At 72.0% G+C, this 53,783-nt stretch carries 55 protein-coding genes; 25 read left to right on the top strand and 30 right to left on the bottom strand.

Going from position 1 to position 53,783, the window contains the following annotated elements; translation table 11 throughout:
- Window positions 1-17: 17 nt before the first annotated feature.
- From ACIQ8J_RS13250 to ACIQ8J_RS13240, 3 genes are all read left to right on the top strand, one after another.
- A complete protein-coding gene (locus ACIQ8J_RS13250; RefSeq protein WP_403269798.1) occupies window positions 18-602 on the top strand; it encodes a TetR/AcrR family transcriptional regulator in 585 nt (194 codons plus the stop codon).
- 84 nt (window positions 603-686) lie between these two features.
- Window positions 687-1,253 carry a DUF4865 family protein gene (locus ACIQ8J_RS13245; RefSeq protein WP_403269800.1) on the top strand — a complete coding sequence of 189 codons (567 nt, stop codon included), beginning with the start codon at window positions 687-689 and terminating at the stop codon, window positions 1,251-1,253.
- Window positions 1,247-2,131 (top strand): phosphotriesterase, encoded by an 885-nt coding sequence (locus ACIQ8J_RS13240; RefSeq protein ID WP_403269803.1) that lies wholly within the window; start codon window positions 1,247-1,249, stop codon window positions 2,129-2,131. The genes ACIQ8J_RS13245 and ACIQ8J_RS13240 overlap by 7 nt, the downstream gene beginning before the upstream one ends.
- On the opposite strand, the gene ACIQ8J_RS13235 is transcribed toward ACIQ8J_RS13240, so the two are convergent.
- The gene (locus tag ACIQ8J_RS13235) at window positions 2,119-3,339 is read right to left on the bottom strand and encodes an ROK family protein (RefSeq protein WP_403269806.1); all 1,221 of its coding nucleotides are present in this window, start codon (window positions 3,337-3,339) and stop codon (window positions 2,119-2,121) included. The two genes, ACIQ8J_RS13240 and ACIQ8J_RS13235, sit on opposite strands and share 13 nt — an antisense overlap.
- Before the next feature lie 214 nt (window positions 3,340-3,553).
- Here ACIQ8J_RS13235 and ACIQ8J_RS13230 point away from each other — a divergent pair, with 214 nt between their 5' ends.
- Entirely contained in the window at window positions 3,554-4,768 is a 1,215-nt protein-coding gene (locus ACIQ8J_RS13230) for an MFS transporter (protein ID WP_403269808.1), read from the top strand.
- 10 nt (window positions 4,769-4,778) lie between these two features.
- On the opposite strand, the gene ACIQ8J_RS13225 is transcribed toward ACIQ8J_RS13230, so the two are convergent.
- Complete coding sequence (locus tag ACIQ8J_RS13225) at window positions 4,779-5,183, bottom strand: MarR family winged helix-turn-helix transcriptional regulator (protein ID WP_403269811.1); 405 nt, start codon at window positions 5,181-5,183, stop codon at window positions 4,779-4,781.
- Window positions 5,184-5,537: 354 nt separating this feature from the next.
- On the opposite strand from ACIQ8J_RS13225, the gene ACIQ8J_RS13220 reads away from it, so the two are divergent.
- Window positions 5,538-5,825, top strand: coding sequence for a DUF6332 family protein (locus ACIQ8J_RS13220; protein ID WP_403269814.1), 288 nt, complete (start codon window positions 5,538-5,540; stop codon window positions 5,823-5,825).
- Here ACIQ8J_RS13220 and ACIQ8J_RS13215 read toward each other — a convergent pair.
- The 3 genes from ACIQ8J_RS13215 to ACIQ8J_RS13205 all read right to left on the bottom strand — a co-directional run bounded on the left by ACIQ8J_RS13215 (window position 5,786) and on the right by ACIQ8J_RS13205 (window position 8,468).
- Complete coding sequence (locus ACIQ8J_RS13215) at window positions 5,786-6,451, bottom strand: response regulator (protein ID WP_403269816.1); 666 nt, start codon at window positions 6,449-6,451, stop codon at window positions 5,786-5,788. The genes ACIQ8J_RS13220 and ACIQ8J_RS13215 overlap by 40 nt on opposite strands.
- Window positions 6,448-7,707, bottom strand: coding sequence for a sensor histidine kinase (locus tag ACIQ8J_RS13210; protein ID WP_403269819.1), 1,260 nt, complete (start codon window positions 7,705-7,707; stop codon window positions 6,448-6,450). Before ACIQ8J_RS13210 ends, ACIQ8J_RS13215 begins: the two co-directional genes overlap by 4 nt.
- A 62-nt stretch (window positions 7,708-7,769) precedes the next feature.
- On the bottom strand, window positions 7,770-8,468 hold the full coding sequence (locus tag ACIQ8J_RS13205) for a TetR/AcrR family transcriptional regulator (RefSeq protein WP_403269822.1): 699 nt from the start codon (window positions 8,466-8,468) through the stop codon (window positions 7,770-7,772).
- 169 nt (window positions 8,469-8,637) lie between these two features.
- Here ACIQ8J_RS13205 and ACIQ8J_RS13200 point away from each other — a divergent pair, with 169 nt between their 5' ends.
- Window positions 8,638-9,093: a nitroreductase family deazaflavin-dependent oxidoreductase gene (locus tag ACIQ8J_RS13200; protein WP_403269824.1), complete on the top strand. Its 456-nt coding sequence runs from the start codon at window positions 8,638-8,640 to the stop codon at window positions 9,091-9,093.
- Window positions 9,094-9,104: 11 nt separating this feature from the next.
- Here the strand turns inward: ACIQ8J_RS13200 and ACIQ8J_RS13195 are convergent, their stop codons facing one another.
- The 4 genes from ACIQ8J_RS13195 to ACIQ8J_RS13180 all read right to left on the bottom strand — a co-directional run bounded on the left by ACIQ8J_RS13195 (window position 9,105) and on the right by ACIQ8J_RS13180 (window position 13,789).
- On the bottom strand, window positions 9,105-10,415 hold the full coding sequence (locus tag ACIQ8J_RS13195; RefSeq protein ID WP_403269827.1) for an alpha-glucosidase/alpha-galactosidase: 1,311 nt from the start codon (window positions 10,413-10,415) through the stop codon (window positions 9,105-9,107).
- A 98-nt stretch (window positions 10,416-10,513) separates the two neighbouring features.
- Window positions 10,514-11,401 carry a carbohydrate ABC transporter permease gene (locus tag ACIQ8J_RS13190; protein WP_403269830.1) on the bottom strand — a complete coding sequence of 296 codons (888 nt, stop codon included), beginning with the start codon at window positions 11,399-11,401 and terminating at the stop codon, window positions 10,514-10,516.
- Window positions 11,398-12,396, bottom strand: a complete 999-nt coding sequence (locus ACIQ8J_RS13185) for a carbohydrate ABC transporter permease (protein WP_403269833.1) — start codon at window positions 12,394-12,396, stop codon at window positions 11,398-11,400. The genes ACIQ8J_RS13190 and ACIQ8J_RS13185 overlap by 4 nt, the downstream gene beginning before the upstream one ends.
- Before the next feature lie 31 nt (window positions 12,397-12,427).
- Window positions 12,428-13,789 (bottom strand): ABC transporter substrate-binding protein, encoded by a 1,362-nt coding sequence (locus tag ACIQ8J_RS13180; RefSeq protein ID WP_403269835.1) that lies wholly within the window; start codon window positions 13,787-13,789, stop codon window positions 12,428-12,430.
- Window positions 13,790-14,144: 355 nt separating this feature from the next.
- On the opposite strand from ACIQ8J_RS13180, the gene ACIQ8J_RS13175 reads away from it, so the two are divergent.
- Complete coding sequence (locus ACIQ8J_RS13175) at window positions 14,145-14,870, top strand: TNT domain-containing protein (RefSeq protein WP_403270484.1); 726 nt, start codon at window positions 14,145-14,147, stop codon at window positions 14,868-14,870.
- A gap of 46 nt (window positions 14,871-14,916) precedes the next feature.
- On the opposite strand, the gene ACIQ8J_RS13170 is transcribed toward ACIQ8J_RS13175, so the two are convergent.
- Complete coding sequence (locus tag ACIQ8J_RS13170; RefSeq protein ID WP_403269837.1) at window positions 14,917-16,182, bottom strand: geranylgeranyl reductase family protein; 1,266 nt, start codon at window positions 16,180-16,182, stop codon at window positions 14,917-14,919.
- Window positions 16,183-16,360: 178 nt separating this feature from the next.
- On the opposite strand from ACIQ8J_RS13170, the gene ACIQ8J_RS13165 reads away from it, so the two are divergent.
- On the top strand, window positions 16,361-17,725 hold the full coding sequence (locus ACIQ8J_RS13165) for a dipeptidase (RefSeq protein ID WP_403269840.1): 1,365 nt from the start codon (window positions 16,361-16,363) through the stop codon (window positions 17,723-17,725).
- A 69-nt stretch (window positions 17,726-17,794) separates the two neighbouring features.
- Entirely contained in the window at window positions 17,795-18,505 is a 711-nt protein-coding gene (locus tag ACIQ8J_RS13160) for an MBL fold metallo-hydrolase (RefSeq protein ID WP_403269843.1), read from the top strand.
- On the opposite strand, the gene ACIQ8J_RS13155 is transcribed toward ACIQ8J_RS13160, so the two are convergent.
- The gene (locus ACIQ8J_RS13155) at window positions 18,464-19,504 is read right to left on the bottom strand and encodes an NUDIX domain-containing protein (protein ID WP_403269846.1); all 1,041 of its coding nucleotides are present in this window, start codon (window positions 19,502-19,504) and stop codon (window positions 18,464-18,466) included. The genes ACIQ8J_RS13160 and ACIQ8J_RS13155 overlap by 42 nt on opposite strands.
- 244 nt (window positions 19,505-19,748) lie before the next feature.
- On the opposite strand from ACIQ8J_RS13155, the gene ACIQ8J_RS13150 reads away from it, so the two are divergent.
- Window positions 19,749-19,925: a hypothetical protein gene (locus ACIQ8J_RS13150; RefSeq protein ID WP_403269849.1), complete on the top strand. Its 177-nt coding sequence runs from the start codon at window positions 19,749-19,751 to the stop codon at window positions 19,923-19,925.
- A gap of 141 nt (window positions 19,926-20,066) precedes the next feature.
- The gene (locus tag ACIQ8J_RS13145; RefSeq protein WP_403269851.1) at window positions 20,067-20,783 is read left to right on the top strand and encodes a 2OG-Fe(II) oxygenase; all 717 of its coding nucleotides are present in this window, start codon (window positions 20,067-20,069) and stop codon (window positions 20,781-20,783) included.
- 16 nt (window positions 20,784-20,799) lie between these two features.
- Here the strand turns inward: ACIQ8J_RS13145 and ACIQ8J_RS13140 are convergent, their stop codons facing one another.
- The 5 genes from ACIQ8J_RS13140 to ACIQ8J_RS13120 all read right to left on the bottom strand — a co-directional run bounded on the left by ACIQ8J_RS13140 (window position 20,800) and on the right by ACIQ8J_RS13120 (window position 26,242).
- Complete coding sequence (locus ACIQ8J_RS13140; RefSeq protein WP_403269854.1) at window positions 20,800-21,705, bottom strand: AAA family ATPase; 906 nt, start codon at window positions 21,703-21,705, stop codon at window positions 20,800-20,802.
- Window positions 21,706-21,731: 26 nt separating this feature from the next.
- The gene (locus ACIQ8J_RS13135) at window positions 21,732-22,937 is read right to left on the bottom strand and encodes a T4 RnlA family RNA ligase (protein ID WP_403269856.1); all 1,206 of its coding nucleotides are present in this window, start codon (window positions 22,935-22,937) and stop codon (window positions 21,732-21,734) included.
- A 121-nt stretch (window positions 22,938-23,058) separates the two neighbouring features.
- Window positions 23,059-23,982: a carbohydrate ABC transporter permease gene (locus ACIQ8J_RS13130; RefSeq protein WP_403269858.1), complete on the bottom strand. Its 924-nt coding sequence runs from the start codon at window positions 23,980-23,982 to the stop codon at window positions 23,059-23,061.
- Window positions 23,979-24,893 (bottom strand): carbohydrate ABC transporter permease, encoded by a 915-nt coding sequence (locus tag ACIQ8J_RS13125; protein WP_403269860.1) that lies wholly within the window; start codon window positions 24,891-24,893, stop codon window positions 23,979-23,981. Before ACIQ8J_RS13125 ends, ACIQ8J_RS13130 begins: the two co-directional genes overlap by 4 nt.
- Before the next feature lie 53 nt (window positions 24,894-24,946).
- Window positions 24,947-26,242 carry an ABC transporter substrate-binding protein gene (locus ACIQ8J_RS13120; RefSeq protein WP_403269863.1) on the bottom strand — a complete coding sequence of 432 codons (1,296 nt, stop codon included), beginning with the start codon at window positions 26,240-26,242 and terminating at the stop codon, window positions 24,947-24,949.
- 279 nt (window positions 26,243-26,521) lie between these two features.
- Here ACIQ8J_RS13120 and ACIQ8J_RS13115 point away from each other — a divergent pair, with 279 nt between their 5' ends.
- Window positions 26,522-28,552, top strand: coding sequence for an NPCBM/NEW2 domain-containing protein (locus tag ACIQ8J_RS13115; RefSeq protein ID WP_403269866.1), 2,031 nt, complete (start codon window positions 26,522-26,524; stop codon window positions 28,550-28,552).
- A 27-nt stretch (window positions 28,553-28,579) separates the two neighbouring features.
- Here ACIQ8J_RS13115 and ACIQ8J_RS13110 read toward each other — a convergent pair whose 3' ends face one another.
- Window positions 28,580-29,533, bottom strand: coding sequence for an ROK family protein (locus tag ACIQ8J_RS13110; RefSeq protein WP_403269868.1), 954 nt, complete (start codon window positions 29,531-29,533; stop codon window positions 28,580-28,582).
- A 158-nt stretch (window positions 29,534-29,691) separates the two neighbouring features.
- Here ACIQ8J_RS13110 and ACIQ8J_RS13105 point away from each other — a divergent pair, with 158 nt between their 5' ends.
- Window positions 29,692-30,729, top strand: a complete 1,038-nt coding sequence (locus tag ACIQ8J_RS13105; RefSeq protein WP_403270487.1) for a LacI family DNA-binding transcriptional regulator — start codon at window positions 29,692-29,694, stop codon at window positions 30,727-30,729.
- A 7-nt stretch (window positions 30,730-30,736) separates the two neighbouring features.
- On the opposite strand, the gene ACIQ8J_RS13100 is transcribed toward ACIQ8J_RS13105, so the two are convergent.
- The 6 genes from ACIQ8J_RS13100 to ACIQ8J_RS13075 form a co-directional block, all read right to left on the bottom strand.
- Entirely contained in the window at window positions 30,737-32,377 is a 1,641-nt protein-coding gene (locus tag ACIQ8J_RS13100; protein WP_403269871.1) for a serine/threonine-protein kinase, read from the bottom strand.
- 89 nt (window positions 32,378-32,466) lie between these two features.
- Complete coding sequence (locus ACIQ8J_RS13095) at window positions 32,467-33,765, bottom strand: DUF6986 family protein (RefSeq protein ID WP_403269873.1); 1,299 nt, start codon at window positions 33,763-33,765, stop codon at window positions 32,467-32,469.
- Window positions 33,766-33,937: 172 nt separating this feature from the next.
- Window positions 33,938-34,900 carry an electron transfer flavoprotein subunit alpha/FixB family protein gene (locus ACIQ8J_RS13090; RefSeq protein WP_403269876.1) on the bottom strand — a complete coding sequence of 321 codons (963 nt, stop codon included), beginning with the start codon at window positions 34,898-34,900 and terminating at the stop codon, window positions 33,938-33,940.
- 105 nt (window positions 34,901-35,005) lie between these two features.
- Window positions 35,006-35,800: an electron transfer flavoprotein subunit beta/FixA family protein gene (locus tag ACIQ8J_RS13085; protein WP_403269878.1), complete on the bottom strand. Its 795-nt coding sequence runs from the start codon at window positions 35,798-35,800 to the stop codon at window positions 35,006-35,008.
- Between the two features lie 200 nt (window positions 35,801-36,000).
- The gene (locus ACIQ8J_RS13080) at window positions 36,001-36,510 is read right to left on the bottom strand and encodes a flavin reductase family protein (RefSeq protein WP_403269881.1); all 510 of its coding nucleotides are present in this window, start codon (window positions 36,508-36,510) and stop codon (window positions 36,001-36,003) included.
- Between the two features lie 210 nt (window positions 36,511-36,720).
- Window positions 36,721-37,044 (bottom strand): TlpA family protein disulfide reductase, encoded by a 324-nt coding sequence (locus ACIQ8J_RS13075; RefSeq protein WP_403269883.1) that lies wholly within the window; start codon window positions 37,042-37,044, stop codon window positions 36,721-36,723.
- A 264-nt stretch (window positions 37,045-37,308) separates the two neighbouring features.
- Here ACIQ8J_RS13075 and ACIQ8J_RS13070 point away from each other — a divergent pair, with 264 nt between their 5' ends.
- A complete protein-coding gene (locus tag ACIQ8J_RS13070) occupies window positions 37,309-38,040 on the top strand; it encodes a lysophospholipid acyltransferase family protein (RefSeq protein ID WP_403269885.1) in 732 nt (243 codons plus the stop codon).
- Window positions 38,041-38,044: 4 nt separating this feature from the next.
- Here ACIQ8J_RS13070 and ACIQ8J_RS13065 read toward each other — a convergent pair whose 3' ends face one another.
- The 5 genes from ACIQ8J_RS13065 to ACIQ8J_RS13045 form a co-directional block, all read right to left on the bottom strand.
- On the bottom strand, window positions 38,045-38,749 hold the full coding sequence (locus tag ACIQ8J_RS13065; protein ID WP_403269887.1) for a B3/4 domain-containing protein: 705 nt from the start codon (window positions 38,747-38,749) through the stop codon (window positions 38,045-38,047).
- Between the two features lie 13 nt (window positions 38,750-38,762).
- Window positions 38,763-39,362, bottom strand: a complete 600-nt coding sequence (locus tag ACIQ8J_RS13060; RefSeq protein WP_403269890.1) for a transglutaminase domain-containing protein — start codon at window positions 39,360-39,362, stop codon at window positions 38,763-38,765.
- Window positions 39,363-39,442: 80 nt separating this feature from the next.
- Window positions 39,443-40,504: a threonine aldolase family protein gene (locus tag ACIQ8J_RS13055; protein ID WP_403269893.1), complete on the bottom strand. Its 1,062-nt coding sequence runs from the start codon at window positions 40,502-40,504 to the stop codon at window positions 39,443-39,445.
- On the bottom strand, window positions 40,501-41,247 hold the full coding sequence (locus tag ACIQ8J_RS13050) for an SDR family NAD(P)-dependent oxidoreductase (RefSeq protein WP_403269896.1): 747 nt from the start codon (window positions 41,245-41,247) through the stop codon (window positions 40,501-40,503). Before ACIQ8J_RS13050 ends, ACIQ8J_RS13055 begins: the two co-directional genes overlap by 4 nt.
- Window positions 41,248-41,273: 26 nt before the next feature.
- Window positions 41,274-42,674, bottom strand: a complete 1,401-nt coding sequence (locus ACIQ8J_RS13045) for a DUF6421 family protein (protein WP_403269899.1) — start codon at window positions 42,672-42,674, stop codon at window positions 41,274-41,276.
- A 252-nt stretch (window positions 42,675-42,926) separates the two neighbouring features.
- Between ACIQ8J_RS13045 and ACIQ8J_RS13040 the strand changes: the two genes are divergently transcribed.
- The 3 genes from ACIQ8J_RS13040 (at window position 42,927) to ACIQ8J_RS13030 (ending at window position 45,341) form a co-directional block, all read left to right on the top strand.
- Window positions 42,927-43,568 carry an HAD family hydrolase gene (locus tag ACIQ8J_RS13040; RefSeq protein ID WP_403269901.1) on the top strand — a complete coding sequence of 214 codons (642 nt, stop codon included), beginning with the start codon at window positions 42,927-42,929 and terminating at the stop codon, window positions 43,566-43,568.
- A gap of 122 nt (window positions 43,569-43,690) precedes the next feature.
- Window positions 43,691-44,326 (top strand): PadR family transcriptional regulator, encoded by a 636-nt coding sequence (locus ACIQ8J_RS13035; protein WP_403269904.1) that lies wholly within the window; start codon window positions 43,691-43,693, stop codon window positions 44,324-44,326.
- Window positions 44,327-44,657: 331 nt separating this feature from the next.
- The gene (locus tag ACIQ8J_RS13030) at window positions 44,658-45,341 is read left to right on the top strand and encodes a glycerophosphodiester phosphodiesterase (RefSeq protein ID WP_403269907.1); all 684 of its coding nucleotides are present in this window, start codon (window positions 44,658-44,660) and stop codon (window positions 45,339-45,341) included.
- A 34-nt stretch (window positions 45,342-45,375) separates the two neighbouring features.
- Here the strand turns inward: ACIQ8J_RS13030 and ACIQ8J_RS13025 are convergent, their stop codons facing one another.
- The gene (locus ACIQ8J_RS13025; RefSeq protein ID WP_403269910.1) at window positions 45,376-45,924 is read right to left on the bottom strand and encodes a GNAT family N-acetyltransferase; all 549 of its coding nucleotides are present in this window, start codon (window positions 45,922-45,924) and stop codon (window positions 45,376-45,378) included.
- Window positions 45,925-46,192: 268 nt separating this feature from the next.
- Between ACIQ8J_RS13025 and ACIQ8J_RS13020 the strand changes: the two genes are divergently transcribed.
- The 7 genes from ACIQ8J_RS13020 to ACIQ8J_RS12990 all read left to right on the top strand — a co-directional run bounded on the left by ACIQ8J_RS13020 (window position 46,193) and on the right by ACIQ8J_RS12990 (window position 51,943).
- The gene (locus ACIQ8J_RS13020; protein WP_403269913.1) at window positions 46,193-46,579 is read left to right on the top strand and encodes a VOC family protein; all 387 of its coding nucleotides are present in this window, start codon (window positions 46,193-46,195) and stop codon (window positions 46,577-46,579) included.
- Window positions 46,580-46,729: 150 nt separating this feature from the next.
- On the top strand, window positions 46,730-47,284 hold the full coding sequence (locus tag ACIQ8J_RS13015; protein ID WP_403269915.1) for a DUF5134 domain-containing protein: 555 nt from the start codon (window positions 46,730-46,732) through the stop codon (window positions 47,282-47,284).
- Window positions 47,285-47,382: 98 nt separating this feature from the next.
- A complete protein-coding gene (locus tag ACIQ8J_RS13010) occupies window positions 47,383-48,318 on the top strand; it encodes a M56 family metallopeptidase (protein WP_403269918.1) in 936 nt (311 codons plus the stop codon).
- Between the two features lie 34 nt (window positions 48,319-48,352).
- Window positions 48,353-49,024 carry a phosphatase PAP2 family protein gene (locus ACIQ8J_RS13005; protein WP_403269921.1) on the top strand — a complete coding sequence of 224 codons (672 nt, stop codon included), beginning with the start codon at window positions 48,353-48,355 and terminating at the stop codon, window positions 49,022-49,024.
- Window positions 49,025-49,043: 19 nt separating this feature from the next.
- Window positions 49,044-49,748 carry an HAD family hydrolase gene (locus ACIQ8J_RS13000; protein ID WP_403269924.1) on the top strand — a complete coding sequence of 235 codons (705 nt, stop codon included), beginning with the start codon at window positions 49,044-49,046 and terminating at the stop codon, window positions 49,746-49,748.
- A 151-nt stretch (window positions 49,749-49,899) separates the two neighbouring features.
- On the top strand, window positions 49,900-50,502 hold the full coding sequence (locus tag ACIQ8J_RS12995) for a TetR/AcrR family transcriptional regulator (protein ID WP_403269926.1): 603 nt from the start codon (window positions 49,900-49,902) through the stop codon (window positions 50,500-50,502).
- A gap of 94 nt (window positions 50,503-50,596) precedes the next feature.
- On the top strand, window positions 50,597-51,943 hold the full coding sequence (locus ACIQ8J_RS12990; protein WP_403269929.1) for an FAD-dependent oxidoreductase: 1,347 nt from the start codon (window positions 50,597-50,599) through the stop codon (window positions 51,941-51,943).
- A gap of 52 nt (window positions 51,944-51,995) precedes the next feature.
- Here the strand turns inward: ACIQ8J_RS12990 and ACIQ8J_RS12985 are convergent, their stop codons facing one another.
- Entirely contained in the window at window positions 51,996-52,358 is a 363-nt protein-coding gene (locus ACIQ8J_RS12985; RefSeq protein WP_403269932.1) for an ArsR/SmtB family transcription factor, read from the bottom strand.
- A 174-nt stretch (window positions 52,359-52,532) separates the two neighbouring features.
- On the opposite strand from ACIQ8J_RS12985, the gene ACIQ8J_RS12980 reads away from it, so the two are divergent.
- On the top strand, window positions 52,533-53,555 hold the full coding sequence (locus ACIQ8J_RS12980; RefSeq protein WP_403270491.1) for an NADH:flavin oxidoreductase/NADH oxidase: 1,023 nt from the start codon (window positions 52,533-52,535) through the stop codon (window positions 53,553-53,555).
- The last annotated feature ends 228 nt before the right edge of the window (window positions 53,556-53,783 follow it).

The following is a 53,783-nucleotide window of genomic DNA, read 5'->3' as shown; positions in this document are numbered from 1 at the left end:
TTACTGTACCTACTGGTATGTACAGTAGGGGCATGAGCACTCCGGAGCGTCTGATCGAAGCCACCCGCGACCTTTTGTGGGAGCGGGGCTATGGAGGGACCAGCCCCAAGGCGATCCAGCAGCAGGCGGGGGCCGGCCAGGGCAGCATGTACCACCACTTCACGGGCAAGCCCGATCTGGCGCTTGCCGCGATCCGCCGCACCGCCGAGGAGCTGCGGGCCGCGGCCGAGGCCGCGTTCGGGGGCGAGGGCACGGCGTACGAACGCATCGCGGCGTATCTGCTGCGCGAGCGCGATGTGCTGCGCGGCTGCCCGGTCGGCCGGCTCACGATGGACCCCGAGATCATCGCCAGCGCCGAGCTGCGCGCGCCGGTGGACGAGACCATCGACTGGCTGCGGTCCCGGCTCGCGGGGATCGTCCAAGAGGGCCTGGACCAGGGCGAGTTCCCCGCGTCCGTGGTGCCGGAGGAGATCGCCGCCGCCGTGGTGGCGACCGTACAGGGCGGCTATGTGCTGGCCCGCGCCTCCGGTTCGCCCGCCGCCTTCGACGCGGGCGTCCGGGGACTGCTCTCGCTGCTCGCCCCGCCCGCCGGCTCCCGGTGAAGGAACCGCACTACGTGCACATCACCCGCCAACACCCCGACACCTGCCCGGCTGCGGCCGGTCCCGCCGCCTGAGGAGTACGCCATGCACGCGATGCAGTACGAGACGGTCCTCCCCGCCGACTACGACATGGAGATCATCCGCAAGCGGGTGGCGACCAAGGGGCCTCTCCTCGACGACTTCCCGGGGCTCGGACTCAAGGCCTATCTGATACGGGAGCGGGACGCCGGCAGCCCGGTCAACTCCTATGCCCCGTTCTATCTGTGGGCCACGCCCGAAGGCATGAACTCCTTCCTCTGGGGCCCCGGGTTCCAGGGGGTCGTCAACGACTTCGGGCGTCCCCGGGTGCGGCACTGGATGGGTCTGTCGTACGCCGAAGGCCCCGCTTCCGGGGCCGCTCCGGCCGCCGCGACCCTCCTGCGCGTGCCCGTCCCCGAGGGGGTCGAACCGGCCCGGTTCGTGGCGGCGGAGGTGGCGAAGGAGGTGGAGCCCGGAGTGGTCGCGAGCGCCGTGGCCATCGACCCCAGCCGCTGGGAGCTGGTGCGGTTCACGCTCTGGGAGCAGGAGCCGCAGGCCGATGGCGACCGGTACCAGGTGCTGCACCTGTCGCAGCCCGGACGCGCCGGGCTCCGGTCGGGGAGGCAGTGGTGAGCGCGGTACGCACGGTGCTCGGCGAGGTGCCGGCCGACCGGCTCGGCATCGTCGACGCACACGACCATCTCTTCATCCGCAGCCCGCAGTTGCCGGGCAAGGAGCTGGACGACGCCGAACAGGCCGCGGCCAGGCTGGCCGGGTTCGCCGCGCTCGGCGGCGGCACGGTGGTCCAGTGGACCCCGTACGGCATGGGGCGGCGGACCGCCGAGCTGCCCGCACTGTCGCGCGCCTGCGGGGTGCACATCATCGCCGCCACCGGACTGCACCAAGCCGCCCACTATTCGGGCGAGTTGCTCGATTCGGTACGCGAGCGGCTCGCCGAGCTCTTCGTCGGCGAGCTGACCGAGGGCATCGGCGGCACGGGGGTCCGGGCGGGTCTGATCAAGGTCGCGGGCGGCTTCCACGGGCTCGATGAGCACGCCTTGCTCACGATGCGGGCCGCCGCCGAGGCGCACCGTCGCACGCTCGCGCCGATCGCCGTCCATCTGGAGCTGGGCACCGGGGCGCTCGATGTACTCGACCTGCTCTGCGGGGAGTTGGGGGTGCGGCCCGCGAGCGTGATCCTGGGACACCTCAACCGCTCCCCCGACTTCACCGTGCACCGCCTGGCCGCCGAGGCGGGCGCGTTCCTCGCCTTCGACGGCCCGTCCCGCACCAACCACGCCACGGACTGGCGGATGCCGGACGCGCTGCGGGCGCTGGCGGACGCGGGGTTCGGGGACCGGCTGCTGCTCGGCGGGGACACCATGACGCCGGACACCCCGGGCATGCCGTATCTGCTGCGTCGGGTGCGGCCGAGGCTCGAACTCGCCCTGGGCGAAGGGTTGGTGGAGCAGATCCTGGTCGCCAACCCGGCGCGGGTCTACGCCTGGTGAGCGAGCGCGCCAAGGGGGTCGTCGAGCACGGGCTGCCACGCCAACTCGGCCGCGCCGACGAGGCTGTTGTGGTCGAGGGAGCACGGCAGGATCGGCACGACCCCGCTGCGGCCCCACAGGCTGCGGTCGGCGACGACGGCCCGCAGCCGGTCGGGGTCCGCCTCCAGGAGGGCCTTGTGCAGACCGCCGAGGATGATCCGGTCGGGGTTGAGGATGTTGACGAGGCCGGCGAGGCCCAGGCCGAGCCGGTCGATGAGTTCCTCGGCGGCGCGCCGTACCGAGAGGTCCGCGTACTCGTGGCGCAGCAGCGCCCGTGACTGTTCGAGGAGCGACACCTCGGGGCCGGGGTCGCGCCCGGCCGCCGTGAGGAAGGCCAGCGGGTCGGCCTCGACGTCGAGGCAGCCGCGGCTTCCGCAGTAGCAGGGACGGCCCTCGGGGTTCACCGTGAGGTGGCCGACCTCCAGGGCCAGGCCCGAACTCCCGGTGTGCAGGCGGCCGTCGAGGACGAGCGCGCCGCCCACGCCGCGGTGGCCGGTGGCGACGCAGAGCAGGTGCTCGGCGCCGCGGCCCGCGCCGTGCCGGTGCTCGGCGAGCGCCGCGAGGTTGACGTCGTTGCCGGTGAGGGCGGGCCCGGTGATGCCGGCGGCGCTGACCCGTTCGGCGAAGATCTCGCGCACCGGGGACCCGGCCGGCCAGGCCAGGTGCAGCGGGTTGAGCGCGGTCCCCTCGGGTTCCGCGACGGCGGAGGGCACGGCGAGCCCCGCGCCCACGCAGCGGCGTCCGCTGCCCTTGAGGAGCGCGGCGCCCGCTTCGACGACCTCGCCGAGGACTTGGGCCGGGTCGGCCGAGACGGTCACACAGCCGGGGGCGGTGGCGACGATCTCGCCGCCGAGGCCGACCAGCGCGGCCCGGAACCCGTCGGCGTGCACCTGTGCGGCGAGCGCCACCGGCCCGGCGTCATTGACGGCGAGCCGGTGCGAGGGGCGGCCCTGGGATCCGGCCGCGGCGGGCCGGGAGTCGACCTGGATCAGGCCGAGCGCTTCGAGTTCGGCGGCGACCGCGCCGGCCGTGGCGCGGGTGACGCCCAGTTCGGCGGTGAGCACGGCGCGGGTCGGCGCGCGGCCGGTGTGTACCAGTTCGAGGGCGGGTCCGAGCGCGCTGCGGCCCCTCTCCAGCCTGGTCCGGGTGGTCGTCGCCTTGCCGTTCATGGGGGCGAGTCTCCCATGATCCCGGACGGAAGCCGCCCTACCGGCAGTTGCCCGCGCCACACGACGGACACGGGGCCGCCTTTCCGGCGCCGCCCTGGCGGGTGGCGACACCTCGCGCCAGGCCTGGACGGCACCCGCTCGTCGCCCCGCCTCCGGCCCGGCCGTCCGCCCCGAGCGGTTGATGGAGTCCCCGTGCTGCCCCTATCCTGACTTTGTGCCGCTACTAAACAAAGTACGGACGGCCGTTCCGGGGGGCCCTGGCGGAGACAGCGCCGCACCCTCCCTGCTCCGCCTCCGCTCCGCCCTGACCGTGTTCTTCGCACTCGACGGCTTCCTCTTCGCCGGCTGGGTGGTCCGCATCCCGGCGATCAAGCAGCAGACCGGGGCCTCAGCGGGCGACCTGGGCCTGGCTCTGCTCGGCGTCTCGGCCGGCGCGGTGGCCACGATGGTGCTCACCGGGCGGCTCTGCCGCCGCTTCGGCAGTCATCCGGTGACCGTGGTCTGCGGCGCCCTGATGGCGCTGGCCATCGCGCTGCCGCCGCAGACCCACTCGGCGCTCGCGCTCGGCCTGGTGCTGCTGGTGTTCGGCGCCGCGTACGGCGGCATCAACGTGGCGATGAACAGCGCCGCCGTCGACCTGGTCGCGGCGCTGCGCCGCCCGGTGATGCCGAGTTTCCACGCGGCGTTCAGCCTCGGCGGGATGCTCGGCGCGGGCGCCGGGGCACTGATCGCCGGGAGCCTCTCCCCCACCGCGCACCTGCTGGCCCTGACCGGGGTCGGGCTCGCGGTGACCGCGCTGGCCGGGCCGGTACTGCTGCGGCATCCGGCGCCGGTGCACGCGGACACGCCCCGCGCCGGAGGGCGGCGGCTCGACGGGCGGGCCCGGCGCCTCGTGCTGCTCTTCGGCGTGATCGCGCTCTGCACGGCGTACGGCGAAGGCGCGATGGCGGACTGGGGCGCGCTGCACCTGGAGCAGGACCTGGCCGCGGCGCCGGGTGTCGCGGCCGTCGGCTATTCGCTGTTCGCACTGGCCATGACGGCCGGGCGGCTCTCGGGCACCGCGCTGCTCGAACGGCTGGGCCAGACCCGGACGTTGGTGGCGGGCGGCGGCACGGCGTGCGCCGGGATGCTGCTCGGCGCGCTGGCGCCGTCGGTCTGGGTCGCGCTGGCCGGATTCGCGGTGATGGGCCTCGGCCTCGCCAACATCTTCCCGGTCGCCGTCGCGCGGGCGGGTGCGCTGGCCGGGCCCGGCGGAGTGGCCGCGGCCTCCACGCTGGGGTACGGCGGCATGCTGCTCGGCCCGCCCGCGATCGGGTTCCTCGCCGAGTGGTCGTCGCTGCCGGTCGCCCTGACCACGGTCGCCGTGCTGGCCGCGTGCGCCGCACTGATCGGGTACGCCGCCCGGAACGCGACGGTGCCGCAGGGCTGAGCGCGGCCGCCTACGGTGCGGGGCGGTCCGCGAGGGTGCGGGCCAGCACCGCCCGCTGGAGCGGCAGCACCTCGGCGTGCCGGGACCGGCCCAACTCCGTGATCGACACGCTCACACCGCGGCGGTCCTCGCTGCACATCCCGCGCGTCACCAGGCCGTCCTTCTCCAGGCGCCCGACGAGGCGGGACAGCGCGCTCTGGCTGAGGTGGACCCGCGAGGCCAGCTCCTGCACCCGGAAGGCACAGCCGCGGTCGTCCGCGCGCCCCTCGGCCAGTACGTCGAGGACCTCGAAGTCGCTCGCGCCCAGGCCGTACGCATGGAGCTCGCGGTCGAGCTCACAGGTCGTACGCGCGTGAACGGCGAGGAGCTCCCGCCACTCCTGCACGAGCAGGCGCTCGGTCTTCTCAGCTGCCATGTCCGCACGGTAGCAGAAATGAGCGGTTTTGTTGCATGGGAATTAAATGCTTCCACATCAAATGCATGCGCATGTAGTCTGCGTGGCGAGCAGCGGGGGAGGGGCGGGGGGGGGGGGGGGGGGGGGGGGGGGGCGCCCCGGCCGGGGGGGGGGGGGCCGGCCCCCGCCCCCCCCCCCCCCCCCCCCCGCCCCGCGGGGGGGGGGGGGCGGGGGGGGGGGGGGGGGGGGGGGGGGGGGGGGGGGGGGGGGGGGGGGGGGGGGGTGGGGGGGGGGGGGGGGTGGGGGGGGGGGGGGGGGGGGGGGGGGGGGGGGGGGTGCCCCCCCCCCCCCCGCCCCTGCTGTGAGACTTCCCGCATGGGGACACGGAGCCGGGCCGAGCGGGACGCCATCATGATCGAGATCGGATACGCGCTGGCCAGCGCCCTGCTCGCGGCCGCTGTGGTGTTCGGCGCGATCGGCGGCTCCGGCTACGCCCTCGAACTCCCCCATCCCCTGCGGCGGGTGCTGCTGCTCATCGGCGGCGGCTGCTCGCTCATCGTCTTCGTCTGGCGGACCGTGCACGTGCTGTGGCGCTTTCCGTACGGGGCGGACCGCGGACCGCGTCAGCCCAGCCAGCCGGGGCGCACCAGGCCCGACTCGTAGGCCAGGACCACCAGTTGGGCCCGGTCCCGGGCACCGAGCTTCACCATCGTGCGGCTGACGTGGGTCTTCGCGGTCAGCGGGCTGACGACGAGCCGGCGGGCGATCTCCTCGTTGGAGAGCCCGATGCCGACCAGGGCCATCACCTCCCGTTCCCGCTCGGTGAGTTCGGCCAGACTGCCGGCGGCGGCCGGCTCCTTCGAGCGGGCGGCGAACTCGGCGATCAGCCGCCGCGTCACGCCCGGTGACAGCAGGGCGTCACCGTCGACCACCGCGCGGACCGCGCGCAGCAGTTCGTCCGGTTCGGTGTCCTTGACGAGGAAGCCGGAGGCTCCGGCGCGGATCGCCTCGAAGACGTACTCGTCCAGTTCGAAGGTGGTGAGCATGACCACCTTCACCGCGGCCAGGTCCGGGTCCGAGGTGATCTGGCGGGTGGCGGCGAGACCGTCGAGCCGAGGCATCCGGATGTCCATCAGGACGATGTCCGGCCGCAGTTCGCGCACCAGGCGCACCGCCTCCTCACCGTCGGCGGCCTCCCCCGCCACCTCGATGTCGCCCTGGGCGCCGAGCAGCGCCCCGAACCCGGCCCGTACGAGGAGCTGGTCGTCGGCGAGCAGTACGCGGATCAAGACGTCTCCTTCGAGTCGGCGGCCAGCGGAAGCCGGGCGGTCACACGGAAGCCGCCGGCCGGGAGCGGCCCGGCCTCGATGGTGCCACCGAGCGCCGCGGCCCGCTCCCGCATGCCGATCAGTCCGTTGCCGCTGCCGCCCGCGTCACCGCCGGCCGCCGGCCCCTCGTCCTCGATCCGCAGCACGAGCGCGTCCGGCCGGTAGCCGACCGCGACCCGGGCGGTGCGGGCGGCGGAGTGGCGTACGACGTTGGTGAGGGCCTCCTGCACGATCCGGAAGGCGGCCAGGTCCAGGCCGGGCGGCAGGGCCGTCCGCTCGCCGGTCGTCGTGGTCTCGACGGTGAGACCGGTGGTCGCGGCCTGCTCGGCCAGTTCGGGGAGCCGGTCGAGGCCGGGGGCCGGGGAGCGCGGGGCGTCGCCCGGTGTGCGCAGGGTCTCCAGGACCTGGCGGACCTCGCCGAGCGCCTCCTTGCTCGCGGACTTGATGGTGGTCAGCGCGGTGCGGGCCTGTTCGGGGTCGGAGTCGAGGAGGGCGAGGCCGACCCCCGCCTGGACGTTGATGACCGAGATGCTGTGGGCGAGCACGTCGTGCAGTTCGCGGGCGATCCGCAGCCGCTCCTCGTCCGCCCGCCGCTTCCGGGCGGCGGCCCGCCCGGCCCGTTCCCTGGCCCACTGCTCCCTGCGTACCCGCACCACCTCGGCGACCGCGACGATGGCCACCGCCCAGGCGGCGACGCCCAGTTCCTGACTCCAGGGTGCCGCGGAGTCGCCCTCCGGGGGCAGCCAGCGGTAGAGCCAGTGCGCTACGAGGAGATGCCCCAGCCAGAGCATGCCGAGCGCGCCCCAGGCCTGTCGGCGGTGTCCGGCGATGACCGCGGCGAAGCAGCCGACCGCGACGGAGAGGAAGACCGGGCCGTACGGATATCCGGCGCCGAGGTAGACCAGGGCGGCCGCCGAGCTGCCGAAGACCGCGACGACGGGGTGGCGGTGGCGGACCAGCAGCACCGCACAGCCGATGAGCAGGAGCACCCGGGCGAAGACGTCGAGCGGGGCCCGGCCGGTCTGCGAGTGTGCCGCGACGGTGGACCCCACCAGGACGAACACGGTGAGGGCGATCGTCGACCGCCACGGCAGCCCGCCCCGGCCCTCCTTGCCGTCGCGCCCCCGCACCCAGCGCCCCAGCAGGTGCGGCGGCCCGACCCGCTCCCAGGGCGGACCGCCTCGGCGGGCGGCGGGCGGTGGCTGCTGCTCTTCCATACCGGCCACGCTAGACCGGGGCCGGCGCCCGCGGCGTCAGCCGGGCGAGGTGATCACGCGTACTACGCGGGGAGTACCAGGCCCACCGAACGGGCCAGCTGCTCGGCGGCGTGCGCGAAGAACGGCTCGCGCTCCTCCACGACCCGGTGGAACTGGCCGAACACCTCGAAGGAGATCAGTCCGAACAGCTGCGACCAGGCGGCGACGAGTGCGACGGCCACCGGCGGCGGCAGGTCGGGGGCGAAGTCGGCGGCCATCCGCTCGGCCTCGGCGCGCAGCGGCGCGGCGAGCGGCGGCGGCGCGATGCCCTTGCCCCGGTGCGCGTCCCGGGCGATCGAGATGAAGACGAGCCCCACCCTCGCGGCGGGGCCGACGGTCGTCTGGGGGGCGGTGTAGCCGGGCACGGGCGAACCGTAGATGAGGGCGTACTCGTGGGGGTGGGCGAGCGCCCAGGCGCGTACGGCACGGCAGACGGCGGTCCACCGGGCGGCGGGCGGTGCGGCCGCCTTCTGCCGGGCGAGGGCGCGCTCGGCGGCTTCCCCCACCGCGTCGTAGGCGTCCACGATGAGGGCGGTCAGCAGATCGTCCCGGCTCGGGAAGTACCGGTAGAGCGCGGAGGACGCCATGCCCAGCTCGCGGGCGACGGCACGGAGCGAGAGCTTCGTCGCGCCGTCCGCCGCCAGTTGCTTCCTGGCCTCGTCCTTGATGGCCGCGGTGACTTCGATACGTGCCCGTGCGCGGGCTCCCTGGACGGTGCTCATGGCTCCAGTCTGCCAGTTCGGAGAGCAGTGGCCAAGAACGCGACTGGCGCACACAAACCGGAGCGGCGAGCACTTTCGAGAGCACTGCTCTTGCTTTGCATCACCCTTTCGGTGCACACTGCTCACGAACGAGAGCACCGCTCTCTCTCACCTTCAGGGGAGACACACCATGTCCACATCCGCACACGTCCAGAAGCCCGGCTGGTTCACGGTCAACGTCTTCAACCGGGCCGTCGCCTGGATGACCCGCCGCGGACTGAGCATCTGGGGTTCCCGCATCCTCGCGGTCCGTGGCCGCAAGAGCGGCGAGTGGCGCCGCACGCCGGTCAACCTGATGACCGTCGACGGCGAGCAGTACCTGGTGGCGCCGCGCGGGCACGTCCAGTGGACGCACAACATGCGGGCGGCCGGCGGCGGCGAACTGCACCTCGGCAAGAAGGTCGAGGCGTTCACCGCGGTCGAGGTCGCCGACGACGACAAGCCCGCCCTGCTGCGCGCCTACCTCAAGCGCTGGAAGGCCGAGGTCGGCGTCTTCTTCAACGGCGTCGGCCCCGACTCCAGCGACGAGGAGCTGCGCCGGATCGCCCCGGACCACCCCGTCTTCCACATCACGCCCGCCCCGTGACCCTGCCGGGCTCAGTGCCCGAGCACCGCGCGCAACTCCGGCTGGAGCAGAGGCGCGTGAGCCTGTACGAGATCGTCGCACAGGTCCCAGATCCGCTCGACGGGCAGCGCCGCCGCGGTCGCCGGGTCGGTCATGGCGGCATGCCTGATGTGGCGCGGCTCGCCGAGCACGGCGGCCCGCACCACGAGATCGGTGACCGAGACATAGCTGCGGTTGAGCGCCGCGCACTGCGGCGGCAGGGCGCCGACCCTGGTGGGCCGCACCCCCAACGCGTCCACCAGGCAAGGGACTTCGACCACCGAGTCGGCGGGCAGGTTGTCGATCAGGCCGTGGTTGGGGACGTTGCCGTAGACCGTGCGCGAGGTGCCCGTGACGATGCTGTGGATGATCTGCGGGGCGTACTCCATGGTCCCCTCCACGGGCAGCGGCCGCCCCGAGGCGAGGGCCTCGCGGGTGCGCGCGTAGGTGACCAGGTTGTCCTCGCTGATGTCGAGGTAGGCGCCGATGGGCAGGCGCAGCCGGTCGATCTCTTCGGCGTGGTGCAGATACCAGGGCACGTACTCGCAGGAGTGCTCACTGGTCTCCGTCGGGTAGTGGCCGAGTCTGCGGTACATGTCGACGCGTACCCGGCGCAGCAGTTCGGGGTCCTTGGCGATGGTCTCGTCCAGGAGCGGGTACAGGTCCTGGCCCGCGCGTTCGAAACGCAGCACCCAGGACTGGTGGTTGACGCCGGCCGCGAGGTAGGAGACCTCGGCGAAGGGCACGCCGATCAGTTGGGACAGGTCGTGCATCGTCCAGTACACGGAGTGGCACAGGCCCACGGCCCGCAGCGCGGGGGCCACCCGGTGCAGATAGAGCAGGTTCATCGCCATCGGGTTGGTGTAGTTCAACAGCCAGGCGTCCGGGCAGAGTTGGGCGATGTCGGCGGCGAGTGAGCGCAGCAGGGGGAAGGTGCGCAGGGCGCGGAAGATGCCGCCGATGCCGAGGGTGTCGCCGATGGTCTGGCGCAGCCCGTAGCGGGCGGGGACCGCGAAATCGGTGCGGGTGGCCTCGGTCATGCCGACCTGGACGGTGTTGATCACGAAGTCGGCGCCGTCGAGCGCCGCGCGGCGCTCCAGGTGTGCGCTGACCAGCGGCGCCGCGTCCAGCTCGGCCGCGATGTGGTGGGCCGCGGCCTCGCTGGTGGCGAGCCGCTCGGGGTCGATGTCGTGCAGCGCGATGCGGGCGCGGGCGAACTCGGGGAAGGCGAACAGGTCGGCGAGCAGCCCCTGGGTGAACTCCACGCTGCCGGCGCCGATGAAGGCGATCTTGGTTTCGGTCATGCCGTGCTCCCTTGTGTCGGGGCGCGGGCGGCGGCTCCGTCCCGGGTGGGCCGGCTGGCGGTGCCGACGCGGCCCCGGGTGGACGGTGCCGCCGCGGGTCAGCCCTTCAGGCCGCTCGATGTGAGCGACTGGATGAAGGTCTTCTGGGCGAAGAGGAACGCGAGGAGGACCGGCAGCACGGTGATGACGTTGCCGGCCATGACCGCGGACCACTTGGTGTGGTGCTGGCCCTGGAAGGTGGTCAGGCCCAGTTGCAGGGTGTACCGCGCGTCGTGGTTGATGGCGATGAGCGGCCAGGAGAGGTCGTTCCAGGTGGCGAGGAAGGTGAGGACCGCGACCGTGGCGAGGGCCGGGCGGGCCAGCGGCGCCACGATCGAGACGAGCACCCGCAGCCGTGAGCAGCCGTCGATCCAGGCGGCCTCCTCCAGTTCCCTGGGCAGGGAGAGGAAGAACTGCCGGAAGAGGAACACGGCGAACGGGGTGACCAGGGACGGCACGATCAGCGCGCCGAGGGTGTCGATGAGCCCGAGCCACTTCATCACCAGGAAGGTGGGGATCATGGTGAGCTGGAACGGCACCGCCATGGTCGCGAGCATCAGCCCGAGCAGCGGTCGCGACCCGGCGAACCGCATCCGCGCGAAGGCGTAGCCGCCGAGCGCTCCGAGCAGCAGGTTCGAGGCCACGGCGACGGACGCGACGATGCACGAGTTCAGGAACCAGCGGGGGAACATCGCGTTGCCGAGCACATAGCGGTAGCCGCCGAGGTCGATGCCGTGCGGCCACAGCGCGGGCGGGAAGCGGTCGATCTCCGCGTCGGTCATCACGGAGCTGACGACCAGCCACCCGAGCGGCAGCGCGAAGCCGATCGAGAGCGGCGCGAGGAGCAGGTGCCAGGGGCTGAACGGCAGCCGGCGGCGCCGTGCGGTGCGGCGGGCCGGGGCGCTGACGGTCGCGGCCGCCCCCTGGGCCACCGTGGGCGCGGTCATCGGCCCGCTCCTTCCGGTCGCACAACTCCCCTGCTGGGTACGCCTGTTGCTCCCGTACGCTCCCGGTGGCGCCGGTAGAGCCGCAGCACGACGGCCGCGGCCACCAGACCTATCGCGAGCACATAGGCCGAGGCGGCTCCGTACCCGGCGGTGAAGTTCTGGAAGGCCTGCTCCCACACGAAGTAGACGATGACGGTGGTGGAGCCGAGGGGGCCGCCCTTGGTGGTCACGTACACGAGGTCGAAGACCTGGAGGGCGGTGATGAACTGCCACAGCACCAGGAAAACCGTCACCGGGGTGAGCGAGGGCAGGGTGACGTGGCGCAGCACTTGGGCCGGGTTCGCCCCGTCGAGGCGGGCGGATTCGAGGAGTTCGGCCGGGACGTCCTGGAGGGCGGCGAGGTAGACGACGACGCAGAAGCCGGTGCCGCTCCACAGCGAGATGAGCAGCAGGACGTAGAGCGCCTGGCCGGGGTCGGAGAGGAAGCCCTGCGGGGAAAGCCCCATCCGGTGCAGGAACGAGTTCGCCACGCCGAACTCGGGGTCGAAGATGAAGGAGAACAGCACGCCCTGGGCGGTCGCCGACACCACGAACGGGACGAAGACCAGTGTGCGGTAGAGCCCGACGAGGCGGATCCGCCGGTTCAGGGCGAGCGCGAGGGCGAGCCCGCCCGCCAGGCTCAGGGGAACATAGACGCCCGCGTAGATCAGGGTGTTCTCCACGGCGGTGCGGAACGCCGGGTCCTTGGTGAGGGCGTGATAGTTGTCGAGCCCGACCCAGCGGCCCGGTGTGACCAGGTCGTCCGCGCGGAACGACAGCAGCAGCGACCACAGCAGCGGTACGACGCCGAGTCCGAGGATCACCAGGACGGCCGGGCTGATGAAGGCCCAGGCGGTGGCGGTCTCGCCGCGCGCCCGGCGGCGTCTGGCGGCGCGGGCGGCCGGGGTCGGGTCGAGCGTGAGGGGGCGGGGGGTCCGCGGCCCGGTACTTCTCATCTCTCAGACCCTTCTGGTCACGGGGTCGGCGTCAGCGCGGGATCAGCAGGGCGGCGTCGGCCTTCTCGGCGCACTGGCGCATCGCCTTGTCCGGTGCCGAGCGGCCGAGCAGCACCGCGACGACGGCCTCGCCGAACGCCTGCGAGATCTGCGGATACGCCGGGTGCACGGGCCGCACCCGGGCCGAGGTCAGCGCCTCGGTGAACACCGGCAGTCCTTCGGTCCTCGCGGAGTGCTGGAGCCATTCGGGGCGGCGCGCGCTCACCGCGCTGAGGGGCAGGCTCGCGCCGCGGACGGCCCAGGTGACGTCCTGGTCGGGCGCGATGAGCCAGCGGACGAACGTGATGGCCGCCTGCGAGCGGGCCGGGCCGTTGTCGAAGACGGTCCAGGTGTCGGGGCCCGCGATGGTGACCGGGCGGCCGCTGTAGGTGGGCAGCGGCACCACGGCGTAATCCACCTTGGCGTCGATGATGTCGGGCAGCGCCCAGGGCCCGGCCGTCACCATGCCCATGCGTCCCGACTGGAAGACCTGGTACAGCTGCTGGCTGCCCGGCTTCGGGTCGATGTAGACGCTGTTGCCCGCGACGAGACCGGCGACGGTTTCCAGGGCTCGGCGGCCTTCGTCGGCGAAGCCGATGCGTTTGCCGCCGGGCGCGATGACCTCGCCGCCGAGGTCCCACACCAGCGGCCACATCCGCCAGGTGGTGTCCTCGTCGCCGACGCCGGGCCAGCCGCTGCCGAAGACGCCCTTGCCCGGGTCGGTGAGGCGGTGGGACGTGTCGGTGAACTCGCCCAATTTCCAGCCGGGTTGGGGCAGTGGCAGACCGGCGCGCCGGAAGAGGGTCCTGTTGCAGACGACCGCCAGGGAGTCCACGAGGGCGGGCGCGGCGCGCACCTTCCCGTTGACGGTCACCGCGTCCCGCAGCGGACTCCAGTAGTCGGTCCAGGCCACGGGGCCGCCGCGCAGCGCCGATGTGAGGTCGACGACGCGGGGGCTGCGGGCGACGCTGGCGATGTCCGAGCCGTAGACGTAGGCGACGTCCGGGTACGAGCCGGAGGCCAGTGCGGCGGTCACCTTCTGGAGCATCACATCGGCGGTCGCCCCGCCGCCCGTATCGATGTGGATCTTGGGGTGGGTGCGGTTGAACTCGGCCACCAGGGCGTCGATGGCCCGCTTCCCGTTCTCGGTCTGTCCGTGCCACAGCTCGACGGTCACCGTTCCGTCGGGGCCGACGCCGTCGGCCGCCGAGGAGCCGCAGGCCGCGAGGGCCGGTGCGGCGGCCACGCCCACAGCGCAGCCGGCACCGGCCCGGAGCAGCGCGCGGCGGCCCGGCTCGCTGGGGAGTGAAGGGGCGCTGGAGCGATCGGGGCCGGCCGGCATGATCCGTTCCATCCCTCGCGGATACGTCCCCGCCTCGGACCCGGGGCGGGGTCCTGGCGACTCGGGCCGGCCCGGGACCTCGGTCGGGGGCTCCTGCCGGCTGGGCGCACCTCTCGCGACCCGGACCGCGCCGCGGGCCGGGCCACTGGCTGGATGAAAGCGCCTTCCGCCGCCGGGCGTCAAGAGTCCGCGGCCGTGCCGTCCGGGCGCTTCGGGCGATGGGGTGCCGGCGGCGCCGCGCGACCGTCCGGTTCAGGACCGGAACCTGCGGTTATTCGGCCGAACTTGCGACGGTGGACACACAAGTCCCTTGGTTCCCAGTAGATGTGATGATCCATCATCTCTGAGGAGGATCTCGGTGAACCCCCTGCGCAGACTGCGCGTTCTGCTCGGAACGGCCGTCGCCGCGCTCACCGCGTCGGCCCTGATAGGCACCGGCACCGCGCAGGCCGCCGCGGACGCGGCCCCGGCACCGGCCGCGGTCCCGACGCAGCATCCGGCCGCGTGCTCCGGCACGTACGAGGGCGACGAGCGGCTCGGCCCCCAGAACCTGCCCCGGCCCTGGGACCAGCCGGTGGGGCGGCTCGTGTTCGGCTACCACCGCACCGGGCACCTCACCCCGCGAACGTTCCTCGCCACCTTCTGGGACAGCACCGCGGGCGGCTGGAAGTATCCGCCCGACGACGGCTTCGCCCACCGCCCCGACGGCACCCCCGACAAGCGCGCGGTCGAACTGCGGGCCGGTGAGGACCTGGACCGGTTCGGTTCCGAGTACGGATCGTTCCTCGCCCCGGCGGGCGCGCCCTACAGCCGGCGGGCGCTGCCCCCGCAGAGCCTGATCACCCGTGAGGCCGGTTACCCGTGCGCCTACCACGCGTACGAGGTCGTCAAGTCGTTCAAGGTCTGGCAGGGCCGGATCGCGCCCTGGTTCGACCAGCCGGGCGGCGGGCGGCAGATCAAGCTGGACCCGGCGTTCGTCGATCCGGGTCCGGGCCGGGCACTCAACGTCAAGTGGCTGCTCGACCACGGCTATCTGAAGGCCGAGACCAACCCGGCCGCCGCGGCGAGCGCGCTGGCGGGCGTCGGAGGCTGAGCCCGGCGGGCGGGGCCGGAGCGGATCCGGGCCCCGCCCGTGCGGGTCAGCGGTCGACCGCGTCCAGGGCGCGCCGGGCCATTGGGTGGCTGCGGACCAGCCCGGCCAGTGTCGTGGCGCCGCGGGTGATGTCCGCGAAGGACTTCCACGCGGGCCGGAATCCGGTGATCGCGGCGTGCAGCAGCAGCGGCCGCTTCTCGAAGAGGGAGAGCATCCGGCGGCCCACCCCCATCTCGACCCCGAGGCCCGCCTTGATGGCGAACGCGTAGTTCAGGGCCTGGCGGCGGGCGTCGACGGCGTCCTGCGACTCGGCGATGCGGACCGCCCACTCCCCCGCGAGCCGCCCGGAGCGCAGGGCGAAGGAGATGCCCTCCCGCGTCCACGGCTCCAGCAGGCCGGCCGCGTCGCCGCAGACCAGCACCCGGCCGCGGGACAGCGGCGAGTCGTCGCTGCGGCAGCGCGTCAAGTGCCCCGAGGAGACGGCCGGTTCGAAGCCCGCGAGGCCGAGCCGGGCGATGAAGTCCTCCAGATAGCGCTTGGTGGCCGCGCCCTCGCCGCGCGTCGAGATCACACCGACGGTCAGGGTGTCGCCCTTGGGGAAGACCCATCCGTAACTGCCGGGCAGCGGGCCCCAGTCGATGAGCACCCGGCCCGCCCAGTCCTCGGCCACGCTCGGCGGCACCGGGATCTCGGCTTCGAGGCCGAGGTCGACCTGCTCGGTCTTCACCCCGACGTGCGCCCCTATCCGGCTCGCGCTGCCGTCGGCGCCGACGACGGCCCGCGCGAGGACGGTCTCCCCGTCGGCCAGGACGACCGCGACGGTGCGCCGGTCGGGCACGGCCGAGCCGTGCTGCTCGACCTTGGAGACGGTGGCGCCGGTACGGATCACGGCGCCCGCCTTCTCGGCGACGGCGACCAGGCCCGCGTCGAACTCGGGCCGGTTGATCAGCCCGAACAGCATCGTCTTCGACCGGCGGGTCCGGGTCAGCTTGCCGTTCAGGGAGAAGGTGACCGCGTGCACCCGGTCCTGGAGCGGCAGTTCGAAGCCCGGCGGCAGGGCGTCGCGCGAGGGGCCGATGATGCCGCCGCCGCAGGTCTTGTAGCGCGGCAGTTCGGCCTTCTCCAGGAGCAGCACCTTGCGCCCCACGGTCGCCGCCGCGTAGGCGGCCGAGGCTCCCGCGGGGCCCGCGCCGACCACGACGACGTCCCAGACCGGCCCGGTGGCCGATTCCGTGGCCGACTCGGCGGCGGGCTCGCCCTGGTGCGCTTCCAGCGGGCCGTCCGCCCCGGCCTCTGCGTTCTCGCTGCTCACGATGTGCTTCTGCTCCCCACTCCGACCAGTGGCCCATGCTGACGACCGCATCCTACGGGGCAGTAGCCCCGCCCTCCTGTCGTTGCCCGTTGTGGGAGGATCGGCCATATCTTCGTCGTACACACACGTGCACCTTCGTATGTGTACATACAACGTCGCACCCACGAGGAGCGTGCCCATGACCGCACATCCGATCGCCGAGACCATCGCCGCCCTGATGCCCCGGGCCAAGGCGGAGCTGACGGAGCTGGTCGCGTTCCAGTCGGTCGCGGACGAGGCGGTGGCGCCGAGGAGCGAGTGCGAGGCCGCCGCGAACTGGGTGGCGGACGCCCTGCGCTCGGAGGGCTTCCAGGACGTCGCGCTGCTCGACACCCCCGACGGTTCGCAGTCGGTGTACGGACTGCTGCCCGGCCCGGTGGGGGCGCCGACGGTGCTGCTCTACGCGCACTACGACGTGCAGCCCAAGCTGGACGAGTCCGCATGGGTGACCCCGCCGTTCGAGCTGACCGAGCGCGACGGCCGCTGGTACGGCCGGGGCGCGGCGGACTGCAAGGGCGGGTTCATCATGCATCTGCTCGCGCTGCGCGCCCTCAAGGCGAACGGCGGCGTCCCGGTCTCCGTGAAGGTGATCGTGGAGGGCTCGGAGGAACAGGGCACCGGCGGTCTGGAGCAGTACGCCGAGGCGCACCCCGAACTGCTGACGGCCGACGCCATCGTCATCGGCGACACCGGCAACTTCCGGGTCGGCCTGCCCACGGTGACGGCGACGCTGCGTGGCATGACCATGATCCGCGTGCGGATCGACACCCTTGAGGGCAACCTGCACTCGGGTCAGTTCGGCGGTGCCGCGCCGGACGCGCTGGCCGCGCTCATCCGCGTGCTCGACTCGCTGCGCGACGAGCACGGCCAGACGGTGATCGAGGGTCTCGCCGCGGACTCCGAGTGGGACGGTCTGCAGTACCCGGAGGCCGAGTTCCGCCAGGACGCCAAGGTCATCGACGGTGTGTCGCTGCCGGGCACCGGCACTGTCGCCGACCGCATCTGGGCCCGCCCGGCCGTCACCGTCATCGGCATCGACTGCCACCCGGTGGCCGGTGCCACGCCGTCCATCCCGGCGAGCGCCCGCGCCCAGATCAGCCTGCGGGTGCCGCCCGGCCAGGACGCCGCCGAGGCGACCAAGCTGCTGTACGCGCACATCGAGAAGCACGTCCCGTGGAACGCCCGGGTCTCCTTCGAACAGGTCGGCCAGGGCCAGCCGTTCCGCGCGGACATCAACAGCCCGGCGTACACCTCGATGGCCGAGGCGATGGCCGTCGCCTACCCGGGCGAGCGGATGCAGTCCTCCGGCATGGGCGGATCGATCCCGCTGTGCAACACCCTCGCGGCGCTGTACCCGCAGGCGGAGATCCTGCTGATCGGGCTGAGCGAGCCGGAGGCGCAGATCCACGCGGTGAACGAGAGCGTGTCGCCCGAGGAGCTGGAGCGCCTCTCGGTCGCCGAGGCGCACTTCCTGGTCAACTACGCCGAGTCGAAGCGGGGTTAAGCGCTCGGCGGACATCGCGCAGAGCGTAGATCCATGCGGCGAGCGGGGTCACCGACGTACGTTCGCCCCATGGATCTCGTACAAGTCCTCCCTCGACTGCACATGTTCCGGTTCCCCATCGGCCAGGCGTATCTGTGGCGCGACGAGGACGAGTTGACGCTCATCGACGCGGGGGACGTGAACGCGGCGGCACCCATCGAGGAGGCGGTGCGCGGACTCGGGCTCGACCCGGCCGCGATCCGCCGGATCGTGATCACGCACTGCCATCGCGACCACTTCGGCGCGGCCGGGGAGCTCTCCGCACGCTACGGCGCCGAGGTCGTCGCGCACCGGCTTGACGCCCCGGTGATCCGGGGCGAGCTGCCGACGCCGGAGCCGGTGCTGCTCGACTGGGAACTCCCGCTGTACGAGCACGCGTTGACGGTACCGAAGGCACCGTCGACCCGGGTGGACCGCGAGGTCGGCGACGGGGACGTGCTGGACTTCGGGGGCGGCGCGGTGGTGGTGCACTCCCCCGGCCACACCGACGGCTCGATCTCGGTCCATCTGCCGCGCCATGGCGTGCTGTTCACCGGTGACAGCGTGGCCGGGGTCGGCCAGGTGATGGTCGGCGTGTTCAACACCGACCGGGAGCGGGCGCTCGCCTCGTTCCGGCGCCTGGCCGGGCTCGCCGCGGACACCGTCTGTTTCGGGCACGGCGACCCGCTGACCAAGGACGCGGCGGCCGTCATGAAGGCCTCAGCCGACCGGGACTCCGGCCTCCAGGTTGAGCACGGTTGACCGCTCCCGGGCCCGCAGCGCCCAGCGCAGCCGCTCGAAGCGGGCGGGCGGCAGCAGTCCGGCCGCCTCCTGCTCGCTGACGAAGCGCCAGCCGCGCAGCTCGGAGCCGGGCAGCAGCACCTGCCCGGCGTTCGCGCTGTCGAGCCGGCCGCCGTCGAAGAGCAGCCGCAGGCCGCCGAATCCGGGCGGCCGCGGCGGCTCCCAGTCGACCACCAACAGCCTCGGTACGCGGCCGAGTCGGACCCCGAGCTCCTCCTCGACCTCGCGGATGCCGGCCCTGGCCGGGGCCTCGCCGCGCTCGACGATGCCGCCGGGGAACTCCCAGCCCGGTTTGTAGGTGGGGTCGACCAGGAGCACCCGGTCCTGGTCGTCGAAGAGCAGCACCCCGGCGGCGAGCGTCTCGGCGGTGGGCTCGGGGGTCTGCACGATCTCGCAGGCGCGGGCCGCTCCGGAGCGGACCGCGTCGGCTATTCGCCCGGCGGTCTCGCGCGGGGTGAGGCCGCCGTTGTCGACGGCGTACGCGTCGTCGGCGAGCCAGCCCAGCGCCCGCCGGAAGGGCTCGATGTGCTCGTACGCCCACTTGCGGACCCGCTGGTCGTCGGCCTCGGGGTCGTCGGGGAACTCCACCCGGGCCGCTATCCGCGCCCGCAGGATCGTTTCCTCCTGGGTCAGGAGGACATGGTGCACCGGCGTGCGACGGGCCGCGAGCCCGCCGAAGATCTCGTCCCGGTACTCCTGCCGCAGCAGTGTCATCGGCACCACGAGCACGCCGCCGACCTCGGCGAGCAGCGCGGCGGCGCCGTCCACCACCAGACGCCGCCAGATCGGCAGGTCCTGGTAGTCGGTCACCTGCGCAAGGAGTTTCTGCGGCAGCAGATGCCGCAGCGCCCCGCCGATCACCTCGGGGTCGTAGAACGTGCTGTTCGGGATCAGGTCGATCAGCTCGCGCGCGGTGCTCGTCTTGCCCGCGCCGAACGCGCCGTTGACCCAGACAATCACGGTTCCCCCTCTTCGGTAGCCCCCAGTGGACTGCCCGCAACACCCTGCCACGGAAACCCGCGCCCGGCTGAGCCCCCCTTCCGATCACGCACACAACTGTGGCCGGGCTGTTGCTTGTCGAGCGCCACCGCCGGGCCCCGTACCGCGTCTGTCCGAGTGAGCACCGGGCACGGGGGCCCGTAACGCGGGCGGCGCCGGCGTCGTTGTGCGAGTGCCACAAGAGACACAAGGGGGTGCGACGACAATGCGTCGTACGGTACTGGAACGATTTCCCGCGGGTGGCCCGCGCGGCCACTGGCCTGCCGAGGAGTTCGCGCGGGACCGCAGGGACGAGGGCGTGGCGGCCGAGGTCGTGATGGACCTGGAGTCCGACGCGTTCCTGGTCGTCGTCACCCGCCCGCGCCAGGAACCGGTCGGCTGACGCCCGGCCCGCCCGGCCCCGCCGGACGCTCAGCGCGATGTCCGATTTCCGCCGGTGGGCGGGGCGGTGAGGGATCACTCTCGATGTGAGGCACCATCCGGGCGGAGCCGCGTGCTCCGCCCCGCACATCGGAGGGACCCCATGTCCAGCACCGGCACGGCCGACCGCGTGAGCGCGGGGAACTGGCAGGCCATCACCGAGGAGCTCCACGCGTACGGCTGCGCGCCGACCCATCGGCTCCTCACCGCGGCGCAGTGCCGGTCACTGGCCGGGACGTACGACCGGACGACGCGGTTCCGCGCGACGGTCGACATGGCCCGCTACCGCTTCGGGGCCGGGCAGTACCGCTATTTCGCAGAGCCGCTGCCGGACCTGGTGCGTGAACTGCGGGCGGCTTTCTATCCCTTGCTGCTGCCCGTCGCCCGCGACTGGGCGGCGAAGCTGGGGCGGCCGGCGCCCTGGCCCGACACCCTTGAGGAGTGGCTGGCCAGGTGCCACGAGGCCGGGCAGGACAAGTCCGCGCAGATCCTGCTGCGGTACGGCCGAGGCGACTGGAACGCCCTGCATCGTGACCTGTTCGGCGAGGCGGTCTTCCCGCTCCAGGTCGTCATCGGCCTCGACGTGCCCGGCACCGACTACCGCGGCGGCGAGTTCCTGCTGGTCGAGCAGCGGCCGCGGGCCCAGTCGAGGGGCACCGCGACCCTGCTCCCCCAGGGACACGGGCTGATCTTCACCACCCGGGACCGGCCGGTGGCGTCCCGGCGCGGCTGGTCGGCGGCGCCGGTGCGGCACGGCGTCAGCACCGTGCGCTCCGGACACCGGCGCACGCTCGGCCTGGTCTTCCACGACGCGGCCTGAGGACCGGCCGGAACGCTCAGAAGTCCCCGTAGTTGACCTGCCAGGTGGGCAGGCCGATACGGCGCCACACGGCGACCACCCGGTCGCGGTCGTCCAGGCTGACGCGCACGTGGAACCGGTGGCGGACGTGCGCGTCGAACAGCTCGGCCTTCACGATGTCGTCCCGCCGCCCGTCACCGGCCGCCCGCATCCACAGTTCGTCGTACGGCACCTCATGGGCGGCGAGCCAGGCCTCGGTCTGCGGCCGGAACTCCTCGCCCCGGCCCGACAGCAGCACGATCCGGTCGCCGTGCGTGCGCCGGAAGGCGAGCAGCGCGTCGCGCACCGAACCGTTCAGCCCGTCCTGCTCGCAGCGCGAGAAGTCGTACGGGTTGCGGTTCAGGTTGATGGCGAGGGTGCCGTCGATGTCGCACATCACCGCGGTGGGCAGGGTCTCGTCGGCGGTGTAGGGCTCGACGGCCGACAGGCCGACGGCGTCGTTCATCCAGGCGTCGGTGAGGCGCCATCCGTTGCGTACGGCCTTGGCGTGCTTGTCGGCCAGGAGGCGGATGACGTCCTCGCCGACCGGGTTCGCGCGGGCCGCGTCGCGTCGCAGGCATTCGTCGAGCGGCACCCCGGTGAAGTCGTGCACGACGAACCGCGCCTGCCCGGCGACGGCGGCCTTGAGCCGCTTGGGGATGCGCGCGGTGAGATGCGTGTTGTCGACCACCACGTCGAAGCCCGCGGCGAGTATCTCCCGCACCGTCGCGTCCTGGACGGCGAGCACGGCCTGCTCGGCGGTGTGCGAACGGACGCCCTCGGCGCCGGGGTTGTCGAGCATGGAGCGCAGATCGTCGAGGTTGACGCGGCGGCACTGGCCGCCGGAGGCCGCGACGATCTCGCGGGCGGCGGTGGTCTTGCCGGAGGCGGGCAGTCCGGTCATGACGTGCACGGTGGGCATGGCGGGGTTCAGCTTTCTTCGTCGTTCTTGAACGGGTCGGCGGCCGTGGGCTTGACGGTCCGCCAGATCATCGGGCCGAGGTCGCGGCCGTCGAGCAGCTGGAAGACGGCCGCGCGTACGGTGCGCTCCCGGATCTGCTGGGCGGCGCGGGCGAACGCGCCGCGGTCCGCGGCGAGATGGGCGATCTCGCGAAAGCGCTCCTCGGCGAGAGCGGCCAGTTCGGCGGCCTGCCCTTCGAGGCGCGCCGACACGGCCCGGACCCAGGTGTCGAACTCGTCGGGGACCTGCTGAAGCATAGCTTCCAGCGGATCCGCGCCGTCCGCGGTGAGTTCCGCGATCTCCTCCGGCCGGCAGCCCAGCACCTGGGCGACCCGCTTGGGGTCCTGTCCGGCGAATCGGCGGATGCCGAGGAACCGCCAGACGTCGCGCTCGGTGATGCCGGTCAGCACCTTGTGCAGCCGCACGTACTCGCTGATCTTCGCCTTGACCCGCAGTCCGGAGGCGTACCGGATGACATAGCCCTCGGCGTCGGTGCCGGTGGCCGTCCGGCCGTCGGCGTGGATGTTGGCCCCGGCGCGTTCGAGGAGTTCGGCGAGCGGCATCGCGGGCCACGTACGGGCCACGGATCCGACCGGCGCCCAGTCGTCGGCGGCGCGGGACAGCTCGATCTCCCGGCCCGCGGAGTCGTACGCGGCGAGCAGCACCAGGTCGCGCCGGCCGCCGTAGTCGACGACGATCCGGTTCTCGGGGTAGAGGATCTCCGCGAGGTAGGTGACGCCGGGGCGCAGGGTAGCCGTGTCCCGTCCGTCGAGCCACGCGGTGGCCCAGGTGGCCTGTTCGGAGGTGAACGAGCCCCGGGAGGCGACCCGCCAGCGGCCCTCGTAGTGGAAGGCGATGCCGAGCGATCCGTCGACCTTGTCGTACACCTCGAACGGCTCGTCGGGCAGCGGGCGCGCGTAGGGGCGGCCGTGGGTGTGCTCGCCGACGTTGAAGAACTTGGGCAGGCAGTGCGCGACGACCATGCCGCTCGTGTCGTCGACCACCAGACCGCGGCAGCGCGTGGTGACCTCGGTCCACGCCTGTTCGTACTGACACGACCTCGTGTACGAGTAGATCGACAGCGGCAGTTCGGGGTGCGCCTTGCGGACGACGTGCCCGGCGTCGATGGCTGCGGCGAGGCCGGCGGGCGGGACGAGACGGTCGAGGTCGATCACTGCTGCTCCAGGGAAGTGTGCTGTCGCAAGCAGCTTGACCTGTGTTGACGGCGGGAGCGAGGCATTTTTGATCCGGGACGCGGACCGGGGGCCCGGCGGCCCCGGACCCCGCCCACCCGCCTCACCCCTTGCTGGACCCCAGCGTGAGCCCCGCGATGAAGTGCCGTTGCAGGAGCAGGAACACGATCAGCGTCGGGAGCGCGACGATCACGGAGCCCGCTGCCAGCAGGTTGTAGTCCGTGAAGAATTGGCCGCGCAGGTTGTTCAGCGCCGAGGTGATCGGGAGCTTGTCGCCGTCGGACATGAAGACCAGCGCCCACAGGAAGTCGTTGTACATCCAGGTGAATTGGAGGGTCGCCAGGGCCGCGAGGGCCGGGCGGCACAGGGGCAGGGTGATGCGCCAGTACTGGGTCCACACCCCGGCTCCGTCGACGATCGCCGCCTCCAGGATCTCCTGCGGCAGGGTGCGCATGAAGTTGGCGAGGACGAAGACGCAGAAGCCGATCTGGAAGCCGACCTGGACGGCGATGACCGCCCAGTACGAGTCGAACATCGTCATCGAGTCGGACATCCAGTACGGCAGCGGGATGCGGTTGAAGACGACGTACAGCGGAGTCACGATCACCTGCTGGGGCAGCAGGTTGCCGGCCGTGAACAGCATCAACAGGACGATTCCGCCCCGGAGTTTCAGCCGCGAGACGGCGAAGGCCACGAACGAGGCGAAGAAGAGGACGAGGAGTACGCCGGGCACCGCGATGATCAGGGTGTTGACGAAGTACTTCGTCATGCCCGAGTCGGTGAAGGCCTGTTGGTAGTAGTCGAAGGAGAGGTGTCTGGGGAGCGAGAAGTAGCCGTACTTCGACGTCTCGTCGTAGGGGCGCAGCGACGCGTACACCGCGAGCAGCAGCGGTGCGAGGAAGGCGAGCGAGACCGTCAGGAGGAAGGCGTGCACGCCGACGCGTCCCGGGCGCACCCGGCGCCGTCGGGCTGCCGGTGCCGTCGCCGGGGCGGTGGCCGTGGGGGCGGGCGCGGTGCTGGTGGTCATCGGTTCTTCTCCCCTCGGATCTCCTGCACCAGGTACGTGATGACGAACCCGAGGGAGACGGTCAGCAGCACCACGGCGATCGCCGAGCCGAAGCCGATGCGGCTGGCCTCGCCGATGATGTTGTCGGTGACGAGCACCGAGAGCACTTCGAGGCCGTTGCGGCCGTGGTTGACGGCGTACACGATGTCGAAGGCGCGCAGCGATTCGATGACCGTGATGACGCCGACGATGACGTTGACCGGGCGCAGGGTCGGGAAGACGACCCGGAAAAAGGTCTGGCGCTCGGTCGCGCCGTCGATGGCGGCGGCCTCCTTGAGGGAGGGGTCGACGGCTTTGAGCCCGGCGAGGTAGAGGATCATCACGTAGCCCGTGTGCCGCCAGGCCGCGGCCAGCAGGATCATCCAGATGTTGAGGTTCGGGTCGCCGAGCCAGTCGGTCGGGTTGTCCTGGTTGCCGAGGAGGGCGTTGAGCGCTCCCTGGTCGCGGGAGAAGACGAGCTGGGCGATGAAGCCGACGACGGCGAGCGACAGGACGACCGGCATGTACAGCGTCGACTGGTAGAAGCGGCTGAACCGTACGCCCTTGTCGATGAGGACGGCGAGCAGCAGCCCGAACGGCGTGGCCACGAAGCCCAGGACGGCCAGCCACATCAGGTTGTGCCGGACCGCCGGCCAGAACGGCGGGTAGTTGGTGAAGAGGTCGGTGTAGTTCTGCGTGCCGACCCATTTGAGGTCGCCGATGCCGTCCCAGCTGGTGAAGGACAGGACGACGGAGGCGAGGGTCGGCCCCCACACGATGGCGATGTCGAGCAGGACGGGTATGCCAAGCAGCACGCCGAGGACGACGAGGTCGCGGGCGGTGAACCGCCTGGGACCCCGTCGTCCGGTGCGCCGCGCGGTGGTGAGCGCCACGGCTGAGTACTCCAAGTCGAAACGGGCGTCGGTCGGTTGGGAGCGGGCGACCGTCAGCCTTCGGAGGCGAAGATGGTCTTCTTCTGCCGCTCGATGTCGTTGACGAGGCCGTCGACGTCGTTCGGGTTGCCGATGAACTTCTGGATGGCCGGGATCATCACCGTGGAGGCGAAGTCGGGGCGGGTGTCGCGGTCCAGGAACTGCGAGATCTGCTTGGCGCCGGAGACCAGCTCGACCGCCTTCTTCTGCAGCGAGCTGTACTTCGAGGTGTCCGCCCCGCTGCTGACCGCGATGTTGTTCGGGTCGCCCGCGAGGTAGGTGTCCTCGGCCTTGGGCGTGGCCAGCCAGGTGAGCAGGTCCTTGGCGCTGGCCATGGCCTGCTTGTTCTTCAGCGTCTTGGAGTTCTTCGCGAGGAGGAAGCCGTCGATGGGGGCCTCGACCGCGTCCTGTCCGTACTGCGGGTTGATCTCCGGGAACGGGAAGAACGCGATGTCGTCCCGCTCGGCCTCGGGGAACTGCTGTCCCACGTGCGGCATTCCGAAGACCGCCATGCCCGACTGCTTCTTCTGGAGGCTCTGCGCGGACTCCTGCCAGGTGCGCCCGTTGGCGCCCTTCTGGCAGTACGGAAGGATTCTGCGCCAGGTGTCGAAGACGTCCTTGACCCGCTTGTCGGTCCACGCCTCCTTGCCGGCCATCAGGCTCTTGTGGAAGTCGTAGCCATTGGTGCGCATGTTGAGGTAGTCGAAGGTGCCCATGGCGGGCCAGCCGTCCTTGTCGCAGAACGCGATGGGATCGAGCTTGTCCTTCTGCATCTGCCGGGCGAGCTCTATGTACTGGTCGAGCGTCTTGGGCGCCGTGTACCCGCGCTCCGTGAAGAGGCTCGCGCGGTGGAAGACCGCCCACGGGTAGTAGTAGTACGGCACGAAGTACTGCTTGCCGTCCGCGCCGGTCGACTGCGCCTTCAGCGCGTCGGAGAAGCCCTGGAAGCCCTGCCAGAGGTCGCTGATGTCGTACAGCAGACCCTTCTGCGCGAAGAACTGCATGCGGTAGCCCGCGAACCACATGAAGACGTCGTCCGGCTTGCCCTGGAGATAGCGGTTGATGTTCTCCTGGAAGGTGTTGTGGTCAACGGTGTTGACCTTGATCTTGCGGCCTTCCTTGGACTGCTTCTCGTAGGCCGCGAACGCGTCGGCGAACGCCTTCTTGGGGACGGCGTCCGAGGAGTTCGAACCCAATCGAATCGTCTTGGTGTCCCCGCCGGGCCCGCTGCTGCACGCCGAGAGCAGCGAGGGCAGCGCGACCGCCCCGGCACCGATCGCCGCACCACGCAGAAGATTCCGCCGGGACATCCGATGTCCTGTCACGCTACTCGGCGCGACGGGACCGTTGAACGATGACTGCGCCATGTCCCCCTCCTCCAGGGTGCAACCCAACACAACCAAACGCGAGGCTTGGATCACACCCCCAAGTCAGGATGTCGTCAAGGGTTTTGACGCAAAGCCGAGCAACCGTTACCGCATCTCTTCCAACATAGTTCAACAAGCCCTACCGTAAACGCTCGTCGCTCACAGGCGACTGACAGGGGCATGAAGACGTCCTACCTCGTACGAGCACGGAGGAACGTAACGATGCGTCACCTTCCCACCCGTACCACCCATCAAAGACGCGGCAGAGTCGTCGGAGCGCTGGCCGCCGGCCTGCTCTGTACGGCGGGGCTCGCCGCTCCGGCCGCCGCGGCGGATCCCGCACCGGCCGCCCCGCGGCTCGGCAACGGGCTCGCGCTCACCCCGCCGATGGGTTTCAACAACTGGAACTCCACCCATTGCCGCGCCGAGTTCAACGAGACGATGGTCGAGGGCATCGCCGACCTGTTCATCGCGAAGGGCCTCAAGGCAGCGGGCTACCAGTACGTCAACCTGGACGACTGCTGGGCGCTTCCGCAGCGCGACGCGCAGGGCAAGCTCGTCCCCGACCCGGTCCGATTCCCCCACGGAATCAAGGCGGTTGCCGATTACGTCCACTCCAAGGGGCTGAAGTTCGGCATCTACACGAGCGCGGGTACCAAGACGTGCAACAGCGCCGGGTTCCCCGGTGGGCTCGGCCACGAGTACAGCGACGCACGGCAGTTCGCGGACTGGGGAGTCGACTACCTCAAGTACGACAACTGCAACAACCTGGGCGTCGACGCCAAACTCCGCTACACCACGATGCGAGACGCGCTGAAGGCGACCGGCCGCCCCATCGTCTACAGCCTCTGCGAATGGGGCGAGAACAAGCCCTGGGAGTGGGCTTCCGGCGTCGGCAACCAGTGGCGCACCACGGGCGACATCAGCGACAGCTGGGGCAGCATGCTGTCGATCCTGAAGCAGAACCTGCCGCTGGCGGCGGCCGCCGGGCCCGGCCACTGGAACGACCCCGACATGCTCGAAGTGGGCAACGGCGGGATGACGGACACCGAGTACCGCAGCCACTTCTCGATGTGGTCGATCATGGCGGCGCCGCTGCTGATCGGCTCCGACCTGCGCAAGGCGACCCCGGCGACCTACGAGATCCTCTCCAACAAGGAGGTCATCGCCGTCGACCAGGACCCGCTCGGCAAGCAGGGCACGGTGCTCTCCTCCGCCGGCGGGCGGTGGGTGGTCGCCAAGGAGATGAAGGACGGCAGCCGGGCCGTCGCCCTGTTCAACGAGACGGGCAGCCCGCAGCGGATCGCGACGACGGCCAAGGCCCTCGGACTGCCGCAGGCCGCCGCGTACACCCAGCGCGATCTGTGGCAGCACCGGACGTACAACACGGCGGGCACGGTCGCCGCGACCGTCCCGGCGCACGGCACGGCTTTGCTGCGGATCGCTCCCGACCGCGCCTGGGCGCAGTATCCGCCGGTGGTCGAAACCGGCCTGGACGGCGGCCCGTTGGTGGAGTCGGGCAAGCCGGCCCGGCTGACGACCACGGTCACCGACCTCGGCCGCACCCCGGCCCTGTCCACCGACACCGCGCTCACCGGGCCCGCGGGCTGGGGCATCAGGGCGCTGTCGCCCACGTCGTCACCGGCCCTCCCGACGGGCAGGTCCCTCACGACGACCTGGGAGCTGACGGCTCCGGCGGGCACGCCGATCGGCGCGTACGACCTGACGCTGACCTCCTCGTACCGCGCACCCGCCGGGGGCGGCCGCATCACGCAGTCCCTGCCCGTCCAGGCGCAGGTCGTGGCGCGGCCGCCCGCCGGGACCTCGTACCTGAGCGATCTGCCCTGGATCTCGGCGGTCAACGGCTGGGGCCCGGTGGAGCGGGACACCAGCAACGGCGAGGCCGCGGCCGGCGACGGCGGTCCGATCACGATCGACGGCACGGTGTACGCCAAGGGGCTCGGCGCCCATGCGGCGAGCGACATCGCCTACTACACGGGCGGAAGCTGCTCATCGGTCTCCGCGATGGTCGGCGTGGACGACGAGACGGGTGGCAAGGGGACGGTGACCTTCGAGATCTGGGCCGACGGCCACAGGCTCGCGTCCACCGGTGTCCTGACCAACCCGATGCCGGCGCAGCCGCTCTCCGCGAACATCACCGGCGCGAAGACCGTCCACCTCGTCGTCACGGACGGCGGGGACGGGGTGGACTCGGACCATGCGGACTGGGGGGATGCGCGGGTGGTTTGCTGACGGCTGACAACTATCGGACGCTGACCGTCACTTGATCAACGCCGCTTCCCCCACCAGCCGTACCGAAGCGGCCGCCGCCGCGCCCACCAGCCCCGCGTCCGTCCCGGTCAGGGCGGGCGCGACGGTGAGCCGCTGGACGAAGGAGAGCGTGGCGTAGTCGCGCAGGGCACGGCGCAGGGGGGCGAACAGTACGTCGCCCGCGCCTGCCACTCCCCCGCCGATGACCGCGATCTCGATCTCGACGAGCGTCGCGGTCGCGGCGATGCCGGCGGCCAGCGCCCGCGCCGCGCGCTCGAAGGAGGCGACGGCGACCGGATCGCCGGCTCGGGCGGCCGTGGCGACGGCGGCGGCCGAGGTGTCGCCGTCGGCACCCGGCCGCCAGCCGTTGTCCAGGGCGCGGCGGGCGATGTTCGGGCCGCTGGCGATCCGTTCCACGCAGCCGCGCGCACCGCACGGGCAGGCGTCGCCGTCGAGGTCGACGCTGATGTGGCCGATGTGGCCCGCGTTGCCGGTGGGGCCGGGGTGCAGTTTGCCGCCGAGGACGAGACCGCCGCCGACGCCGGTCGAGACGACCATGCACAGGGCGTTGTCGTAGCCGCGGGCCGCGCCGAGCCAGTGTTCGGCGGCGGTCATCGCGACGCCGTCGCCGACGAGTGCGACGTCGAGCCCGCCGGTCGCCGCGCGCACCCGCTCGACCAGCGGAAACCCGCGCCAGCCGGGGATGTTGACGGGGCTGACCGTGCCTGCCGCGGCGTCCACCGGCCCGGCGCTGCCGATGCCGACCGCGCTCGTACGCTCCCACAGCGGGGAGGCGGTCAGCTCGGCGACGACCGCCTCGGCCGTGCGCATCACCGTGTCGCCGTCCTCATGGGCGGGTGTCGGCCGCTGCGCCCGGACGAGAAGCCGGCCTTCGGCATCCACCAGGGCTCCGGCGATCTTGGTACCGCCGATGTCGAGCGCGGCGACGAGGTCGGTGTGCATCGAGGTCGGATCTCCTGGTGAGGACGGGTAACGGCAGGTCAAGATGAGAGTCTCCATGCATGTGACAACGTTGTCCAGGGCCTATGCTCGACGCCACACAGACCGTTATGGCACCCGACCGCGCCGGACGGCCCCCGACGACGACAGGACAGCGCACTGTGGCCGAGAACGCCCGCCACCACGAGCCCCGCTACGGCAACCGTCCGACGATGAAGGATGTCGCCACGCGCGCCGGTGTCGGCCTCAAAACGGTGTCCCGGGTCGTCAACGGCGAGCCCGGGGTGACCCCGGATACCGAGCGGCGGGTGCAGGAGGCCATCGAGGCGCTCGGCTTCCGCCGCAATGACAGTGCGCGGGTGCTGCGCAAGGGCCGTACCGCGTCGATCGGCCTGGTCCTCGAAGACCTCGCCGACCCGTTCTACGGGCCGCTCAGCCGGGCCGTGGAGGAGGTGGCGCGGGAGCACGGGGCGCTGCTCATCAACGGGTCCAGTGCCGAAGACCCCGATCGTGAGCAGGAGTTGGTCCTCGCGTTCTGTGCCCGCCGGGTGGACGGGCTGATCGTGATCCCCGCCGGATCCGACCACCGCTATCTCGAACCCGAGATAAAGGCGGGTGTGGCGACGGTGTTCGTGGACCGTCCGGCCGGGCAGATCGACGCGGACGTGGTCCTCTCGGACAGCTTCGGAGGCGCCCGCGCGGGCGTGGCACATCTGATCGCGCACGGCCACCGCAGGATCGGCTTCATCGGCGACCAGCCGCGCATCCACACGGCGATCGAGCGGCTGCGGGGCTACCGCGCGGCGATGGAAGAGGCCGCTCTGCCGGTCGACGACTCCTGGGTGTCGCTGGGCTCCACCGACCCGGAGCGCGTGCGCGAGGCCGCCGAGTCGATGCTATCGGGCCCCGAGCCGGTCACCGCGGTGTTCGCCGGGAACAACCGGGTGACGGTCACGGCGGTGCGCGTTCTCGCGGGCCGCGAACACCCGGTCGCGCTGGTCGGCTTCGACGACATCGAACTCGCCGATCTGCTCGGCATCACGGTCATCTCGCAGGACGCCGCCACGCTGGGCCGCACGGCGGCCGAGCGTCTCTTCCACCGTCTCGACGGCGCGGAGGAGGCACCCGCGCGCGTCGAGCTGCCCACCGTGCTGATCGAGCGCGGCTCCGGCGAGATTCCGCCGCCGGCCGGGGCGTAGCGCGCGGTCAGCAGACCTTCAAGCCCAAAACCGGCTCATCGTTCGCGCCGCCCTTGAGGTAGACGACGCTGACGTAGACATTGGTGTTGCCGCTGTCGTCGTCGGTCCTGGCCCACCAGGTGTTGGTCCACTTCCCGTACGTCTCGCGGCGTCCCAGGTCGGTCTGGCAGTAGAAGTAGTTGGTGCCCGCCTTGAGCACGCCCGCCTCGCCGCCGTCGTGCCGGTAGGACGTCGCGGTGCGCCACACCTGGCAGTCGGACTTGCCGCCGGCTATGGGCCGGCAGCTCCCGGACGGGGGCTGGGCGCCGCCCGGACCGCCGCCGCTGGGCGCGCTCGGGGATTTCCGCGGATCGGGTGGCTTGCCGACGCCGCCCTTCGCGCCGTCGTCCTTCCCGCCGGGCTTCGCCGCGCTCGGGCTCGGCGAGGAGACGGACGAAGACGATGGCGAGCCGTGCGTGTCCCGCGCGGACGGGCTGCCCGTGCCGAGCTTCGCGGACTCCCCCTGATCGTCCGCGGCGCCCGGGACCGCGCTGTTCGCCGCTCCCGCGGCCCGCTGCCCGCCGGCCGAATCCGTACGGTCGACCAGCGCGTAGGCGACCCCGCCGCCGATGAGCACCACGGCCGCGACCCCCGCGGCCACCAGGGCCCTGCCGCGGCTCCGCCCGGCGGCCGTTGGCGGCTCGGGCTCGGGAACGCGGGTGACCACCGGGCCGAATCCCTCGGGCCGGTGCGGCAGCGCATCACGCACGGTCGCCGTGCGCGGCGGAGCGGCTGGCGGCGGGGCGGCCCGGACCGCCGTCGGACCGGTGGCTTCCGCGGCGGCGGCCTCGGTGAGCAGCCGGGCCGCCGTCTCCGCGTCGGGTCGCCGGGCCGGGTCCTTGTCCATCAGGCGCAGCAGTACGGGGCCGAGCGGCCCGGCCCGGCGCGCCTCGGGGAGCGGCTCGACCACGATGGCGTTGAGGGTGGACCAGGTGGAGGTGCGGCGGAAGGGGGCGGCGCCTTCGACGGCCGCGTACAGCGTGGCGCCCAGCGCCCAGATGTCGGACGCGGGGCCCGGCTCCTGTCCCTGGGCGCGCTCGGGCGCCAAGTAGTCGAGCGAGCCGACGATTTCGCCACTGCGGGTGAGACGGGTCTGCGAACCGTCGGCCGGGTCGTCCATCGCGGCGATGCCGAAGTCGGTGAGGACCACCCGGCCCGAGGCGTCGAGCAGCACGTTGCCCGGCTTCACATCGCGGTGCAGCACGCCCGCCCGGTGCGCGGCGGCCAGCGCTTCGAGCACCTTCGCGCCGATCGCGGCGGCCTCGCGCGGCTCCAGGACGCCCCGTTCGCGCAGTACGTCGTCCAGCGAGGGGCCCTCGACGAGTTCCATGACGATGACCGGGCGGCCCTCGTGCTCGGCGACGTCATGGACGGCGACCACTCCGGGATGGCGCACCTGGGCGGCGGCGCGCGCCTCGCGCTGCATCCGCAGCCGCAGATCGCCCAGTTCGGGCGCCGACGCGTCCGTGTAGGCGCGCAGTTCCTTGACGGCGACATCGCGGCCGAGCACCTCGTCGTGGGCGCGCCACACGACGCCCATGCCGCCGCGGCCGAGCTGTGCGACGACCCGGTATCTGCCCGCGAGCAGTTGGCTCTCCCCCGTAGACACCGATGCCCCGTTCCCCTGCGGCGATTGTGGTCGCGTACAGAGTACGGGGCGGCAGTGACAGTGCCTCGGGCCGTGGCGCCCCGGTCCCGCTACGGGGCGGTGACGGTCAGGGTGCCGCGGCGGGGCGAGGCGAAGGCGTCGAGGTCGACGCGGGTCAGGCCGGTCAGGCCGGCCACTTCGGCGCTGTCGAGGGCGCCGCAGTCCAGGCCGCGCAGCAGATAGCCGCTGAGCGCCTTGGCGGTGGCGGGCTCGTCCATGACGTCGCCCTCGGTCTTGGCGACGTACGCGGCGAGGCGTCCGGCGGCCTGCTCCAGGCCCTCGCGATAGAAGGCGTACACGGCCGCGTAACGGGTCGGCAGGTGGCCGGGGTGCATGTCCCAGCCCTGGTAGTAGGCGCGGGCCAGGGCGCGGCGGGTGAGCCCGTAGTGCAGGCGCCAGGCCTCGTGGACGTGCTCGGTGGAGCCGATGGGGAGCACGTTGGTCGAGCCGTCCGAGACGCGTACGCCGGTGCCGGCGGCGGCGACCTGCATGACGGCCTTGGCGTGGTCGGCGGCGGGGTGGTCGCTGGCCTGGTAGGCGGCGGAGACGCCGACGCAGGCGCTGTAGTCGAAGGTGCCGTAGTGCAGTCCGGTGGCGCGGCCCTGGGCGGCGCCGATCATCTTCGCCACGGCGGCGGTGCCGTCGGCCGCCAGGATGGACTGGCTGGTCTCGATCTGGATCTCGAAGCCGAGCCGCCCCTCGGGCAGGCTGTGCACCTTCTCGAAGGCGCTGAGCAGCCGTACGAAGGCGGTGACCTGCTCGGGGTAGGTGACCTTCGGCAGGGTGAGCACGAGGCCCTCGGGGAGGCCGCCGTGCCGCATCAGGGTGGTGAGGAAGATGTCCGTGGTGCGGATGCCGCGGTCGCGGACGGCGGCTTCCATGCACTTCATGCGGATGCCCATGTACGGGGCGGCCGTGCCGTTCCGGAACGCCTCGGCGATGAGGCGGGCCGCGCGGGCGGCGTCGGCGTCCTCCTCGGCGTCGGGGCGCGGGCCGTAGCCGTCCTCGAAGTCGACGCGGAGGTCTTCGACGGGCTCGCGCCGCAGCTTGGCGCGGACGCGGTCGTACACGGGCCGCGCGAGTTCGTCGGCGATGCCGAGGACCTTGGCGAAGGTGGCGGCGTCCGGAGCGTGCTCGTCGAGGGCGGCCAGCGCCTGGTCGCCCCAGGAGCGGATGGTGCCCGCGTCGAAGACGTCGCCGGGTACGTAGACGGTGTGCACGGGCTGGCGGGTGCCGGGGTCGCCCGGGTAACGGCGGGCGAGCTCCTGGTCCACCGCGACGAGGGAGGCACTGATCTCCTCGCTGACGACGCCGGCGAGGCTCGTTGCCACCTGCTCCTGCTGACCCATCCTGCACCCTCCGCACACTCGAACTTTTCCGCTTCACGGAATCGTTAATCCGCATAGTGAAGTTAGTAGGCCACCGCGTTCGCGTCAATGCTTATCAGCGGGCCGCCGAAACGACCGGGGGCCGCGCGGTGAAGATCACCACGCGGCCCCCGGCCCGTACGAAAGACGCAGGTCAGCCCTTGCGGGAGTTGACCTCTTCGGTCAGCTGCGGGACGACCTGGAACAGGTCGCCGACGACGCCGTAGTCGACCAGGTCGAAGATCGGGGCCTCGGCGTCCTTGTTGACGGCCACGATGGTCTTCGAGGTCTGCATGCCGGCCCGGTGCTGGATGGCGCCGGAGATGCCGTTGGCGATGTACAGCTGCGGCGAGACCGACTTGCCGGTCTGGCCGACCTGGTTGGAGTGCGGGTACCAGCCCGCGTCCACCGCGGCGCGCGAGGCGCCGACGGCCGCGCCGAGGGAGTCGGCGAGGGCCTCGATGATCGCGAAGTTCTCGGCGCCGTTGACGCCGCGGCCGCCGGAGACCACGATCGCGGCCTCGGTCAGCTCGGGGCGGCCGGTCGACTCGCGCGGGGTGCGCGAGGTGACCTTGGTGCCGGTGGCCAGCGCGGAGAAGGTGACCGCCAGGGCCTCGACGGCGCCAGCGGCCGGGGCGGCCTCCACGGCGGCCGAGTTCGGCTTGACCGTGATGACCGGGGTGCCCTTGGAGACACGGGACCTGGTGGTGAAGGAGGCGGCGAACGCGGACTGCGTGGCCACCGGCCCCTCGTCGCCGGCCTCCAGGTCGACGGCGTCGGTGATGATGCCCGAGCCGATGCGGACCGCGAGGCGGGCCGCGATCTCCTTGCCCTCGGCGGAGGACGGCACCAGTACGGCAGCCGGGGACACGGCCTCGTACGCGGCCTGGAGCGCGTCCACCTTCGGTACGACGAGGTAGTCGGCGAACTCGGGGGCGTCGGCGGTGAGGACCTTGACCGCGCCGTGCTCGGCGAGCGCGGCAGCGGTGTTCTCGGCGCCCGCGCCGAGCGCGACGGCGACCGGCTCGCCGATGCGGCGGGCCAGCGTCAAGAGCTCAAGGGTGGGCTTGCGGACGGCACCGTCCACGTGGTCGACGTAGACCAGAACTTCAGCCATGGGACTTCAATCTCCTGCAAGTGCGAAGAAACGGCGGGCAGTTGAGGGGCTCGGCGAGCCCTAAATGCGGAGTCGGCCCGGAAGGTTCCCGGACCGGCCGGGCACTTAGATGAACTTCTGGCTCGCGAGGAACTCGGCCAGCTGCTTGCCGCCCTCGCCCTCGTCCTTGACGATCGTGCCCGCGGTGCGGGCCGGACGCTCGGTCGCGGAGTCGACCGCGGTCCAGGCGCCCGCGAGGCCGACCTCGTCGGCGTCGAGATCCAGGTCGCCCAGGTCCAGCGCCTCGACCGGCTTCTTCTTGGCGGCCATGATGCCCTTGAAGGACGGGTAACGGGCCTCGCCCGACTGGTCCGTCACCGACACGACGGCCGGCAGGGAGGCCTCAAGCTGCTCGGAGGCGGTGTCGCCGTCGCGGCGGCCCTTGACTGTTCCGTTGGGGCCGCCCTCGACCGAGACCTCGGAGAGCAGCGTGACCTGCGGGACGCCCAGACGCTCCGCGAGCAGGGCCGGCAGCACGCCCATGGTGCCGTCGGTGGACGCCATACCGCAGATGACCAGGTCGTAGCCGGTCTTCTCGATGGCCTTGGCAAGGACCAGCGAGGTGCCGATCACGTCGGTGCCGTGCAGGTCGTCGTCCTCGACGTGGACGGCCTTGTCGGCACCCATCGACAGCGCCTTGCGCAGCGCGTCCTTGGCGTCCTCGGGGCCGACGGTCAGCACGGTGATCTCCGCGTCGTCCGCCTCGTCGGCGATCTGCAGTGCCTGCTCGACCGCGTACTCGTCGAGCTCCGAAAGGAGGCCGTCGACGTCGTCGCGGTCGACGGTCAGGTCATCGGCGAAGTGCCGGTCGCCGGTGGCGTCGGGCACGTACTTCACACAGACAACGATCCTCAAGCTCACGCCGGCTCTCCTACTGCATCGTCATTTCTGGGCTGCCTTGTTGCACGCAGCATAGGCGCCTGATGGGGCGGTTTCCGGTCGGGGCGACCGGCGCTCCGAACGAAATATTACTCGCCAGTACACCCAGCTTGTCCCCAGTAAGCAAGCGCTTTGAACTGTGACCTTGCCAACGCTGAGTAATCGGTTCTGCGGGGGAACTCTCAGTCGCGCAGCGCGTTGAAGCGGCCCTGGTGGTAGAGGAGCGGACGGCCGCCGCCCGCCGGGTCGCCGACGACCGCCTGGGCGAGCACGATGCGGTGGTCGCCGGCCGGGACGCGGGCCACCACCTCGCAGACCAGCCAGGCCAGTACGCCGTCGAGGACGGGCACGCCCTCGGGGCCGGTGCGCCAGCGGGTCGGGGCGCCGAACCGGTCGGCGCCGCTGCGCGCGAACGTGGCGGCCAGCTCCTGCTGGTGCTCGCCGAGTATGTGCACGCCGATGTGGTCGGCCTCGGCGATCACGGGCCAGCTCGATGAGCCGGTGCCGATCCCGAAGGAGATCAACGGCGGCTCGGCGGCAACGGAGTTGAGGGAGGTGGCGGTGAATCCGACGGGTCGGCCGCCGCGCTGGGCGGTGATCACCGCGACACCCGCGGCGTGCTGGCGGAAGACCGACTTGAGCAGGTCGGCAGAGGCGGTCCGGGCGGTACCGAGCTCGGGCGAGGCCGTCATGGAATTGTCCTTCTGCGGTGGGTGCGACAGGGGCTGCGGATGGTCAGCAGCCCGGACAGCGCGCGCTCGCGTTGCGGGCGAGGTCCACATGGGCGCGTCCATAGAGAAGGAGGTCGGTCGGCACATCGTCAGACTGACGATTGGGGGCGCTCGCAGTCAAGTGCCCGCCGGAATGTGGGAGATCCCTCACTGCGTCCCCCACCACACCCCTCACACCGCCTGCCCGAGCGCGGCGATGACGTCCGCCCGCCGGGGCTGTCCGGACGCCCGGCGCACGATGCGGCCCGTCGCGTCGAGCACGAGCACCGTCGGTGTCCTCACGATGCCCAGTTCCCGGACGAGGGCGAGCCGCTCCTCGGCGTCGATCTCGACATGCGCGACGCCGTCCACCATGGCGGCCACCTCGGCCAGGGTGCGCCGGGTCGCCCGGCAGGGCTGACAGAAGGCGCTGGAGAACTGCACCAGCGTGGCCCGCGCCCCGAGCCCGGTCCCCAACTCGGCCTCGCCGAGCCTGTTCCCGCCCTCGCTCACCACGCCGCCCTCCCGTCGCCACTGCCGCCGCCCACGCCCTCACGCGGCCGCTACCTGCTCTGCCGTACCGTTGCAGCGCGGATTGGCGTGGATTGATTCCCCGGGCTGCGACCTGCGAAGACGTGACGAGGATCTCCCCTGCGCACGGCACCAGGACTGGCCAGCTCGGCGCGTATCGGGCACCATCTGCCGAAAGCCTAAAACCTACGGCTGCGTAACTTATCTCCGGGAGCACCCTCCCCGGGCACACGAAGGGTCCCCCCTCAGATGGCAGAACTCGTCTATCGGCCGGTCATCGGCGCCGCTCTCACGATGTTCAAGGCGCTCGACCTGAAGATCGACACCCAGGGTTCGGAGAACATCCCGCGCACGGGCGGGGCGGTGCTCGTCAGCAACCACATCAGCTATCTGGACTTCATCTTCACCGGGCTCGCAGCCCTGCCGCAGAAGCGGCTCGTGCGGTTCATGGCCAAGGAGTCGGTGTTCCGGCACAAGATCTCCGGCCCGCTGATGCGCGGCATGAAGCACATCCCGGTGGACCGCAAGCAGGGTGAGGACGCCTACCAGCACGCGCTCGCCTCGCTGCGCTCCGGTGAGGTGATCGGTGTGTTCCCGGAGGCGACGATCTCGCAGTCGTTCACGCTGAAGAGCTTCAAGTCGGGTGCGGCCAGGCTCGCGCAGGAGGCGGGGGTGCCGCTGATCCCGATGGCGCTGTGGGGCACCCAGCGGGTCTGGACGAAGGGCCGGCCGCGCAACTTCAGGCGCAGCCACATCCCCGTCACCATCCGCGTCGGCGAGCCGGTGGAGGCCCCCGCCGACCAGTTCGCCGGCGCCATCACCCGGCGGCTGCGCGAGCGCTGCCAGGAACTGCTCGAAGCCGCCCAGCGCGCCTATCCGGTACGCCCGAAGGACGCGAGCGACACCTGGTGGGTGCCGGCCCACCTCGGGGGCACGGCGCCGACGCCCGACCAGGTGAAGGCCGCGGAGAAAACGGGCTGAATCGTCACTCCTGTACGAAGCCGCCGGCCGGGGCGTGGACGGTGATCCGCGCCCCGGGGCTGAACTTCTCCAGGAGCTCGGCCAGTTCGGCGCCGGCCGTCACGAGGTCGCAGTGCGGGGCCATGCCCTCCAGCAGGAAGAGCGCGTTGACCGACTCCTCGGTGAGCCGGGTCCGCACTCCCTGGCGCCAGTTCCAGCGGCGGCACGTGACGCCCTCGTCGTCGCACCACACCACTTCGCCCGCGTCCGGGTGCTCGACGGCCGGCTCGCCGCCCGCGACCGTGTGGAACGGCTCCTGCCCCGTCGCCCGCACCAGCCGCATCGCCCCCTTGATGTGATCCGTGTCCTCGCCGCCCACCGGGACGAGGTGGGCGACGCTGATCGCGTTGTACACGTCGACGAGGCGGTTGATGCGCGGCAGCCCGCCGTCGGCCAGCGCCCGCTTGGCGAGCGCCTCCGCCGAATTGCGGGTGCGGTTCGGCTTGGACCCGAAGGCGGTGTAGGCCTCGCGCCAGGCGATGATGTGCGGGTCCTCGTGCGGGGCGCGTCCGCCGAGCCGCTCGGTGAGCCGGCGCGCGGCATCGTCGAGGAGTGCCGAACTCGCCGTGTCGCTGGGCGCGTTGACGAGTCCGGCCGCCTCGACGGCGACATGGGTGAAGCCGGGCGCGAGGGCCGCGACGTCGTCGGACACGGTGAGTGCGAGCGTCATGATCGGTGGTGCCTCACAGTTCGGTCGGATAGATCGGCCACAGCGACGGCCGGTCGGGCGCAGCCTTGAGCGCGCTCATGACCGCCGGATGAGGTACATCATAAAGCACCGGATAGTCCACCTCACTGAACTCCGGACGCGCCTTCCACGCCAGGCGCTCCGGGTCGAGCGAGAACTGGGCGTCGACCCCGGGCTTGTTGCCGCGCGCATCCAGACGCGCCCAGGCGTCCATGCCGGGCAGCCGGACGGCGACCAGGCCATGCACGAGGGGGTTGGAGCCGTCGTCGTCGGCGAGCCGCTGATAGCACAGGGCGGCCGAGATCGCCTCGGCGCGCAGCAGGGCGGCCAGGGCGTGCGATTTGGCGCAGCAGATGCCGGTGCGCTGCGCCAGGACGTCGGAGGCCCGCCAGGTCACCCGCAGATCGCCGGAGTCCTGGGAGTGCGGGATCACGTCCCGTACGTACTCGTAGGCCGCCTCGGCGTATGAGTATGTGTCGGCGGCGCCGGACTTGAGGCGGGCGGCCGTCTCGCGCACGATCGGGTGTCCGTGGTCGATGACCTCGTCCGCCGCGAGGTAGGCGGAGAGTTGGGGATTGCGCTGGATCAGTTCCATGACGCGTGAGCGTACGAATGCGACCGGCCGCGAGTCAATGACTTTACGGCCGATCGCATATGTATTCGCAACCTGTGGAGTTAGCGGGCCAGTTCTTCCTTCAGCGCCGCGAGGAAGCCGTCCACGTCGTCCTCGGTGGTGTCGAAGGAGCACATCCAGCGGACGTCACCGGCCGCCTCGTCCCAGAAGTAGAAGCGGTAGCGCTTCTGGAGCCGCTCGCTGACGTCGTGCGGCAGCCGCGCGAAGACGGCGTTGGCCTGCACCGCGTGGAGGATCTCCACGCCGTCGACCTGGCGCACGCCTTCCGCGAGGCGCTGGGCCATCGCGTTGGCGTGGCGGGCGTTGCGCAGCCACAGGTCCTTGGCGAGCAGCGCCTCCAACTGCACCGAAACGAAGCGCATCTTGGACGCGAGCTGCATGGACATCTTGCGGATGTGCTTCATCTGTCGGACGGCGTCCGGGTTGAGGACGACGATGGCCTCGCCGAACAGCATCCCGTTCTTGGTGCCGCCGAACGACAGGACGTCCACGCCGACCGCGTTGGTGAAGGTCCGCATCGGAACGTCGAGGGAGGCGGCCGCGTTGGATATCCGCGCCCCGTCGAGGTGGACCTTCATGCCGCGCTCGTGGGCGTGGTCGCAGATCGCCCTGATCTCCTCGGGCGTGTAGACCGTGCCGAGCTCGGTGTTCTGGGTGATCGAGACGACCTGCGGCATCGCCCGGTGCTCGTCGTCCCAGCCCCAGGCCTGCCGGTCGATGAGCTCGGGCGTCAGCTTGCCGTCCGGCGTCGCCACCGTGAGCAGCTTGAGCCCGGCCATGCGCTCGGGCGCACCGCCCTCGTCCACGTTGATGTGGGCGGTTTCGGCGCAGACCACGGCGCCCCAGCGGTCGGTCAGCGCCTGGAGCGCGGTGACGTTCGCGCCGGTCCCGTTGAAGACCGGGAAGGCCTCGGCGCTCGCACCGAAGTGGCTGTGGATGACGCGCTGGAGGTGGTCGGTGTAGTCGTCCTCGCCGTACGCGATCTGGTGACCGCCGTTGGCGAGCGCGAGCGCGGCGAGGACCTCGGGGTGCGCGCCCGCGTAGTTGTCGCTGGCGAAGCCGCGCACCGCCGGGTCGTGGTGCTGTCGCGCGTCCGTCCTCACGGCTTGGGGGTCAGCCACAGGCGCTGTCCGTTCACTTCCTGGGCGGGCCGGTCCCACACTCCGGCGATGGCGTCGGCCAGCTCCGTGACGTCGGTGAAGCCCGCGAACTTCGCATTGGGTCGCTCGGCGCGCATCGCGTCGTGCACCAGTGCCTTGATCACCAGGATCGCAGCAGCGGCCTTCGGCCCGCCCTCACCCCCCGCCTTGCGGAACGCGTCGCCCAGCGCGAGCGTCCACGCCTCGGCGGCCGCCTTCGACGCGGCGTACGCGGCGTTCCCCGCCGTCGGCTTGCTGGCACCGGCGGCGCTGACCAGCACATAGCGGCCCCGGTCGGAGCGCAGCAGCGGCTCGTGGAAGGCGAGCGAGGTGTGCTGGACGGTGCGGATCAGGAGCTTCTCCAGAAGTTCCCAGTCGGCGAGGTCGGTCTCGGCGAAGGACGCGGAGCCGCGCCAGCCGCCGACGAGGTGGACCATGCCGTCGACCCGCCCGAAGTCCTTCTGGATGCGGTCGACCCAGTCACGGGTGGCCTGGAGGTCGAGGAGGTCGACGGTGTCGCCGGTGACGGTGGCCCCGCCATGGGCGTACCGCGCGGCGTCGACGGCCTCGGCGAGGCGCGCGGCGTCCGCGTCGGCGCCGACGACGATCGCGCCCGCCTCGGCGAGCCGCAGCAGCGCGGCCCGGCCGGCGGGCCCCGCCGCACCGGCCACGGCGACGACAGCGCCGTTGAGAGGTCCGTTGTTCATTTTCCTCGCCCCTTCCGTACGAGAGCTCACGCGGCAGCCCCTGCCGAGGCGGAAGCGGCGGTGATCCCCTTGGTGGAGGCGATCACGTCCTTCAGCTTCTTGGAGAGCGCCTCATAGAACATGCTGAGCGGAAACTCGTCCGGAAGCACGTCGTCCACGAGCTTGCGGGGCGGCAGCGTCAGGTCCAGGGCGTCGGGGCCCTTGGCCCAGCGCGATCCGGGGTGCGGGGCGAGGTAGCCGGAGACCAGGTCGTACGCCGCGAACCAGTGCACCAGCTTCGGCCGGTCGATGCCGTCGCGGTAGAGCTTCTCGATCTCGGCGCACAGCTGGTTGGTGACCTGCGGGGCGCGGTCCCAGTCGATGTGCAGCTTGTTGTCGGTCCAGCGCACCACGTCGTGCTTGTGGAGGTAGGCGAAGAGGAGCTGGCCGCCGAGCCCGTCGTAGTTGCGGACGCGCTCGCCGGTGACCGGGAAGCGGAACATCCGGTCGAAGAGCACCGCGTACTGGACGTCCCGGCCCTGCGGGAAGCCGTCGGCCTCCAGCTTCACGGCCTCCTTGAAGGCGGTGAGGTCGCAGCGCAGCTCTTCGAGGCCGTACATCCAGAACGGCTGGCGCTGCTTGATCATGAAGGGGTCGAACGGCAGGTCGCCGTGGCTGTGGGTGCGGTCGTGGACCATGTCCCAGAGCACGAAGGCCTGCTCGCAGCGCTTCTGGTCGGCCACCATCTCCCGGATGTCCTCGGGGAGTTCGAGCCCGAGGACGCGCACCGACTCCTCGGTCACGGCGCGGAAGCGGGCCGCCTCGCGGTCGCAGAAGATGCCGCCCCAGGTGAAGCGCTCGGGGGCCTCGCGCACGGCGATGGTCTCCGGGAAGAGGACGGCCGAGTTGGTGTCGTACCCCGAGGTGAAGTCCTCGAAGGTGATGCCGCAGAACAGCGGGTTGTCGTAGCGGGTGGCCTCCAGCTCGGCGAGCCAGTCGGGCCAGACCATGCGCAGCACGACCGCTTCGAGGTTGCGGTCGGGGTTGCCGTTCTGCGTGTACATGGGGAAGACGACCAGACGCTGGAGCCCGTCGGCGCGGTCGGCGGCCGGGTGGAAGGCGAGCAGCGAGTCCAGGAAGTCGGGCACGTCGAAGCCGCTGTCGGCCCACTTGCGCAGGTCGTCGACGAGTGCGCGGTGGTACGCGTCGTCGTGCGGCAGCAGCGGCGAGAGCTCTTCGACGGCGGCGATCACCTGGTCGAGGGTGGCCTCGACCACGGCGCGGGGCAGGGCGCCCTCGGCGTCGAAGTCGATCGAGCCGTCCTTGGACTGCCAGGGCCGGATCTCCTCGACGGCATTCTTGAGCGCGGGCCAGGCAGGGTGCTCGACCACCCGCCGGTCGGTGGCTGCGCCCCCCACGGCCGGGTCCTGCACAAGAATTTCCGTCATGTCACTTCCTCCACAGGAGAACCTCGCGTTAAGACACCGTATCCGCGTTCGGTTCTTCCACTCAAGAGGGATCTCGATAAATTATCCTGCCAGCACCGCGCGACACGGGTCTTCTTCCTGTCCTGACGCGCTCCCGCGACGATGACTTCGGTTCGGCCGGTGATCGTACGGCCCTGCCCACTGAGGATCCGGAACGGATTCAGGGCGCGGCTCCACGGGCGTCCCGAGCGGTCGCCCCTAGGGTGAACACCGATGATTGAGACCATCGTTCTCGACGTGGGCGAAACGCTCGTAAGCGACGACCGCTACTGGGCCTCGTGGGCCGACTGGCTCGGGTTCCCCCGGCACACGGTCTCCGCGCTCCTCGGCGCCGTCGTCGCCCACGGCCGTGACAACGCCGACGCGCTGCGCATGCTCAAGCCCGGCATGGACGTGGGCGCGGCCCACGACGCCCGGGAGGCGGCGGGCCGCGGCGAGCACCTCGACGAGCAGGACCTGTACGACGACGTGCGGCCCGCGCTCGGCGCACTGCGCGACCTCGGCGTCCGGGTCGTGATCGCGGGGAACGGGACCGCCCGCGCCGGCGAGCTGCTGCGCGGCCTGGACCTCCCGGCCGACGTGGTGGCCACGTCCGCCGAGTGGGGTGTCGCCAAGCCCTCGCCGGAGTTCTTCGCCCGCGTCCTCGACACGGCCCTGACCGAGCCGCACCGGACGGTGTACGTGGGCGACCATCCGCACCACGACGTCTTCCCCGCCAGGCAGGCGGGATTGCGCGCGGCCCACTTGCGACGCGGGCCGTGGGGTCACTGGTGGGCGGACGACCCCGAAGTCGTCACGGCGGCGGACTGGCGCATCGACACCCTCACCGACCTCAAGTCGCTCATCGCCGGCTGATCCGCCGCCGCCCGACATCCGGGCGACGGTGGGATCCGCCAACCGCGCCTCTCGGATCACGGAGATTTCCACGTCCCCTGCGGGGGTTGTGCGCGGGCGCCGCGGTTACTTCAATTCGCCATATGACTAGTCGTCAGATCTCCAACGGACGCGATGCGGCAGGGCAGTTGCCGCCGACGGCGTGGGCGGTGCTCGGGCTGCTCTCGTTCCCCGGCGAGCGCACCGGATACGAGCTCAAGAAGTGGGCCGACACCTCGCTGCGGTTCTTCTACTGGTCACCGGCGATCAGCCAGATCTACGCCGAGCTGCGCCGCCTGGAGGCGCTCGGCTACGTCACGTCCCGGCGCTCGGGGCCCGAGGAGCCGCGTACCAAACGGCGTTACGCGATCAGCGGGGCGGGGCGGCGGGCGCTCGCCGAGTGGGCGGACTCCCCCACCGCCGCCGGCCCGCCCGTGCTGAAGCATCCGCTGGTGCTGCGGGTCTGGCTCGGGCACCTGGCCGCGCCGGAGCGGCTGCGCGAACTGGTCCAGGTGCATGTCGCCCGCACCGAGGCCGAGTTGAAGAACGTGCGGGCCGCACTGGCGCACGCCGAGAGCGGTACGGACTGGGCGCATCCGCGGATCGCGCTGCGCTGGAGCGAGTTGCGGGAGCTGGCCGAGCTGGAGCTCGCGCGGGCGATGCTCGCCGACCTGGACCGCCTCGCGCCGCCGCGGGGCGCGGAACCGGACAATGACGACGGCTGGCCCGGCCCCGGATGACGCCCGCGCGGCGGGATCGTCAAGGGCGGAAGGACTCGCCCACGGGCGGGTGACTCGGGGTGGCCCGCGGAGGGGGGCCACAGGTAGGACGGAGGCTTCCGCCCCTCGCCCGCACCCCCGGAGCCGCGCCCGTGAGCACCCGCGCAGTCCTCGTCGCAGCCTTGATCACCGGCTTCATCCTCGGGATCGCGTCAACCCGGGGCGGATGACTCCGATGCCCCGCGCGAGCCGGGGTCCGTTGCGGTGGCGGGCCGTTAGGCTGCGGGACTGCCGCGTGCGCACGGGACTGCACAGCGCGCAATTACCGCCGTCGACGGAAGCGAGGCCTGTCTTGACGTTCCTCACCATCGGTCATCGCGGGGTCATGGGTGTCGAGCCGGAGAACACCCTGCGTTCCTTCGTCCGCGCAGAACGCGCGGGCATGGACGTCATCGAACTGGATCTGCACCTCAGCAAGGACGGCGCGCTCGTCGTCATGCACGACGCCGAGGTCGACCGCACCACGGACGGCAACGGCCCGATCGGCGAGCTGACCCTCGCCGAGCTGCGCGAGCTGGACGCGGGCCAGGGCGAGCGCGTCCCCGTGTTCGAGGAAGTGCTCGACGCGGTGAAGACCCCGGTCCAGGCAGAGATCAAGGACGTCGCCGCGGCACGCGCTCTCGCCGAGGTGATCCTGCGGCGCGATCTGGTGAGCCGCGTCGAGGTCCTGTCGTTCCATGACGCCTCGCTCGCCGAGATCGCCTCGCTGGTGCCCGGCGTGCGCACGGGACTCGTCGACGACGACTGGGGGCCCGATCTCGTCGACCGGGCCAGGGCCGTCGGCGCGAAGAGCCTGGTGCTGAGCATCCACCGGCTCACCCTGGAGACCGTCGAGCAGGCCCGTGCGGCGGGTCTCAAGGTGATCGGCTGGACGGTGAACACCCAGGAGCAGCTGCGGCTCGTCCGCGCCCTTGAGCTGGACGGCGCGACGACCGACTACCCGGAGATCCGCCGCACCGGCCGCTTCACCGCGTAGCGGGCGTTCAGGGCCGGTGTCCGGACACCGGCTGTCAGCCCAACTGCTTGACCAGCAGCTCGAATTCGAGGTCGTCGCGCTGCGGCACACCGAAGAGCTCGTCGCCGTACGGGAAGGGCGTCATCTTTCCCGTACGGCGGTAGCCGCGCCGCTCGTAGAAGGCGATGAGCTCCTCCCGTACCGAGATCACGGTCATGTGCATCTCGGTGACGCCCCACTCGGCCCGGACGGTGCGCTCGGCCTCGGCGATGATCTGCTTGCCGAGTCCCGCGCCCTGGAGTCCGGGAGAGACCGCGAACATCCCGAAGTAGGCCGCGTCGCCCCGGTGTTCCAGCTGGCAACAGGCCACGAGCTCGCCGTCCCGCGCCACGGTGAGCAGCCGGCTGCCGGGTGTCGCGATGACGGCGCGAACGCCTTCGGGGTCGGTGCGCTGCCCCTGGAGGATGTCGGCCTCGGTGGTCCAGCCGGTGCGGCTGGAGTCCCCTCGGTAGGCCGACTCGATGAGCGGCACCAGCGCCTCGACGTCTGCTTCGGTGGCGTCCCGGTAGGTCAGCTCTCCGGTGGCCCGGCTGGTGGTGTCCATCGTGCGGTCTCCCCACGGATCGGTTGCGTCGGCGGCATGGCGAGCCTAACCCGGCCTTAAGAGCCTGTGTCTCAGCCCCGTCCGGATCAGACCGCGGCGTCTGGTGCGTGCGATCGCAAGGCGCCGGAAGGTCCTTGTAGCGGAGCTACTAGGGCGTTTCGGCAACGCGGCATGGGGGTCCCCCCTGGTCTTTAAGACCTTGGGGGAGTGCGTGCCAGACGCCGCGGGCCCGGGCGGGGCTGAGACACAGGCTCTAAGGTGCCTTGCCATGGTGCACGTACTGAGCAGCCGGACCCTGCTGCGTCCCACCGACCCCGAGCGTTCCCGGGCCTTCTACGGCGGGCAGCTCGGCCTTCCCGTCTACCGGGAGTTCGGTACGGGGCCCGAGCGCGGCACGGTGTACTTCCTGGGCGGCGGCTTCCTGGAGGTGTCGGGGCGCTCCGAGCGGCCGCCGGCGCCGGGGCTCGGGCTGTGGCTCCAGGTCGCCGACGCGGACCGGGCGCACGAGGAGCTCCTGGGGCAAGGGGTGGCGATCGTGCGGCCGCCGGTGCGCGAGCCGTGGGGGCTGATCGAGATGTGGATCGCGGATCCGGACGGGGTCCGCATCGCGGTCGTGGAGGTCCCCGCCGACCATCCGCTGCGCTTCCGCCCCTGACGGTACGGCGTCTCGCGACCGGTTCTGACAGGTTCTGACCGGCGGAGCCTCCCACGCGCTCCCCTTGTGTGTCCCTGCGCCCGCGTATGCCGCGCCGTGCGCGGGCATCGACTTGTCGGCAGGGCGAGACGTCGAGCGGGGAGGTACTCCGTGCACGGTCCGGTGGTGCCCGGCTGGCTGCTCGTCGCACTGTGCGCGGCGACGGGCTCGTACTGCCTGCTGCGGATGCGCAGCGGCTCCCCGTCGGCGCGCAACGCGGCGGGCGGTGAGGCGGTGATGGGCTTCGGGATGGCCGCGATGGCCGTTCCGGCCGCGTTCGTATCGCCACCGCCCTGGATCCTGACGGCGTACGCGGTGGTGTTCGGCGGCGCCGCGCTGCGGGCGCTGTGGCTGGCGCGGGGCGGCGCGCACCATCTGCACCATGCGGTGGGCTCACTGGCGATGGTGTATATGGCACTCGCGATGGCGCCGGGCGCCGCGCACGGCGGGCACGCGGGGCACACGGCGGGCGGGGTGCCGCTGCTGACCGGAGTGCTGCTGCTGTACTACGCGGCCTATGTGCTGTCGACGGGGGTGCGACTGCTGCCGGTGGCGGCGGGCGGCGTTCAGGGCGGAGCCGTGGCGTGGGGGGCCCGGCCGGAACTGGCGATGGCCTGCCGGCTGTCGATGGGCATCGCCATGCTGGCCATGCTGGTGACGGTCTGAGCGGCCCGGCCGGCCTCCCGATGGGCGCGGCCGTGGCGTACGTCACTTGCCGCCCCCGGCCATACCTATGACGGCGGGCCCGCTCATAGGCTGAGGCCATGACGGTCTCCCTCGCGTTGCTGGTGCTCGGCCTGGTGTCCGCCGTCGCCGCCCCGCGACTCCTCGCCCGCGCCGACTGGGTCGAGCGCGAGCCGGTGGTGGCGCTGTGGGTGTGGCAGTGCGTGGTGGCCGGGGTGCTGCTCTGCTTCGGACTCGCGATGGTGTTCAGCGCCGCCTCCGCCTGGCAGACCGTGCGCGGGCAGGTGTTCGCGCCCGCGCCCCGGGCCGTCGTCGAGGCGTACGCGCTGGGACCGTACGGCCCCTGGTCGGCGGCGCTGGCGGTGGTGCTCTTCCTCGGTGGCGCCTGGACCGGGGCGATGCTCTCGCGGGAGATCAGGGACAGCTGGGCGCGCCGTCGCCGGCGGCGGGCGGAGCTGCGGCTGCGCTCGCCCCTGCTGCCCGGCGAGGAGCCGTCGGGCGAGCGCCTGGTGGTGCTGGAGGCGGAGCGTCCTGACGCCTGGTGGCTGCCCGGCCAGACTCCCCAACTGGTCATCACCACAGCGGCACTTCAGCGTCTGAAGGGCCGTCAGCTCGATGCGGTGCTCGCCCATGAGGTCGGGCACGCGCGGGCCCGGCACGACTGGCTGCTGCACTGCTCGGGCGCGCTCGCCCGGGGGTTCCCGCAGGTGCCGGTGTTCGCGGCGTTCCGCGACGAGATGCACCGCCTGGTGGAACTGGCCGCCGACGACGTGGCCTCCCGCCGCTTCGGCCGCCTCACGATCGCGCTGGCCCTGGTCGAACTCAACGAGCACCGCGGGGTGTTCGGGCCCTGCCCCGCCCCCGACGGCCAGCTCCCCCAGCGGGTGCACCGGCTCCTCGCGGCGGCGCCGAGGCTGACCGCGGGCCACCGGCTGCGGCTGACCGCGTACGCCGCGCTCGTGCCGGCCGTACCGCTCCTCGTGGCCCTCGTACCGGGGCTCCGCGCCCTGGGCTAGCCGTACCGGGGCGGCGTCCGCTTGGATCCTCCCCATGCAGCCCGCTCTCCCCGAGGCCCGTACCCGCCCGGCCGCACCGCTCCGCATCGGCATCGTCTCCCTCCTGCTCGCCGGAGTGCTCCTGGTTCTGGTGGTGGCCGAGTGGGGTCCGCTGATGTCGCTGGACCGTGCCGTCGCCGACGGGCTGCACCGGACGGCGGTCGCCGGCCCCGGCCTCACCCGGGTCAACCGGATGCTGACCGACCGGGTGTGGGACCCGTGGACGATGCGGGCCCTGCTCGCGGTCGTCGTCGGGGTGCTCCTGTGGCGCGGCGAGCGGCTGCTGCCGCTGTGGGTCGCGGCGACGAGTGCCGTCGGCACGGCCGTGCAGCAGGCGCTGAAGTCGGCCGTCGGGCGGGACCGGCCGCGGTGGCCGGACCCGGTGGACTCCGCGGGGTACGCCGCGTTCCCCTCCGGCCACGCGCTGAGCGTGACGGTCGCCTTCGGGCTCCTGGTGTGGCTGCTCGCGCTGTACGGGGCCGGGCGCCGGGCGCGTACCGCCGTCCTCGCGGCGGGGGTGGTCTCCGCGCTCGGCGTGGGGTTCACCCGGCTGTTCCTGGGGGTTCACTGGCTCTCCGACGTGGTGGGCGGCTGGCTGATCGGTGTGGCGGTCGTCACGCTGAGCGCGGCGGCCCACGGCCGGTGGGCCTTGAACCGGCGCGGGTGAGCGCGCGAGGATCGCGAGCATGACGATCAAGGGCGTTCTCTTCGACTTCTCCGGAACCCTGTTCCGCATCGAACCGGCCGTCGACTGGCTCTCCGCCGTGCTCGACGCCTCCGGCATCACCCTGCCGGACGCCGAACTCACCCGCTGTGCACGGGAGTTGGAGCAGGCCGGGGCACTGCCCGGCGGCGCCAACCCGCAGCGCCTGCCCGAGCATCTGTCACGGCTGTGGGCCATACGCGACCAGAGCACCGAGCTCCACCGGGAGACGTACACCGGTCTCGCCCGGCAGGTGGCGCTGCCCGATCCGCGCCTGTACGACCTTCTCTACGACCGCCACATGTCCCCGGCCGCCTGGCGCCCGTACCCCGACACGAAGGCGGTCCTCACCGAGCTGCGGGAGCGGGGCATCGGGATCGGGGTGGTCAGCAACATCGGCTGGGATCTGCGGCCGGTCTTCCGCGCGCACGGTCTGGACGCCTTCGTGGACGCGTATCTGCTGTCCTTCGAGCACGCGGTGCAGAAGCCGCACGAGCGGCTGTTCAGGCTGGCCTGCGAGGCGCTGGGCCGGGATCCCGGCGAGGTGCTGATGGTCGGTGACGACCGGCGTGCGGACGGCGGCGCCGCGGCGCTCGGCTGCGCGGTGCACTTCGTGGACCATCTGCCGGTGGACGAGCGCCCGGACGGTCTGCGGCCGGTGCTCGCGCTGGCCGGGGCAGGCCGCTGAGCGGCCGATGAGGGGGGCCACCCGTTCGGGGTGATCCCCCGCGTCACCCCGAACGAGCAGCCCGTCCGCAGGTCAGACCCCTGCGAAGGGGTACCGTCCCGCGACGGCCTGAGTATATTGGCTCTGAGCCAGTCAACGCAGGAGTTACAGCATGTCCCCGCGCAGCGCATCGGTCAATGAAGAGTTGCGCAGGCGTTCTCGCGAGCGGCTGCTGCAAGCCACTGTGGAACTGGTGGCGGAACGGGGCTACGAGTCGACGACCCTCGGCGCCATCGCGGACCGGGCCGGTTCGGCCCGCGGTCTGGTGTCGTACTACTTCCCGGGCAAGCGCCAGTTGCTCCAGTCCGCCGTGCACCGCCTCATGCACATGAGCCTGGCGGCGGGGCTGGAGCGCGAGCCGAGGACCGCCGACGGCAAGGAGCGCCTGGCCCGCGCGATCGACGCGATCCTCGGGCTCACCCACGACCAGCCGGTCCTCATGCGGGCGCACATGGCGGGAATCCTCCAGGCCCAGGGCTTCGTGCAGTGCCCCGAGCAGCAGCGGCTCGCGGCCCTGCTGCGGGACACCGTCGAGCGGTACGGCTCGACCGACGTGGACTCCGACTACCCGCTGCTGCGGGCCAACCTGATGGGCGCCGTCTTCGCCGCGCTGCTGCCGGGCGCACCGATGGACACGGGCAAGCTGCGGGCCGAGCTGTTCCAGCGGTACGGACTCGACCGGGAGATGGGCACGCCGCCCGAGCAGGGCCGCTGACCGGCGGCAGCCGTCTGTCCCGCGGTGCGCGACGGTGCCATCCTGAAGGTCCGCTGCGGTCTTCTGCGGTTCGCTGTCCTGAGGAGCACCCGCCATGCTGCGCATCGCCGTCGTCGGATCCGGGCCGAGCGGGGTCTACACCGCCCAGAGCCTGGTGGAGCAGAGCGCGGTCGCCGGGGTGCGGGTGGACGTCCTGGACCGGCTGCCGTGCCCGTACGGTCTGGTCCGCTACGGGGTCGCCCCGGACCACGAGAAGATCAAGTCGCTGCAGAACAATCTCCGCACGGTCCTGGAGGACGGCCGGATCCGCTTCCTCGGGCATGTCGAGGTGGGTCCGGACGGCGTCCCGCCGGAGCTGCTGCTGCGGCTGTACCACGCGGTGGTGTACTGCGTCGGCGCCAAGACCGACCGGCACCTCGGCATCCCGGGCGAGGAGCTGCCGGGCAGTTTCTCCGCCACCGAGTTCGTCTCCTGGTACAGCGCGCACCCCGATGCCGACCCCAACGGCTTTGTCCTCGCCGCCCGTTCGGCCGTGGTGATCGGCGCGGGCAACGTGGCCGTCGACGTCGCGCGGATGCTGGCCCGCGGCGCCGATGAGCTGCGGCCGACCGATGTGCCGCAGTCCGCGCTCGGCGCGCTCGCCGCCAGCCGGGTGCGCGAGGTGCACATGGCGGCCCGGCGCGGCCCCTCGCAGGCCAGGTTCACCACCAAGGAGCTGCGCGAGCTGGGCACGCTGCCGGGCGCCGATGTGACGGTGGCCGAGGACGAGCTGGCCCTGGACCCGGACTTCACCGACCCGTCCGCGCTGCCGGGGCCCGTGCGACGCAATGTGGAGGTGCTGCGGAGCTGGGCCGGGCGCCCGCGGCGGCCCGCCGCCCGCCTGCTGCATCTGCGGTTCTACCTGCGGCCCGTGGAAATCCTGGAGCGGGACGGCCGGGTGGGCTCGGTGCGCTTCGAGCGGACCGCGCCGGACGGCTCGGGCGGGGTGCTCGGGACCGGGGCGTACGAGGAGATCGAGGCGCAGCTGGTGCTGCGGGCGGTCGGCTACCGCGGGGTGCCGCCCCAGGGGCTGCCGTTCGACCCGGCGACCGGGACGGTGCCGCACGCGGCGGGCCGGGTGCTGCGCGACGGGACGCCGTCGCCGGGCGAGTACGTGGCGGGCTGGATCAAACGCGGCCCGACGGGCGTGATCGGCACCAACCGCCCCTGCGCGAAGGAGACGGCCGCCTCCCTGCTCCAGGACGCCCCGCACCTCGCCGCGCGCCCGGTCCCGGCCGAACCGCTCGACGCCATGCGGGAGTTGGGGCTCGACCCGGTGACATGGCAGGGCTGGCTGGCGATCGAACGCGCCGAGGCGGAGCTGGGCCGTTCGCTGGGGCGCCGCTCGGTGAAGATCCCCGACTGGGCGGGGCTGCTGACGGCGGCGCTGCACCAGGGCTGACGCGCGGCGAACGGCGCCGGGCTCGCGGCGCGGCGCCGCGTCCGGGGCGGGGTCAGGCGTCGTCGCCGAGCCGCTCCGCCTCGCGGCCGGCGGCGGCGAGGATGCTGTCGAGCAGGCCGGGGAAGAGCGCGTCCAGGTCGGCGCGGCGCAGGCCGTTCATCTTCGCGGTGCCCCGGTAGACCTGCTGGATCACGCCGCTCTCGCGCAGCACGCGGAAGTGGTGGGTGGTCGTGGACTTGGTGACGGGCAGCACGAAGTGCGAGCAGGAGAGCTCCCCCTCGGCCGTCGCGAGTGCCCGCACCACCCGCATCCGCATCGGGTCGGACAGCGCGTGCAGCACGCCCTCCAGGCGGATCTCTGCGCGCGCCGGATGGGCGAGTTCACGGGTGCTCGTTGCGGTGGTCACGTCACCCATTGTACGAGACCCGTCGTAGTTTGACATCTCCCGTACTACGACGAGTATCGTACGAAGCGAACCCGGCGCCGTCCGCGCCCCGGGCCGTCCCGACTGGAGTCTGCCGTGTCTGCTGCGAGTGCCCTCTTCGAGCCCTACACCCTGCGGTCCCTGACCTTCCCGAACCGGGTCTGGATGGCGCCCATGTGCCAGTACAGCGCGGACGGCTCCGGGCCCGCCGCGGGCGTCCCCACCGACTGGCACTTCGCGCACTACGCGGCCCGCGCGACCGGCGGCACCGGACTGATCCTCGTCGAGGCCACGGCCGTCAGCGCCGAGGGCCGGATCTCCCCCGGAGACCTGGGCATCTGGAACGACACCCAGGTCGAGGCGTTCCGCCGGATCACCCGGTTCCTGGAGAGCCAGGGCACGGTCCCGGGCATCCAGCTCGCCCACGCCGGCCGCAAGGCCTCCACCGACCGGCCCTGGCTGGGCGGTGCGCCGCTGAAGCCGGAGAGCGAGGAGGGCTGGCAGCCGGTCGGCCCGAGCCCGGTGGCCTGGGACGGGAACCACTCCGTACCGACCGAGCTGACGGTCGATCAAATCCAGGAGATCGCGGGCCGGTTCGCCGAAGCGGCCCGCCGGGCGCTGGACGCCGGTTTCAAGGTGGCCGAGATCCACGGTGCGCACGGCTATCTGATCGGCCAGTTCCTCTCGCCGCACTCCAACAAGCGCACCGACGAGTACGGCGGCTCGTTCGAGAACCGCACCCGCCTCGCGCTCGAAGTCACCGACGCCGTACGGGCGGTGTGGCCCGAGGAGCTGCCGCTGTTCTTCCGCATCTCGGCCACCGACTGGCTGGACGAGGGCGGCTGGACCGCCGACGACACGGTCCGCCTGGCCGCCCTGCTCAAGGAGCACGGCGTGGACCTCCTGGACGTCTCGACCGGCGGCAACGCCTCGGGCGTACGCATCCCGACCGGGCCGGGCTACCAGGTGCCGTTCGCCTCGCGGGTGAGGAACGAGAGCCGGCTGCCCGTCGCGGCGGTCGGCCTGATCACCGAGGCCGAACAGGCCGAGAAGATCCTCGCCAACGGCGAGGCCGACGCGATCCTGCTGGGCCGCGAGCTCCTGCGCAACCCGTCGTGGGCCCGCCACGCGGCCCGCGAACTGGGCGGCGACGTGCACGTACCGGCCCAGTACCACCGCTCGGTCTGACCTCCACCCGACCCCCCAGGGGCCCGCTCACTCCGGTGAACGGGCCCCTCGCCGAGCCCCTCCCTGGCGCGCGGGCCGGTCTCGGGCGGCGCACAGATCTGACGGAACCCGTACGGGTCGTGACCGCGCTGCGTGAGGGGGCGCTCGGGCAGAGTTATCGGGAAACCGGACGCCCTGGAGCCGGGCGCACGTCGGCCCAGAGGCTCCTGCCGTTTCTCCTCGACTTCG

The organism is Streptomyces sp. NPDC094147, from assembly GCF_044764265.1.
GTDB lineage: Bacteria > Actinomycetota > Actinomycetes > Streptomycetales > Streptomycetaceae > Streptomyces.
Note: the sequence above shows the minus strand (reverse complement) of the source record. Positions and strands in the feature narration are given on the sequence as shown.

Coding starts and splice junctions, on each gene's coding strand:
- ACIQ8J_RS12990 (WP_403269929.1), top strand. CDS start 50,597: ATGCTGCGCATCGCCGTCGTCGGATCCGGGCCGAGCGGGGTCTACACC.
- ACIQ8J_RS13040 (WP_403269901.1), top strand. CDS start 42,927: ATGATTGAGACCATCGTTCTCGACGTGGGCGAAACGCTCGTAAGCGAC.
- ACIQ8J_RS13145 (WP_403269851.1), top strand. CDS start 20,067: ATGTCCAGCACCGGCACGGCCGACCGCGTGAGCGCGGGGAACTGGCAG.
- ACIQ8J_RS13140 (WP_403269854.1), bottom strand. CDS start 21,705: ATGACCGGACTGCCCGCCTCCGGCAAGACCACCGCCGCCCGCGAGATC.
- ACIQ8J_RS13000 (WP_403269924.1), top strand. CDS start 49,044: ATGACGATCAAGGGCGTTCTCTTCGACTTCTCCGGAACCCTGTTCCGC.
- ACIQ8J_RS13190 (WP_403269830.1), bottom strand. CDS start 11,401: ATGACCGCGCCCACGGTGGCCCAGGGGGCGGCCGCGACCGTCAGCGCC.
- ACIQ8J_RS13070 (WP_403269885.1), top strand. CDS start 37,309: ATGGCAGAACTCGTCTATCGGCCGGTCATCGGCGCCGCTCTCACGATG.
- ACIQ8J_RS13235 (WP_403269806.1), bottom strand. CDS start 3,339: ATGAACGGCAAGGCGACGACCACCCGGACCAGGCTGGAGAGGGGCCGC.
- ACIQ8J_RS13010 (WP_403269918.1), top strand. CDS start 47,383: ATGACGGTCTCCCTCGCGTTGCTGGTGCTCGGCCTGGTGTCCGCCGTC.
- ACIQ8J_RS13250 (WP_403269798.1), top strand. CDS start 18: ATGTACAGTAGGGGCATGAGCACTCCGGAGCGTCTGATCGAAGCCACC.
- ACIQ8J_RS13045 (WP_403269899.1), bottom strand. CDS start 42,674: ATGACGGAAATTCTTGTGCAGGACCCGGCCGTGGGGGGCGCAGCCACC.
- ACIQ8J_RS13050 (WP_403269896.1), bottom strand. CDS start 41,247: ATGAACAACGGACCTCTCAACGGCGCTGTCGTCGCCGTGGCCGGTGCG.
- ACIQ8J_RS12985 (WP_403269932.1), bottom strand. CDS start 52,358: ATGGGTGACGTGACCACCGCAACGAGCACCCGTGAACTCGCCCATCCG.
- ACIQ8J_RS13120 (WP_403269863.1), bottom strand. CDS start 26,242: ATGTCCCGGCGGAATCTTCTGCGTGGTGCGGCGATCGGTGCCGGGGCG.
- ACIQ8J_RS13005 (WP_403269921.1), top strand. CDS start 48,353: ATGCAGCCCGCTCTCCCCGAGGCCCGTACCCGCCCGGCCGCACCGCTC.
- ACIQ8J_RS13090 (WP_403269876.1), bottom strand. CDS start 34,900: ATGGCTGAAGTTCTGGTCTACGTCGACCACGTGGACGGTGCCGTCCGC.
- ACIQ8J_RS13205 (WP_403269822.1), bottom strand. CDS start 8,468: ATGAGCACCGTCCAGGGAGCCCGCGCACGGGCACGTATCGAAGTCACC.
- ACIQ8J_RS13095 (WP_403269873.1), bottom strand. CDS start 33,765: ATGGGTCAGCAGGAGCAGGTGGCAACGAGCCTCGCCGGCGTCGTCAGC.
- ACIQ8J_RS13025 (WP_403269910.1), bottom strand. CDS start 45,924: ATGGACACCACCAGCCGGGCCACCGGAGAGCTGACCTACCGGGACGCC.
- ACIQ8J_RS13245 (WP_403269800.1), top strand. CDS start 687: ATGCACGCGATGCAGTACGAGACGGTCCTCCCCGCCGACTACGACATG.
- ACIQ8J_RS13065 (WP_403269887.1), bottom strand. CDS start 38,749: ATGACGCTCGCACTCACCGTGTCCGACGACGTCGCGGCCCTCGCGCCC.
- ACIQ8J_RS13160 (WP_403269843.1), top strand. CDS start 17,795: ATGGATCTCGTACAAGTCCTCCCTCGACTGCACATGTTCCGGTTCCCC.
- ACIQ8J_RS13210 (WP_403269819.1), bottom strand. CDS start 7,707: ATGGAAGAGCAGCAGCCACCGCCCGCCGCCCGCCGAGGCGGTCCGCCC.
- ACIQ8J_RS13080 (WP_403269881.1), bottom strand. CDS start 36,510: ATGACGGCCTCGCCCGAGCTCGGTACCGCCCGGACCGCCTCTGCCGAC.
- ACIQ8J_RS13220 (WP_403269814.1), top strand. CDS start 5,538: ATGGGGACACGGAGCCGGGCCGAGCGGGACGCCATCATGATCGAGATC.
- ACIQ8J_RS13035 (WP_403269904.1), top strand. CDS start 43,691: ATGACTAGTCGTCAGATCTCCAACGGACGCGATGCGGCAGGGCAGTTG.
- ACIQ8J_RS12980 (WP_403270491.1), top strand. CDS start 52,533: ATGGCGCCCATGTGCCAGTACAGCGCGGACGGCTCCGGGCCCGCCGCG.
- ACIQ8J_RS13225 (WP_403269811.1), bottom strand. CDS start 5,183: ATGGCAGCTGAGAAGACCGAGCGCCTGCTCGTGCAGGAGTGGCGGGAG.
- ACIQ8J_RS13115 (WP_403269866.1), top strand. CDS start 26,522: ATGCGTCACCTTCCCACCCGTACCACCCATCAAAGACGCGGCAGAGTC.
- ACIQ8J_RS12995 (WP_403269926.1), top strand. CDS start 49,900: ATGTCCCCGCGCAGCGCATCGGTCAATGAAGAGTTGCGCAGGCGTTCT.
- ACIQ8J_RS13130 (WP_403269858.1), bottom strand. CDS start 23,982: ATGACCACCAGCACCGCGCCCGCCCCCACGGCCACCGCCCCGGCGACG.
- ACIQ8J_RS13110 (WP_403269868.1), bottom strand. CDS start 29,533: ATGCACACCGACCTCGTCGCCGCGCTCGACATCGGCGGTACCAAGATC.
- ACIQ8J_RS13060 (WP_403269890.1), bottom strand. CDS start 39,362: ATGGAACTGATCCAGCGCAATCCCCAACTCTCCGCCTACCTCGCGGCG.
- ACIQ8J_RS13185 (WP_403269833.1), bottom strand. CDS start 12,396: ATGAGAAGTACCGGGCCGCGGACCCCCCGCCCCCTCACGCTCGACCCG.
- ACIQ8J_RS13020 (WP_403269913.1), top strand. CDS start 46,193: ATGGTGCACGTACTGAGCAGCCGGACCCTGCTGCGTCCCACCGACCCC.
- ACIQ8J_RS13200 (WP_403269824.1), top strand. CDS start 8,638: ATGTCCACATCCGCACACGTCCAGAAGCCCGGCTGGTTCACGGTCAAC.
- ACIQ8J_RS13165 (WP_403269840.1), top strand. CDS start 16,361: ATGACCGCACATCCGATCGCCGAGACCATCGCCGCCCTGATGCCCCGG.
- ACIQ8J_RS13180 (WP_403269835.1), bottom strand. CDS start 13,789: ATGGAACGGATCATGCCGGCCGGCCCCGATCGCTCCAGCGCCCCTTCA.
- ACIQ8J_RS13195 (WP_403269827.1), bottom strand. CDS start 10,415: ATGACCGAAACCAAGATCGCCTTCATCGGCGCCGGCAGCGTGGAGTTC.
- ACIQ8J_RS13150 (WP_403269849.1), top strand. CDS start 19,749: ATGCGTCGTACGGTACTGGAACGATTTCCCGCGGGTGGCCCGCGCGGC.